The sequence below is a fragment of the Streptomyces sp. NPDC048639 genome, assembly GCF_043199075.1.
Taxonomy (GTDB): domain Bacteria; phylum Actinomycetota; class Actinomycetes; order Streptomycetales; family Streptomycetaceae; genus Streptomyces.
This window is the reverse complement of the sequence record NZ_JBICVP010000001.1, coordinates 515,642-571,432: the sequence shown is the minus strand read 5'-3', so window position 1 is coordinate 571,432 and position 55,791 is coordinate 515,642. Positions and strand designations below refer to the sequence as shown.

General features: G+C 72.2%; 52 protein-coding genes (2 of these 52 only partly in view). 27 read left to right on the top strand and 25 right to left on the bottom strand.

The genetic code is table 11. The features are described from left to right. The 10 genes from ACGFNH_RS02420 to ACGFNH_RS02375 all read left to right on the top strand — a co-directional run. Positions 1 to 267, top strand: the 3' portion of a protein-coding gene (locus ACGFNH_RS02420; protein ID WP_393651101.1) for an NUDIX hydrolase. It extends 177 nt beyond the left edge of the window; only the last 267 of its 444 coding nucleotides appear in the window; the start codon falls outside the window, past its left edge; its stop codon occupies positions 265 to 267. Positions 268 to 809: 542 nt separating this feature from the next. Next, entirely contained in the window at positions 810 to 2,285 is a 1,476-nt protein-coding gene (locus ACGFNH_RS02415; RefSeq protein WP_393651100.1) for an extracellular solute-binding protein, read from the top strand. Between the two features lies 1 nt (position 2,286). After that, the gene (locus tag ACGFNH_RS02410) at positions 2,287 to 3,297 is read left to right on the top strand and encodes a carbohydrate ABC transporter permease (protein ID WP_393651099.1); all 1,011 of its coding nucleotides are present in this window, start codon (positions 2,287 to 2,289) and stop codon (positions 3,295 to 3,297) included. Next, entirely contained in the window at positions 3,294 to 4,157 is an 864-nt protein-coding gene (locus tag ACGFNH_RS02405) for a carbohydrate ABC transporter permease (protein ID WP_393651098.1), read from the top strand. Before ACGFNH_RS02410 ends, ACGFNH_RS02405 begins: the two co-directional genes overlap by 4 nt. Positions 4,158 to 4,237: 80 nt before the next feature. Further along, positions 4,238 to 5,323 (top strand): NAD(P)-dependent alcohol dehydrogenase, encoded by a 1,086-nt coding sequence (locus ACGFNH_RS02400; RefSeq protein WP_393651097.1) that lies wholly within the window; start codon positions 4,238 to 4,240, stop codon positions 5,321 to 5,323. Positions 5,324 to 5,335: 12 nt separating this feature from the next. After that, entirely contained in the window at positions 5,336 to 6,142 is an 807-nt protein-coding gene (locus tag ACGFNH_RS02395; RefSeq protein ID WP_393651096.1) for a DeoR/GlpR family DNA-binding transcription regulator, read from the top strand. Between the two features lie 206 nt (positions 6,143 to 6,348). After that, positions 6,349 to 7,659, top strand: a complete 1,311-nt coding sequence (locus tag ACGFNH_RS02390; protein WP_393651095.1) for a Bcr/CflA family multidrug efflux MFS transporter — start codon at positions 6,349 to 6,351, stop codon at positions 7,657 to 7,659. Then, positions 7,629 to 8,972: a serine hydrolase domain-containing protein gene (locus tag ACGFNH_RS02385; protein ID WP_393651094.1), complete on the top strand. Its 1,344-nt coding sequence runs from the start codon at positions 7,629 to 7,631 to the stop codon at positions 8,970 to 8,972. The genes ACGFNH_RS02390 and ACGFNH_RS02385 overlap by 31 nt, the downstream gene beginning before the upstream one ends. Before the next feature lie 108 nt (positions 8,973 to 9,080). Then, positions 9,081 to 10,103 (top strand): small ribosomal subunit Rsm22 family protein, encoded by a 1,023-nt coding sequence (locus tag ACGFNH_RS02380; RefSeq protein WP_393651093.1) that lies wholly within the window; start codon positions 9,081 to 9,083, stop codon positions 10,101 to 10,103. A gap of 223 nt (positions 10,104 to 10,326) precedes the next feature. Next, positions 10,327 to 12,000: a ricin-type beta-trefoil lectin domain protein gene (locus tag ACGFNH_RS02375; protein WP_393651092.1), complete on the top strand. Its 1,674-nt coding sequence runs from the start codon at positions 10,327 to 10,329 to the stop codon at positions 11,998 to 12,000. 244 nt (positions 12,001 to 12,244) lie between these two features. Here ACGFNH_RS02375 and ddaH read toward each other — a convergent pair whose 3' ends face one another. Together ddaH and ACGFNH_RS02365 are read right to left on the bottom strand one after the other, a co-directional pair. Continuing rightward, positions 12,245 to 13,057, bottom strand: coding sequence for a dimethylargininase (gene ddaH, locus ACGFNH_RS02370; protein ID WP_393651091.1), 813 nt, complete (start codon positions 13,055 to 13,057; stop codon positions 12,245 to 12,247). 121 nt (positions 13,058 to 13,178) lie between these two features. Further along, a complete protein-coding gene (locus ACGFNH_RS02365; protein ID WP_393651090.1) occupies positions 13,179 to 13,415 on the bottom strand; it encodes a DUF6243 family protein in 237 nt (78 codons plus the stop codon). A gap of 125 nt (positions 13,416 to 13,540) precedes the next feature. Here ACGFNH_RS02365 and ACGFNH_RS02360 point away from each other — a divergent pair, with 125 nt between their 5' ends. Beyond that, positions 13,541 to 14,143 carry a TetR/AcrR family transcriptional regulator gene (locus tag ACGFNH_RS02360; protein ID WP_393651089.1) on the top strand — a complete coding sequence of 201 codons (603 nt, stop codon included), beginning with the start codon at positions 13,541 to 13,543 and terminating at the stop codon, positions 14,141 to 14,143. On the opposite strand, the gene ACGFNH_RS02355 is transcribed toward ACGFNH_RS02360, so the two are convergent. Continuing rightward, positions 14,113 to 14,961 carry a glycerophosphodiester phosphodiesterase gene (locus ACGFNH_RS02355; RefSeq protein ID WP_393651088.1) on the bottom strand — a complete coding sequence of 283 codons (849 nt, stop codon included), beginning with the start codon at positions 14,959 to 14,961 and terminating at the stop codon, positions 14,113 to 14,115. The two genes, ACGFNH_RS02360 and ACGFNH_RS02355, sit on opposite strands and share 31 nt — an antisense overlap. 151 nt (positions 14,962 to 15,112) lie before the next feature. Between ACGFNH_RS02355 and ACGFNH_RS02350 the strand changes: the two genes are divergently transcribed. Further along, entirely contained in the window at positions 15,113 to 15,844 is a 732-nt protein-coding gene (locus tag ACGFNH_RS02350; RefSeq protein ID WP_393651087.1) for a bifunctional DNA primase/polymerase, read from the top strand. A 194-nt stretch (positions 15,845 to 16,038) separates the two neighbouring features. Here ACGFNH_RS02350 and ACGFNH_RS02345 read toward each other — a convergent pair whose 3' ends face one another. The 4 genes from ACGFNH_RS02345 to efeO form a co-directional block, all read right to left on the bottom strand. Continuing rightward, complete coding sequence (locus ACGFNH_RS02345; RefSeq protein WP_393651086.1) at positions 16,039 to 16,899, bottom strand: hypothetical protein; 861 nt, start codon at positions 16,897 to 16,899, stop codon at positions 16,039 to 16,041. After that, a complete protein-coding gene (efeU, locus tag ACGFNH_RS02340; protein WP_393651085.1) occupies positions 16,886 to 17,920 on the bottom strand; it encodes an iron uptake transporter permease EfeU in 1,035 nt (344 codons plus the stop codon). The genes ACGFNH_RS02345 and efeU overlap by 14 nt, the downstream gene beginning before the upstream one ends. Beyond that, entirely contained in the window at positions 17,920 to 19,263 is a 1,344-nt protein-coding gene (gene efeB, locus ACGFNH_RS02335) for an iron uptake transporter deferrochelatase/peroxidase subunit (protein ID WP_393651084.1), read from the bottom strand. Before efeB ends, efeU begins: the two co-directional genes overlap by 1 nt. Positions 19,264 to 19,346: 83 nt before the next feature. Continuing rightward, on the bottom strand, positions 19,347 to 20,492 hold the full coding sequence (efeO, locus tag ACGFNH_RS02330; RefSeq protein WP_393651083.1) for an iron uptake system protein EfeO: 1,146 nt from the start codon (positions 20,490 to 20,492) through the stop codon (positions 19,347 to 19,349). Between the two features lie 214 nt (positions 20,493 to 20,706). Here efeO and ACGFNH_RS02325 point away from each other — a divergent pair, with 214 nt between their 5' ends. After that, positions 20,707 to 21,420, top strand: a complete 714-nt coding sequence (locus tag ACGFNH_RS02325; protein ID WP_393651082.1) for a CDP-alcohol phosphatidyltransferase family protein — start codon at positions 20,707 to 20,709, stop codon at positions 21,418 to 21,420. On the opposite strand, the gene ACGFNH_RS02320 is transcribed toward ACGFNH_RS02325, so the two are convergent. Beyond that, positions 21,374 to 21,847 (bottom strand): adenylyltransferase/cytidyltransferase family protein, encoded by a 474-nt coding sequence (locus ACGFNH_RS02320; RefSeq protein ID WP_393651081.1) that lies wholly within the window; start codon positions 21,845 to 21,847, stop codon positions 21,374 to 21,376. The two genes, ACGFNH_RS02325 and ACGFNH_RS02320, sit on opposite strands and share 47 nt — an antisense overlap. 188 nt (positions 21,848 to 22,035) lie before the next feature. Between ACGFNH_RS02320 and ACGFNH_RS02315 the strand changes: the two genes are divergently transcribed. From ACGFNH_RS02315 to ACGFNH_RS02295, 5 genes are all read left to right on the top strand, one after another. Beyond that, entirely contained in the window at positions 22,036 to 23,292 is a 1,257-nt protein-coding gene (locus tag ACGFNH_RS02315) for a glycosyltransferase family 4 protein (RefSeq protein ID WP_393651080.1), read from the top strand. Between the two features lie 5 nt (positions 23,293 to 23,297). Continuing rightward, positions 23,298 to 25,007, top strand: coding sequence for a lipopolysaccharide biosynthesis protein (locus ACGFNH_RS02310; RefSeq protein WP_393651477.1), 1,710 nt, complete (start codon positions 23,298 to 23,300; stop codon positions 25,005 to 25,007). 392 nt (positions 25,008 to 25,399) lie between these two features. Next, positions 25,400 to 26,749 carry a hypothetical protein gene (locus ACGFNH_RS02305; protein ID WP_393651476.1) on the top strand — a complete coding sequence of 450 codons (1,350 nt, stop codon included), beginning with the start codon at positions 25,400 to 25,402 and terminating at the stop codon, positions 26,747 to 26,749. A gap of 392 nt (positions 26,750 to 27,141) precedes the next feature. After that, positions 27,142 to 27,606, top strand: coding sequence for a hypothetical protein (locus ACGFNH_RS02300; protein WP_393651079.1), 465 nt, complete (start codon positions 27,142 to 27,144; stop codon positions 27,604 to 27,606). 7 nt (positions 27,607 to 27,613) lie between these two features. Continuing rightward, complete coding sequence (locus ACGFNH_RS02295) at positions 27,614 to 28,243, top strand: TetR/AcrR family transcriptional regulator (protein ID WP_393651475.1); 630 nt, start codon at positions 27,614 to 27,616, stop codon at positions 28,241 to 28,243. 177 nt (positions 28,244 to 28,420) lie between these two features. On the opposite strand, the gene ACGFNH_RS02290 is transcribed toward ACGFNH_RS02295, so the two are convergent. From ACGFNH_RS02290 to ACGFNH_RS02280, 3 genes are all read right to left on the bottom strand, one after another. Continuing rightward, positions 28,421 to 28,987, bottom strand: coding sequence for a hypothetical protein (locus ACGFNH_RS02290; RefSeq protein WP_393651078.1), 567 nt, complete (start codon positions 28,985 to 28,987; stop codon positions 28,421 to 28,423). Then, positions 28,984 to 30,147, bottom strand: coding sequence for a helix-turn-helix domain-containing protein (locus ACGFNH_RS02285; RefSeq protein ID WP_393651077.1), 1,164 nt, complete (start codon positions 30,145 to 30,147; stop codon positions 28,984 to 28,986). Before ACGFNH_RS02285 ends, ACGFNH_RS02290 begins: the two co-directional genes overlap by 4 nt. A gap of 215 nt (positions 30,148 to 30,362) precedes the next feature. Then, positions 30,363 to 30,827 (bottom strand): MarR family winged helix-turn-helix transcriptional regulator, encoded by a 465-nt coding sequence (locus tag ACGFNH_RS02280; protein ID WP_393651076.1) that lies wholly within the window; start codon positions 30,825 to 30,827, stop codon positions 30,363 to 30,365. An 88-nt stretch (positions 30,828 to 30,915) separates the two neighbouring features. Here ACGFNH_RS02280 and ACGFNH_RS02275 point away from each other — a divergent pair, with 88 nt between their 5' ends. Further along, positions 30,916 to 31,476, top strand: a complete 561-nt coding sequence (locus ACGFNH_RS02275) for a hemerythrin domain-containing protein (RefSeq protein ID WP_393651075.1) — start codon at positions 30,916 to 30,918, stop codon at positions 31,474 to 31,476. A 111-nt stretch (positions 31,477 to 31,587) separates the two neighbouring features. On the opposite strand, the gene ACGFNH_RS02270 is transcribed toward ACGFNH_RS02275, so the two are convergent. Continuing rightward, complete coding sequence (locus ACGFNH_RS02270; RefSeq protein ID WP_393651074.1) at positions 31,588 to 33,168, bottom strand: hypothetical protein; 1,581 nt, start codon at positions 33,166 to 33,168, stop codon at positions 31,588 to 31,590. Positions 33,169 to 33,328: 160 nt separating this feature from the next. Between ACGFNH_RS02270 and ACGFNH_RS02265 the strand changes: the two genes are divergently transcribed. Then, positions 33,329 to 34,480, top strand: coding sequence for a glycosyltransferase (locus tag ACGFNH_RS02265; protein WP_393651073.1), 1,152 nt, complete (start codon positions 33,329 to 33,331; stop codon positions 34,478 to 34,480). A gap of 148 nt (positions 34,481 to 34,628) precedes the next feature. Here the strand turns inward: ACGFNH_RS02265 and ACGFNH_RS02260 are convergent, their stop codons facing one another. The 4 genes from ACGFNH_RS02260 to gmd form a co-directional block, all read right to left on the bottom strand. After that, entirely contained in the window at positions 34,629 to 35,480 is an 852-nt protein-coding gene (locus ACGFNH_RS02260; RefSeq protein WP_393651072.1) for a glycosyltransferase family 2 protein, read from the bottom strand. Next, positions 35,477 to 35,971, bottom strand: coding sequence for a hypothetical protein (locus ACGFNH_RS02255; RefSeq protein ID WP_393651071.1), 495 nt, complete (start codon positions 35,969 to 35,971; stop codon positions 35,477 to 35,479). The genes ACGFNH_RS02260 and ACGFNH_RS02255 overlap by 4 nt, the downstream gene beginning before the upstream one ends. Continuing rightward, positions 35,968 to 38,160 carry a LamG-like jellyroll fold domain-containing protein gene (locus ACGFNH_RS02250; RefSeq protein WP_393651070.1) on the bottom strand — a complete coding sequence of 731 codons (2,193 nt, stop codon included), beginning with the start codon at positions 38,158 to 38,160 and terminating at the stop codon, positions 35,968 to 35,970. Before ACGFNH_RS02250 ends, ACGFNH_RS02255 begins: the two co-directional genes overlap by 4 nt. A gap of 167 nt (positions 38,161 to 38,327) precedes the next feature. Further along, positions 38,328 to 39,341, bottom strand: coding sequence for a GDP-mannose 4,6-dehydratase (gene gmd / locus ACGFNH_RS02245; RefSeq protein ID WP_393651069.1), 1,014 nt, complete (start codon positions 39,339 to 39,341; stop codon positions 38,328 to 38,330). A gap of 123 nt (positions 39,342 to 39,464) precedes the next feature. Between gmd and ACGFNH_RS02240 the strand changes: the two genes are divergently transcribed. Then, a complete protein-coding gene (locus ACGFNH_RS02240) occupies positions 39,465 to 40,430 on the top strand; it encodes a GDP-L-fucose synthase family protein (protein WP_393651068.1) in 966 nt (321 codons plus the stop codon). Positions 40,431 to 41,178: 748 nt separating this feature from the next. Here ACGFNH_RS02240 and ACGFNH_RS02235 read toward each other — a convergent pair. From ACGFNH_RS02235 to ACGFNH_RS02220, 4 genes are all read right to left on the bottom strand, one after another. Continuing rightward, the gene (locus tag ACGFNH_RS02235) at positions 41,179 to 42,663 is read right to left on the bottom strand and encodes a sugar transferase (protein ID WP_393651067.1); all 1,485 of its coding nucleotides are present in this window, start codon (positions 42,661 to 42,663) and stop codon (positions 41,179 to 41,181) included. Between the two features lie 207 nt (positions 42,664 to 42,870). Beyond that, entirely contained in the window at positions 42,871 to 43,719 is an 849-nt protein-coding gene (locus tag ACGFNH_RS02230) for a heme ABC transporter ATP-binding protein (RefSeq protein ID WP_393651066.1), read from the bottom strand. Continuing rightward, positions 43,716 to 44,975, bottom strand: a complete 1,260-nt coding sequence (locus ACGFNH_RS02225; protein ID WP_393651065.1) for a FecCD family ABC transporter permease — start codon at positions 44,973 to 44,975, stop codon at positions 43,716 to 43,718. Before ACGFNH_RS02225 ends, ACGFNH_RS02230 begins: the two co-directional genes overlap by 4 nt. Further along, the gene (locus ACGFNH_RS02220; protein WP_393651064.1) at positions 44,972 to 45,967 is read right to left on the bottom strand and encodes a hemin ABC transporter substrate-binding protein; all 996 of its coding nucleotides are present in this window, start codon (positions 45,965 to 45,967) and stop codon (positions 44,972 to 44,974) included. Before ACGFNH_RS02220 ends, ACGFNH_RS02225 begins: the two co-directional genes overlap by 4 nt. 242 nt (positions 45,968 to 46,209) lie before the next feature. Between ACGFNH_RS02220 and ACGFNH_RS02215 the strand changes: the two genes are divergently transcribed. The 4 genes from ACGFNH_RS02215 to erm all read left to right on the top strand — a co-directional run bounded on the left by ACGFNH_RS02215 (position 46,210) and on the right by erm (position 51,317). Continuing rightward, positions 46,210 to 47,847, top strand: coding sequence for an HtaA domain-containing protein (locus ACGFNH_RS02215; protein WP_393651063.1), 1,638 nt, complete (start codon positions 46,210 to 46,212; stop codon positions 47,845 to 47,847). Between the two features lie 195 nt (positions 47,848 to 48,042). Further along, positions 48,043 to 49,596, top strand: coding sequence for an HtaA domain-containing protein (locus ACGFNH_RS02210; RefSeq protein WP_393651062.1), 1,554 nt, complete (start codon positions 48,043 to 48,045; stop codon positions 49,594 to 49,596). A gap of 600 nt (positions 49,597 to 50,196) precedes the next feature. Then, entirely contained in the window at positions 50,197 to 50,331 is a 135-nt protein-coding gene (locus tag ACGFNH_RS02205; protein ID WP_393651061.1) for a hypothetical protein, read from the top strand. Between the two features lie 197 nt (positions 50,332 to 50,528). After that, positions 50,529 to 51,317: an ErmE/ErmH/ErmO/ErmR family 23S rRNA (adenine(2058)-N(6))-methyltransferase gene (gene erm, locus ACGFNH_RS02200; protein ID WP_393651060.1), complete on the top strand. Its 789-nt coding sequence runs from the start codon at positions 50,529 to 50,531 to the stop codon at positions 51,315 to 51,317. Here the strand turns inward: erm and ACGFNH_RS02195 are convergent. Further along, complete coding sequence (locus tag ACGFNH_RS02195; RefSeq protein ID WP_393651059.1) at positions 51,304 to 52,080, bottom strand: GntR family transcriptional regulator; 777 nt, start codon at positions 52,078 to 52,080, stop codon at positions 51,304 to 51,306. The genes erm and ACGFNH_RS02195 overlap by 14 nt on opposite strands. Beyond that, positions 52,077 to 52,619 carry a GntR family transcriptional regulator gene (locus ACGFNH_RS02190; RefSeq protein WP_393651058.1) on the bottom strand — a complete coding sequence of 181 codons (543 nt, stop codon included), beginning with the start codon at positions 52,617 to 52,619 and terminating at the stop codon, positions 52,077 to 52,079. Before ACGFNH_RS02190 ends, ACGFNH_RS02195 begins: the two co-directional genes overlap by 4 nt. Before the next feature lie 157 nt (positions 52,620 to 52,776). Here ACGFNH_RS02190 and ACGFNH_RS02185 point away from each other — a divergent pair, with 157 nt between their 5' ends. After that, entirely contained in the window at positions 52,777 to 53,196 is a 420-nt protein-coding gene (locus ACGFNH_RS02185) for an ATP-binding protein (protein ID WP_393651057.1), read from the top strand. Between the two features lie 152 nt (positions 53,197 to 53,348). Here ACGFNH_RS02185 and ACGFNH_RS02180 read toward each other — a convergent pair whose 3' ends face one another. Both ACGFNH_RS02180 and map read right to left on the bottom strand, forming a co-directional pair. Continuing rightward, complete coding sequence (locus tag ACGFNH_RS02180) at positions 53,349 to 53,984, bottom strand: heme oxygenase (biliverdin-producing) (protein WP_393651474.1); 636 nt, start codon at positions 53,982 to 53,984, stop codon at positions 53,349 to 53,351. Between the two features lie 258 nt (positions 53,985 to 54,242). Further along, positions 54,243 to 55,100, bottom strand: a complete 858-nt coding sequence (gene map, locus ACGFNH_RS02175) for a type I methionyl aminopeptidase (RefSeq protein WP_393651056.1) — start codon at positions 55,098 to 55,100, stop codon at positions 54,243 to 54,245. 84 nt (positions 55,101 to 55,184) lie between these two features. Here map and ACGFNH_RS02170 point away from each other — a divergent pair, with 84 nt between their 5' ends. After that, positions 55,185 to 55,415 (top strand): hypothetical protein, encoded by a 231-nt coding sequence (locus tag ACGFNH_RS02170; RefSeq protein ID WP_393651055.1) that lies wholly within the window; start codon positions 55,185 to 55,187, stop codon positions 55,413 to 55,415. Positions 55,416 to 55,642: 227 nt separating this feature from the next. Here ACGFNH_RS02170 and ACGFNH_RS02165 read toward each other — a convergent pair whose 3' ends face one another. Further along, a protein-coding gene (locus ACGFNH_RS02165) for an MFS transporter (protein WP_393651473.1) crosses the window boundary here: on the bottom strand, positions 55,643 to 55,791 show its final stretch. It continues 1,084 nt past the right edge of the window; the window shows 149 of its 1,233 coding nt (coding positions 1,085–1,233); its start codon lies beyond the right edge, outside the window; it ends in the stop codon at positions 55,643 to 55,645.

Sequence of the window (55,791 nt, the reverse complement as noted above, 5' to 3'; positions counted from 1 at the left end):
GAGCTGCGCGAGGAAGCAGGCGTTACCGCCGAATCCTGGCGCCGTCTGGGCTCGTACGCCATGGCGTTGAAGTCCAAGGCCCGCATCCACCTCTTCGAGGCCACAGTGCTCACCTGCGGTCCGCAACAACTCACGCCGAGCGAGGAGGGCTTCAAGCTGATGTGGTGGTCCATGGATGACGCGATCAAGGCCATCGGCGAGGGGCGGTTCCTCTTGCAAGGAGGCCCCCTGGCGCTGCTGCTGGCCCGTAGCGCAAGAGAGGCATAGAGGGGGCTTCTCGCACGAGATGCAAGCCGTTTGCATGGCGTCAAACGGCAGCGGACCGACTGCGAGGAACGAGGCGAGAAGCGCACGGCATGGCCGGTGCACGTCGACGGCTCATGGGCGCGCGCCTCCGCGACGTGGATTGTTCCGCCTACGGTCCACCAGGGTGGCCCGCGGCGACTGTGGACGGTGCTGGAACGCATCCGACACCGACTCAACGCCGAGGGCGGCCTACCGATCTACGGCGCCCGCTTGCACATCACGCCCGACGGCGTATGCCACTTCACGCGCGGCCGATGGTCAGCCTCCTACGGCTGAGCGAGCCAGACAGCCCCGCCAGTCCGTCGTCCCCCCCCGTGTCCGACGGGCGGGCATCCTGATGTCCCCCATGCCTCGCCGTCGGGCTGCTTCCGGCTCCCACTGACGGTAGATCCCTCAAGAAGTTATCGCAAGATGTGTTAAAAACGGTGCCGTCTTCTGCTAACAATGTGGTCCGCCAGAGTTCGCGCCCGCCGACTCCAGCCGACTCCAAGGGACGCACCGACATGCCCTTCCGCTCCCCACCCCTCCCCGCACGACCACCGGCGCCGCCGCTGAGCCGCCGCTCGCTCCTGCGCGGCGCCGCCGTGGCCGGGGCCGCGGGGCTGCTCTCCGCCTGCGGCGGCCGGCCCGACGTGGTCGCCGACGCAGGTGCCGGGCCCTGGCGCCAGTACGCCGGCACCACCCTGAACTTCATCTCGGAGAACACCGCCCCGACCGCGGCCATCGCCGCCGACCTCGCGCCCTTCACCGAGCTCACCGGCATCCGCGTCAACATCGTCACGCTGGAACTCTCCGCCCTGGCCCAGAAGGTCGCCCTCGACCTCGCCTCCGGCAACGGCGAGTACGACGTGGTCTACGCCGACCCGTACCTCGTCCTCGCCCCATACGCTCCGGCCTTCGCCGATCTGCGCGCCTTCCAGGAGGACCCCGCGCTGCCGCAACTTCCCGGCGGGTTCGGCGACTTCATCCCCAGCCATCTCGACGCGGCCGGCCGCTTCCGCGACGACGGGAAGGTCCTCGCGCTGCCGTACGACTGCCCGACCATGGTGTGGCAGTACCGCGCCGATCTCTTCGAAAAGCACCGCGACCGGATGGCGGACGACCTCGGGTTCGACCCGATGCCCTCTGCCGGCTCGACCTGGGAGCAGTACTACGCCACGGCGCGCTGGTTCAACGACCGCACCGACGACGTCCCGTACGGCACCGGGCACCAGGCCAAGCAGCACGACTCCCTGATGTGCGACTTCTCCAACCTGCTCTGGGCGTACGGCGGCGACTACTTCGACGACGGCCCGGCCGTGGGACGGCTGGGCGCCACCGACCCCGGCCCCTGCCGGCTGCGCTCCGAACGCGCCGTCGCCGGCGCCGAGTTCTACCAGCGGCTGCTCGCGATCGCCGACCCCGCCTCCCGCACCTGGGACTGGGACGGTGTCGGCTCCGCCTTCCGATCCGGCCGGTTCGCGATGTGCCCCAACTGGCACGAGTACGCGGCCGCCAACGAGCAGGCCCTGCCCGGCAAGGTCGGCTACGCCCCGCTGCCGAAGGGACCCGCACGCTCCGCCGGGATGTACGGCGGCACCGGCATCGCGGTCTCCGACATCGTCCCGCCCGGCCGCCGGAAGGCCGCCTGGCTGTTCCTCGTGTGGGCCACCGCGCCCCGGACCCAGGTCACCGGCCTGGCGAGCAAGGTCGGCGGCGGCACCCCGACCCGTACCTCCGTCTACGCCAGGCCGGAGGTCGCCGAGGCCGGGCACCGGCCCTCGAAGATGCCCAACATGCTCAGCACGGACGCCGTCCGGGAGACCTGGAAGCCCGGGAACATCGGGCTGCGTCCCAAGATCCCCATGTGGGGCGAGTGCGACACCGCCCTCTTCACCGAGGTCTCCCGCATGCTCGCCGGCGATGCCGCGCCGGCCGAGGCGATGCGGTCGGCCGCCGACCGCATCGACCGCATCGTCGCCCGAGGGTGGGTGAATTGACGTGCCCGCATCCGTGACCCCCGCACACCGCGGGAACGACGCGAACCGCGACACCGGCAACGCGGACGACGCGAACCGTACGGTCCCCGCGCCCCGTTCACCCCGTACGGGCGACGGCTCCCGAAGCGCCCGCCGCCGGGCCCGGATCCCCCTCCCCGGATTCACCGGGCGGCTGATGTCCCCCGGGCTGCTGGTCCTCGCCGCCGTCTCCGTGCTGCCGTTCGCCGCCGTGGTGGCCATGAGCTTCGCCCGCGTCCATCTGCTCGGCGGGCTGCGTTTGGACGGCGTCGGCGTCACCAACTGGACCCGTCTGTTCACCGATCCCGACACCGCCTGGGCGTGGGTGCGCACCGCCGCCTACTTCACGCTCACCGTCGGCGGCGAGATGGTGCTCGGCACGGCTCTGGCCATCTGCCTGTGGCGGTTGCGCAGCGGCCGCAACGCGGCCCTGAGCCTGCTGCTGCTCCCGATGTTCGTGGCACCGGTCATCGTCGGCCTCCTCGGCCGCTTCCTCACCGACTCGACCTTCGGGCTGTACGCGTGGGGCTTGCGCCAACTCGGCCACCACGGGGACGTGATGGCCGACAGCACCACGGCCTTCGCCGCCGTGACCCTGATGGACATCTGGGAGTGGACCCCGCTCGTCGCGCTGATCGCCCTGGCCGGACTCACCTCCGTGCCCGCCGGGCTGCTGGAGGCGGCGTCGCTCGACGGCGCCGGGATGCTGCGGACGCTGCGCCACATCGTGCTGCCGTGCGTCGCGCCCGTGCTGCTGGTGGCGCTGCTCATCCGGTCCATGGACGCGCTGCGCTACTTCGACATCATCTGGAACACCACGGGCGGCGGCCCGGCGAACGCCACCAAGACCGCGTCCGTCCAGCTCTACGAAACCGCCTTCCGCTTCTTCGACTTCGGCTACGCCGCCGTCACCGGTCTGCTGATGCTGGCCGTGACGACCGTTGTGGCCCGCTGGTTCGTGACTCTCCTCGACCGGAAGGGGCCGGCCGTATGACGTCCTCCACCGCCGGCGCGGCGCCGCTGCAGCGCGGCACCCGCGCCTCCCGCATCCTCGTACGCGTCCTGGTCGCCGTCGCACTGGTGTGGACGCTCGTCCCGCTGGGCTGGATGGCACTGTCGTCCGTGAAGCCCTCGGGCGAGGTCACGGCCCCCGCACCAGACGTCTGGTTCGGCCCGACCCTGGACAACTACCGCAACCTCTTCACCGGTTCGAACAACCTGTGGCCGTATCTGACCAACAGCGTGGTCGCCGCGGGCCTGTCCGCGCTACTGGCCACCGTCCTCGGCGCGCTCACCGGCTACGGTCTGGCCCGCACCCCGATGCGGGGCAAGCAGCACCTCTCGTTCTGGATCATCTCCACGCGGATGGCACCCGCCGCGGCCGTGGTGCTGCCGATCTTCCTGATCTTCCGCTTCCTCGGGCTGATCGACACCCTGCCCGGCCTGGTGCTGGCCTATCTCAGCTTCAATCTGCCGTTCGCCATCTGGCTGTTGAACGCCTTCTTCGCCCAAGTGCCGCCATCCCTGGAGGAGTCCGCGCTGGTCGCCGGGTGCACGCGCTGGCAGGCGTTCCGCCATGTCGTGCTGCCGCTGACCCGCCCCGGACTCGTCACCACCTTCGTGCTGTGCCTGGTCTTCTCCTGGAACGACTACGCCTTCGCGCTGGTGCTCAGCGGACCGCACACCCAGACCCTGCCGCTCGCCGCCGGTCAGCTCGTCACCCAGACCGGCATCGACTGGGGACAACTGACCGCCATCGGCACCGTCGTGGTGGTCCCGATGATGCTCGTCGGCCTTGCCGTACGCCGGTGGCTGGTCACCGGCCTGACCATGGGAGCCGTGACCGGAGAATGACCCCCGACCCTGCGCCCGCCCCCGACCCTGCACCCGCCCCCGAATCCGTACCTGCCCCCGAATCCGTATCCACCGGCCGTGTGCCCGCCGCCCCGGTCGCGCCGCTGCCCGTCCACCGTCCCGCCTCCATGCGCGCCGCGGTCCTCCAGGCGCCCGGCGAACTGGTCGTGGAGGAGCGCCCGGTGCCGGAGCCGGGCCCCGGCCAGGTCCTCGTACGGGTCGAGGCGGTCGGCATCTGCGGCTCCGACGTCCACTACTACGAGCACGGCAGGATCGGTGACTTCGTCGTCCGCGCCCCCATGGTCCTCGGGCACGAGCCGAGCGGCACGGTCGTCGCCCTCGGCCCCGGGGCGACCCGCCACGAGCCCGGTCGACTCGTCTCGATCGAACCCGGTGTGCCCTGCGGGCGATGCATGCAGTGCCGCCAGGGCCGCTACAACCTCTGCCCCGACGTGGCCTTCTACGCGACACCGCCCGTCGACGGCGCCCTGTGCGAGTACGTCGCCGTCGACGAGGACTTCGCCCATCCCGTACCCGCGTCGATGAGCCCGGTGGCCGCCGCGCTGCTGGAGCCGCTGTCCGTCGGCGTCTGGGCCTGCCGCAAGGGCGCGGTCGCCACCGGCTCCCGGGTGCTGGTGACCGGCGCCGGGCCGATCGGCCTGGTCGCGGCGCAGACCGCGCGTGCCTTCGGAGCCGCCGAGGTCGTCGTCACCGACGTCGAGCCCCACCGGCTGGAGGCGGCCCGCCGACTCGGCGCGACCGCCGCGTTCGACGCACGCCGGACCCGGCTCGCCGAAACAGGCTTCGAGCCGGACGTCCTCCTGGAGTGCTCGGGCGTCCCCGCGGTCGCCGACGAGGCCGTACGGACCGTCGGCCGGGCCGGGCACGCGGTCCTCGTCGGCATGGGCGGAGACTCCGTCCCCCTGCCGCTGGCCCATGTGCAAAACTTCGAGATCACAGTCACGGGCACCTTCCGGTACGCCAACACGTGGCCGACGGCCATCGCGCTCGCCGCATCCGGTGAGGTGGAGCTCGACCGGCTGGCGACCCACCGCTACGGCCTGGAAGAGGCCGAGGAGGCGCTGACCGTGAGCGCCCGCGACCGGACCGCGATCAAACCCCTGGTACGTCCGCAGCTCAACCGGCCGGGCGGGGGCAGGGAGTAGGAAGGGGACCGCGTGCCCGCCAAGGCACGGCTGTCGCAGGCAGCGGTGGAGCAGCGGCGGCAGGCCGTCCTGCGGTACGTCGCCGAGCACGGCGAGACCCGCATCGACGACCTCGCCGCCCGGTTCGACGTCAGCCTGATGACGATGCACCGCGACCTCGACGACCTGGCCGGCCGGCACCTGCTGCGCAAGGAGCGCGGGCGCGCGGTCGCCTTCCCCGCCCTCACCATGGAGACGGCCACCCGCTTCCGCGAGGGCACCGGGCTCGCGGAGAAGACTGGCCTGTGCGAAGCCGCCGCTCGTCGGATCGCCCCGGGGAGCACCGTGCTCATGGACGACTCCACCACCCTCTACCCGCTGGCCGACGCCCTCGCCCGGCTCGACCGGCTCACCGTCGTCACCAACTCGGTCGGACTCGCCCAGCGCTTCGGTTCCTCGCCCGGCATGGACGTCACCCTCCTGGGCGGGCGCTACCACGGCGAGTTCAGCTCCTGCACGGGGCCCGAGGTCGGCCGCGGACTGGCCCGGATCCACGCCGATGTCGCCCTGATGTCGGCCACGGCCGTCCTCGAGGGCCGCCTCTTCCATCCCCTCCGGGAGTACGCGGAGGTCAAGGAGGCCATGCTGGCGTCCGCCGACCGTGCCCTGCTCCTGGCGGACCACTCGAAGTTCGGCAAGACGGCCACGTACGCGTACGGCACGGTCGCCGCGTACGAGGCGGTCATCACCGACACGGGCACCTCGGACGAGGAGATCGCGGCTGTCCGCGCGCTCGGGGTCGCGGTGGAGACCGTCGACCCGGACGCGTCCGGGGCGTAAGCGCGCCCGCGCCGTACGCGGCCGACGGCCCGTACACCACTGCCGCCCGTACGCCGCCGACCGACCGCCCGTACGCCGCTGATGACCTGGACGTCGCCGACCGCCCGTACCCCGCCGACCGGCCCACCTCGACCGGCCCACCTCGACCGTCCTGTCCCCGCACCGTGCTGAGAGCATGGGGACGGATTCGACGAGATGGAGCGCGCATGCCGGACACCGGGCCGACCAGACCGGAACAGATACCCGTCCCCACCGCGCGCCAGGCCGGCCCGGCGAGCCCCGCCACCGCCCGCCATCCCGCCGCCCGCCGGCGCACCGGACTGCTCGTCACCCTCATCCTCGGCGGGCTCACCGCCATGCCGCCGCTGTCGATGGACATGTACCTCCCGGCGCTGCCGCAGGTCACCGAGTCGCTGCACAGCCCCGCCGCGACCGTGCAACTCACCCTCACCGCATGCCTGGCGGGCATGGCCCTCGGCCAGCTCGTCGTCGGCCCGATGAGCGACCGCTGGGGCCGCCGTCGCCCCCTCGTCGCCGGCATGGTCCTCTACGTCGTCGCGACCGCGCTCTGCGCCTTCGCCCCCACCGCCGGGCTGCTCATCGCCTTCCGCCTGGCTCAGGGCCTGGCCGGGGCGGCCGGGCTGGTGATCGCCCGCGCGATCGTGCGCGACCTGTACGACGGCGTGGCCATGGCCCGTTTCTTCTCCACGCTGATGCTGGTCTCCGGCGTCGCACCGGTCGTCGCCCCGCTCATCGGCGGTCAGGTCCTGCGCATCACCGACTGGCGCGGTGTGTTCTACGTCCTCACCGGCGTCGGCGCCCTGCTGACCCTCGTCGCCGCCCGGTGGCTGGACGAGACGCTGCCGCCGGAGCGGCGGCACAGCGGTGGGCTGCGCGAGACCCTCCGTACGATCCGCGGGCTGCTGGCCGACCGGGTCTTCACCGGCTACATGCTCGCGGGCGGCTTCGCCTTCGCCGTCCTCTTCGCGTACATCTCCGCCTCGCCCTTCGTCGTCCAGGAGATCTACGGCGCGTCCCCGCAGACCTTCGGCCTTCTCTTCGGGCTCAACTCGATCGGGCTCGTCGGCGTCGGCCAGCTCAACGGCAAGGTCCTGGCCGGCCGGGTCAGCCTCGACAAGACTGTGGCCACCGGCCTGGCCGTCATCACCGCGGCGGCGGTCGCACTGCTGCTGATGGCATCCGGAGTCCTCGGCCGGGTGGGGCTCGCACCGATCGCGGCCGGGCTGTTCGTGCTGATGTCGGCCATGGGCCTGGTGCTGCCGAACACCAATGCGCTGGCCCTGACCCGTACGCCGCATGCGGCCGGTTCGGCCTCCGCACTTCTCGGCACCACCGCGTTCCTCGTCGGGGCCATCGCCTCGCCGCTGGTCGGGGTCGCGGGCGAGCACACGGCCTGGCCGATGGCCCTGGTCCAACTGGTGTGTGCGCTGGCGGCGGTGGCCTGTTTCCTGGGACTGTGCCGCCCATGGGGTGCCAAGGACCACGCGACCCGCTGACCGCGACCGCACCGGTGCTGCGCGCCGGGACCCCGGCGCAGGCCGGGCTCGACGCCGCCGAGCTGGACCTGCTCGTACGCGACGTACGGCGGCTGACCGAGGGCGATGACCCCTGGTGCGCGGGAGCGGTGGTGCTCGCAGGGCGCGGGCCGGTCGTGGCCGTCTCGGAGGCGGCTGGCTGGGCCGTGCGGTACGCGGCGTACGACGCGGGGACCGGACGCGGCGTCGAGCTGCCGGACCCCGGCACCGCTTCCGCCGGGCCCGGGGGAGCGGCGAAGAGGCCCGGGGGAGCAGCGGAGAGGCCCGGGGGAGCAGCGGAGAGGCCCGGGGGAGCAGCGGAGAGGTCCGGGCGAGCAGCGGAGAGGTCCGGGGGCGCCGCGGTGCCCGGGCGAGCGGAGAAGGTGGCGATGCGCACCGGCACCCGCTTCGACCTGGCCTCGCTGACCAAGCTCTTCACCGCGGTCGTCGCCGTACGGCAGGTGGAGCGGGGCGATCTGGTCCTGGACCGGCCCGTCGCGGCGTACCTCCCCGCCTTCGGCGCCGCGGGCAAGGCCGCCGTCACCGTCCGGCAGCTCCTCACCCACACCTCCGGTCTGCGGCCCGAACTGCCCTTCCATGAGCGCGAGGGCCGCGCGGACCGGCTCGCCCTGCTGTGGGAGGAGCCGCCCGCCGCGGCACCCGGAACGGCACACGTCTACTCCGATCTCAACCTGATCGCCCTCCAAGCGGTGCTCGAGCAGGTCACCGGCCAAGGGCTGGACGTCCTCGTACGGGACGGGGTCACGGGGCCGCTGGGCATGACGGCGACCGGCTTCGGGCCGTTCGGGTCCGAGGAGGACATGGCCGCCACCGAGGACCAGCGCCGCCCTTGGGCGAAACTCGACCGCGGCATGCTGCGCGGCGAGGTGCACGACGAGAACGCCTACGCGCTCGGGGGAGTCGCCGGGCACGCCGGGCTCTTCTCCACGGCGGGTGACCTGGCGGTGCTGTGCCGGGCCCTGCTGAACGGCGGCGCGTACGGGAGCGAGCGGATCCTCGCCGCGGAGTCGGTGGACGCGCTGCTGGACCCGCCCGGGCTCGGCTTCGGTACCGACCAGCCGTGGTTCATGGGCGAGTTGGCCGGGCGAGGAGCCGCGGGGCACACCGGGTTCACGGGCACCAGCCTGGTCCTGGACCGGGCCACCGACACCTTTCTCGTGCTGCTCGCCACCACCGTCCATCCCCGCCGCCGCCCCGCCGACAGCCGCCCCCGGGCCGCTGCCGCGACCCGGCTGGCGCGAGCGGTGCGGGCGGCGGAGACCGGAGAGGCGTGAGCCGGGGCCGGTGCGGGGCGTCACGGGGCGCCAGGCGCCGGAGGAGCACGTTCCGGCGCCGTGGAGCACGTTCCGGGGCCGTGGAGCCGAAGATCTAGACTCGGACGCGTGCATTCCCCTCAGCCGGCCCGTCCGGGCACCGGAACACCGCCCGCCCCGGCAGACGCGCTGCGGGCCGCGCTCGCGCGGCTGCTCGACGGGCTGCCGCCGCGCCAGGCCGCGCAGGCCGTGGAGCGGCTGATCGCCAACTACCGGGGGAGCACCCCGACGGATGCGCCCGTACTGCGCGACCGTTCCGATGTCGCCGCCTACGCCGCGTACCGGATGCCCGCGACCTTCGAGGCCGTACGCGCGGCGCTCGCCGCGTTCCGCGCACGGTTGCCGGACTGGACCCCGGCGAGCCATGCGGACGTGGGCGGCGGCACCGGTGCCGCGGCCTGGGCGGTCGCCGAGGCATGGCCGGACGCGGAGGACCGGCCCACAACGGTGCTGGACTGGGCCGAACCCGCCCTCGCCATCGGCCGCGAACTGGCTGCGGACTCGCCTCAGCCCGCGCTGCGCGCCGCCGAGTGGCGCCGGGCGGCGATCGGCGACGGGCTCGCCCTGCCGGGCGGCACGGACCTGGTCACCGTCTCGTATGTGCTGAAGGAACTGGCCGAGGACGCACGCCGGGCTCTCGTCGACGAAGCGGCGCGCGTCGCGCGGGCCGTGGTGCTGGTCGAGCCCGGCACCCCGGACGGCTACGAGCGTGTCATCGCCGCGCGCGAGCGGCTGATCGCGGCGGGCCTGCGCGTCGTCGCCCCGTGCCCGCACAGCGCCGCGTGCCCCATCGAACCGGGCACGGACTGGTGCCACTTCGCGGCCCGGGTCGGCCGCTCGTCCCTCCACCGGCAGGTCAAGCGGGGCTCGTTGCCGTACGAGGACGAGAAGTTCAGCTATGTGGCCGCGGTGCGCGACACCGTGCCCGGCGGAGAGCCCCGCGTCGTGCGCCGCCCCCAACTGCGCAAGGGCCAGGTCCTGCTGGACCTGTGCACGCCGGAAGAGGGCCTGCGGCGCACGACGGTGACCAAGCGCCAGGGCCCGCTGTACCGGGCGGCGCGCGACGCGGAGTGGGGCGACGCCTGGTCCTGAGGGGCCCGGCGAGCGCTCCACCGCCCGTCCTCGGGAGCACGGTCGAAGGGGCCGCGACCGTGCTCCCGCCGAGGGGACGCAATCGGTTGCGTGATGCCGCGTACGGAACCTACGATCGCTGCCCGGGCGTGGGGCGGCCGGTCACCGGGCGGACCCGCACGCGCTGGAACGACGGCTTGCCTCGCTCTCGCACACCTGTGAGCACGTACGAGGAGTCGAGAAGGTGCCGAAGCCACCGAAGGCCTCCGGGGACCGGGCCGGTGGCCCGGATGCCGTACCCCCCGTGGACGACGCCGCCGACCCGCCGGACGCGCGCGGCACACCCGACGCGGAACTCACCCGGCGCGTGCAGGCGGGTGCCCCCGCGGCCGGCCCCGCCATGCGGGAACTGCACCGCCGCCACATGCCCGCCGTCCTGGCGTACGCCCGGCTCGCCACCCGGAACGAGGAGTCCGCCAAGCAACTCGGCGCCCAGGCGTTCGCCCGCGCCGAGGCGGAGACGTGCCGGGGCGATGACCCGGAAGGGCCCTGGGGCCACCATCTCCTCCTGCTGGTACGGCACTTGGCGGCCGCATGGGTCAACGACGGCCGGGAAGGGCGGCTGGCTCCGGGACTGCCCGACTGGATCGCGGGGGCGGAGCGGCTGCCTCACGACACCCTGGAGCCCGGCCCGTCACCGGTGCTGCGCGCAGCCTTCGACGGGCTCCCGCTCCGCACCCGCGGCCTCCTCTGGTACGGCGTGGTGGAAGAGGAACCGGTCGCCGAAGTGGCCCTGCTCCTCGGTGTGGTGGAGACGTCGGTGGCCGAGCTGAGGCCCCCGGCCCTGGACGCGGTCCGCCAGGCCTATCTGCAGCGGTACGCGGAGGAGGCCGGCGACGCGACCTGCCGGAGGTTCCAGCGGCTGATCGAGGCCGCGACGCGGGCCGGCGGCGGACAGTGCGAAGAGCACCTGGACGGGCATCTCGCCCAATGCCCGGGCTGCGTGCGGGCGATCGAGGAACTGGACGCGCTCACGGCGGATCCGCGGGCGGCCCTGGCCGGATCCCTCCTCGGGTGGGGCGGGGCGGAGTACCTCGCCGTGTGCCCGCCCCGAGGCTTCACCGGTCCCGCGACCGTACGGCCGGAACGCCCCGCCGCCGCGGCCGCCCCGGTCACGGCCGGCGCGCCTGTCGGACGATCCGGCGGCGCGGGCGAGCGGTGGGCCCTGCCGTTCATCCTCGTCGCCATGGCCGCGGTGGCGATCAGCGCGGTCGTGCTGCTGACACCCGACGCGGCGGACCGCGAACCGGAGGGCATCGGCGGCGAGGTGCCCCCGGCCGTTCCGGCCCCGCGTACGCCGTCCGTGCCCGCTCCCACGGCCGCGACGAGCAGGCCGCCGGACCGGGCCACCCCCACACCGAGCCGTACGCGGGCCACCGGAGCGCCCACGCCGACGCGGACGGCCCCGGCATCACCCTCGGCAACGGCACCGCCCGTGCTGGCCGGCACGTTCGCGTCCGTGGTGAACGCCGGTTCCGGGCTGTGTCTGGACGTGGAGTCCCCGGAGTTCGAGAAGCGCCCGGACGTGGTCACCGCCCCGTGCAGCGGATCGCCCTCGCAGCAGTGGCGGATGGACGAGCAGGGGCTCGTCCATCTGCGCGCCGACCCGGACTTCTGCCTCGACGCGCAGGGCAGCACGGAGGAGAACCTCGGCATCTGGCCGTGCAACCCCATCGAGGGGGACCAGCCGCAGAACCTGGTCTTCACCGCCGACCCGTCGGGCACCATACGGCCGTTGATCGCCCCGGACTTCGCCGTGACGCCGCAGGACGAGGTGCCGGGTGGCAAGGTCGGTCTCCGTCCGGCCGGGGGCGGGGACGGTCAGCGCTGGGCGGCCGGGTCGTCACCGGCGGCGTAGCGCGTACGGGCGGGACGCGGGCCCGGCCGGGGAGGGCCGGGCCCGGGGCGGATGCGGGGTGGATGCGAACGGCGCGGCGCAGGGCCGGTATTGGCGAGGCCGGGCCCCCGGGTACACGAGGTGTGCCGGGGGCCGGAGCCCGGCGCGGAGGAGCCGCCGCCCGCGACACCGGCGAACCGTTCCCGGGTCGCCGGGTCGCCGGGTCGCCGGGTCGCCGGGTCGCCGGTCGCCGTACGGCGCGGCGCTACGCCGGACGCAGCTCCGCCGTGCAGCACTTCACGCTGCCGCCGCCCTTGAGCAGTTCCGAGAGATCGATCCCGATCGGCTCGTAGCCCCGCTCCCGCAGCGGCTCGAAGAGCCCCACGGCGCCCTGGGGCAGCAACACATGGAGACCGTCGCAGACCGCGTTCAGGCCGAGGGCGGCCGCGTCCGCCTCCTCCGCGATGATCGCGTCGGGGAAGAGCCGGGCGAGGGCGGCACGGCTGCCTGCCGAGAAGGCGGCCGGGTAGTACATCACGTCGTCGCCGCCGAGCGCGCACAGCGCCGTGTCCAGGTGGTAGTAGCGGGGGTCGACCAGATCGAGCCCGATCACCGGGCGGCCGAAGAACTCCTGGGCCTCGGGGTGGGAGAGCGGGCTGCTGCGGAAACCGCGGCCGGCCAGCAGCCAGGACGCGGTGACGGCGAAGTCGCCCTCGCCCTCGTTGATGTACTCGGGCTCCAGGATCTCGGTGAACCCCTGGGCGCGGTACCACGCGAGGTGGATGGCCGCTTCGTCGGCGCGCTGGGGATGTGCGAACTGCGCGCCGAGCACCCGTCCGTCCACCACGGTCGCGCCGTTCGCGGCGTAGACCATGTCCGGTAGGTCGGGCCGGGGCTCGAGCTCTTCCACCGTGTGGCCGAGAGCGCGATAGCGGTCGCGCAGGTCCTCCCACTGCGCGACGGCGAGGGCGAGGTCCACCGGCTTCGACGGGTCCATCCAGGGGTTGATGGAGTAGGTGACCTTGAAGTGCGTGGGTGCGCACATCAAGTACCGGCGGGGAGTGAAGGTCGGGCGCAAGGAGACTCCTCACGGGTGTGTGTGGAGCGCGGAGCTGGCTGCCCGCGCGCTCACATGTTCCCCCCTGACGCCCGTTTCGTCACAGTGACTGTTCAAGTGAATCGCCGGAGGCGGGAAAACATCAGGCGCCGGACCGGTTCTTCCGGGTTTCCTCCGGCCCCGGATCGTCCTCGTCAGCCCCTGTTCTCCGCTCCCTCGTCTCCTTCAACTTCCGTAGCAGCTCGCGCTTTTCGGCCATCGGGTCGACCGCTCCTCCCTGCCCGCGGCCGCGGCGGCCGCCACCGCGCAGGGTGGAGCGGGACAGGTTGGCGCGGGTGCCGCCGACGCCCAGCAGGTTGCCAGTACCGCCTCGGGTCATGAGGTCCTCCTCGGTTCGCCATCGGGTAACGAGACGGTCCGTCTCGTGTCCTGTGCATCAGCGTGCCGGTGCCGGACGGTCTTGTCAAGACGATACGTCTCGCCTCGCGATGATAGGTTTCTGCCATGGCCCAGACCCGTACCCCCGACTCCGCCCGCCGCAGTGAGCGGTCCCGCCGCGCGATCCTCGACGCCTCCCTCGAACTCGTCGGAGAGGTCGGCTACCCCCGGCTCACCATCGAGGCCATCGCCGCCCGCGCCGGCGTCGGCAAGCAGACGATCTACCGCTGGTGGCCCTCCAAGGCCGCCGTCCTCCTCGACGCCTTCGTCGCCCTGGTCGAGGAGTCCGCGGAGGGCGAGTACGAACTGCCGGACACCGGCGACCTCGAGGCCGACCTCAAACTCGTCCTGCGGGCCACGGTCGACGAGCTCAACGACCCCGCGTTCGACCTCCCGTACCGGGCGCTGGCCGCCGAGGGTGTGATCAACGCCGAGCTCGGCGCCGAGTTCGTGGCCAAAATCCTCGAACCGCAGCTCCAGCTCTACGTCAAGCGGCTGCTCGTCGCCCAGAAGGCCGGGCAGGTCGCGGATGACGTCGAGCCGCGTATCGCCCTGGAGCTGCTCGTCGGACCGCTCGCCCAGCGGTGGCTGCAGCGCACCATGCCGCTCACCCACGCGTACGCCGACGCCGTCGTCGACTACACCTTGCGCGGTATCGCCCCGCGCTGAGGCACGCCCCGGACCCGTACGGCCGTCAGCAGGCCCGGGGCGTCCGTGATGATGCCGTTGCAGCCGAGCCGCAGCGCGCGGTCGCGGTCGCGCGGGGTGTTCACCGTGTGGGCCCATACGCGGGGGATGCCCGACGCGGCCGCGCGCCGCAGATCCTCGTCACGGGCCTCGTAGTCCACGTCCAGAAGATCCACGAAGTCCCGCCATTCCGCGGGCCGGTCGTGCCGCATCTGGCGGGCCGAGCGCCAGAGCTGGGCCATGAGCCCCCTGCGGTGCGCCTCGCGGGCGACGGCCGGCCGGTTGGTGTTCACGAACACCGAGTCCGCCAGCCCGCGCTCCTGGATCTGCCGGGCGAGGACGGGCAGGCTGTCCGGGTCCTTGGCCTCCAGCATCAGCACCGTCCGCCCGCCGAACCGGTCGAGCACCTCGGCCACCGTCGGCGGATGCTCGGGCCGCCACCGCCCCGGCAGCCCCGTCCCCGGCCGCAGCCGCACCCGCCGCCACTCGCCCCGCGTGAGATTCCGCACCCGCCCGGCCCGGCCCGTCGTACGGTCCAGCGTCGCGTCGTGCATCACCACGACCGTGCCGTCCCGCAGGATCCGGGTGTCGAAGTCGAGGACCTGGACGACCCCGCTGCGCAGAGCGGTCGACAGCCCGGACATGGAGTTCTCCGGAACCTCCAGGGCGCCGCCGCGATGGGCCACGTAGACGATCTCCGGCAGACGGCCCGCGGAGATCCTCCGGCCGGCGTCGACGGGGACGACCGGCCCCGCCAGGGATATCGAAAGGACCCCCGCCAGCAACGACCTTGTGACCATGAAGACAACGCTAGGTCCGTATTTCCTGACATGCCCCGCATGGGGGGCCAGGTGGATGGCGCCTCCCGGTACCCCGGATGAGGACTCGGGCCACCCGGGGAGGAGGATGGTGGGAGCATTGATCGGGCAACGGGTCGAAGTGAGGGGATGCATGCAACGGCAGAGCAGGTTCTCCACATGGCTGCGCCGTCGTCCCAGGAGCGGGACGAATGCCGGTACGGACGCGGGCGCGGCAGATGCCCGCGAGGACCTGCTGCTGGCCGCCGCCGCTGCCGGATTCCCTCTCGCCCAGGCCGCGTATCCCGAGGGCTACGGCTGCTCCTGCGACCGGATCGGCTGTCCGACCCCGGGCCGCCACCCCGTCTCCTTCGCCTGGCAGACCCAGGCCTCCATCGACGCCGAGCAGGTCGCCCACTGGCTGCGCGCCCAACCCGAGGCCAACTTCATCACCGCCACGGGCATCGACCACGACGTCCTCGATGTCCCCACCGAGGCCGGGCACAGCGCGCTCGCGCGGCTGGAGTCCGAGGGCGTCGAGATCGGCCCGGTCGCCGTGAGCGGCGACGGCCCGCAGGGCCGCGTGCTGTTCTTCACCGCCACCCGCGGCACCCCGGACGACGAGGACGAGTGGTGGCCCTGCGAGCTGGACTGCCACCCGGAGACGATGGACGAGCATCCGGGCCTGCGCTGGCACTGCCGCGGCAGCTATGTGCTCGTACCTCCCGCCCGTCTGCCGTCGCAGGGCTCGGTGACCTGGCTGCGCGGTCCGGAGCTGCCGCTGCCCGACCCGCTGACGCTGCTGGAGGCGCTCACGGACGCGTGCGCCAAGTACGCCGACGAGGACGCGGGGCACGAATCCGCGGCCTGGCCGCTGCGGCACTGAGACCCGTCGCCGCGTGCCCGTGCCGGCCGAACCGGCGGCCGGGCGTGCGCAGTTGCCGGGCCGCGTCGACCTGGTCGTTGCCCGGTCGCGGACGTCGCCGCGCCGCGGCGTGCGTTCGCCTGCGGCGGCAGGCGTGCCCAGGGTCTGTTGTCATAGGGGCGCCATGAGCAGGACGCCCCTCGTGACGACGGGCCCTAGCCGCCCTTCGCGGCGGTCACGCCCTCCAGGCGGTTGAGGAAGACGACCGGACCCTGCGGCGGTATCCGCACCGCCGACTCCGAGATCCGCGACAGCGAGACCCACTTCCGGGGCTTCCCGGTCATCAGCGCACTCGCCGTACCGTCATCGATCTGACCGACCCGGAAGCCTTCGGCCATCGTCCGCTTCTCCGCGTGGTGCGCCGCGAAGAACGCCAGGGCGCCGCCGTCCGCCAGCCGCAGCGCCACCGGGGCGTACTGCGGCGGCTTCGCGGGCTGGTCGATGTACTCCGTCCAGAACCTGGCCGTCCGGCGCAGCTTGTCGCGGGTGTCGATCTGCCCCGTCGTGGCCTGGCCCTCGGCGAACTTCTTCCCCTTGCCCGCCTTGAGGTAGCGCGCGTACGCGGTGCTCAGCCGGCCCGGAGCCATCGCCAGGCCCTGCGCCGTGCCGCGCGCGACCGGCCGCGCCCAGCCCTCCTCGTCCGTCTTGAACTCCGGCACCTCGTCCGGGCTCAGGATCGACAGATACGCGGCCTTCCACGGCTCCTTCGCCCCGTCCCGGACGAAGAGCAGCAGCCACCGGTTGTCGTCCCGGTTGCTGTCGGCGTCCGCCAGGAAGAACTTGGGCCAGCCGGCCTGCTTCGGGATCGTGAACTTCGCGTCCGTCAGCTCCAGTTCGGGGTAGTCGGGGTACCCCGCGGGCCGGTTCTTGCGCTGGGCCTTCACCCCGGGCTGGTTCATCGCCTGGAGCGGCCCCGTCTCGACCTTGGCGAGAGCCGCGGGGTTCGACGTGCGGTACGCGGTGTTGTAGCCCTCGGTGAACTCCTCGAGGGCCTTGGGCGCGTCAGCCTTCGACACCGCCGGGATGATCTCCCGTTCGCCGTGCACCGTCACGCATCCCGTCAGCACCGGCGTCAGCAGTGCCGCGGCCGACAGCATCACCGTCGCTCTCGGCCGCTTGCGTGTCATCGGGCCGGTGCGCTTCCGCCTCGGAGTCACGGGGCTGGGTTGCAGCGCGCTGCGGATCATCGGGGCCGGGCTCCTTCGGGGACTCCTTCGAGGCTGCCTGAGTCGGCGCAACCCTACCGGGGGCGAAGAAGATCGCGAGGGTGGGGACCAGATACAGCACCCAAACGACGACCTGCACAACCGTCGGGTCGGGCTGGAAGTTCACCGTGCCCTTGAGCAGCGTGCCGTACCAGGTGTCAGGCGGGATCGTCGTGCTGATGTCGAACGCCTTGGTGCCCAGCCCCGGAAGGAACCGCGCCTCCTGCAGATCGTGGAAGCCGTACGCCAGCACGCCCGCCGCCACGACCACCAGCAGGCCGCCGGTCCAGGTGAAGAACTTCGCCAGATCGATGCGCAGCGCCCCGCGGTAGAACAGCCAGCCCATGGCCACCGCCGTCGCGAGCCCGAGTACCACGCCGATCAGCGGCCGCGCCGTGCCGTCGTCGGTCGCCTTCACCGCGCGCCAGACGAACAGGGCGGTCTCCAGGCCCTCCCGGCCCACCGCGAGGAACGCGGTCGCCACCAGCGCGCCCGTGCCGACGGCGAGAGCCTGGTCCAGCTTCCCCTGGAGCTCGGCCTTCAAGTGCCGGGCGGTGCGCCGCATCCAGAAGACCATCCACGTCACCAGTCCGACCGCGAGGATGGACAGCGAGCCGCCGAGCAGCTCCTGCGCCTCGAACGTCAGCTGCTGAGACCCGTACTCCAGCGCCGCGCCGAAGCCCAGGCTCAGGGCCACCGCGATGGCGACCCCCGTCCAGATGGGCCGCAGCGCGTCCCGACGGCCGGTCTTGACCAGGTACGCGACCAGGATGCACACGACGAGGCTGGCCTCCAGCCCCTCACGCAGGCCGATCAGGAAGTTGGCGAACATCAGGCGCCCTTCCCCTCGGTGGCCTCGAAGAGTTCCCGGCCCCACCAGTCGTCCTTGCCCCGGACGCCCGGGGGGACGGCGAACAGGCCGGAACTCACGTGCTGGATGTACTCGTTGAGCTCATCGCGCGCCAGGCTCTTCTGGACGGGCACGAACCCGGTGCGCACATCGCGCTGGTAGGCGATGAAGAACAGCCCGGCGTCCAGCAGCCCGAGCCCGTCCGTGCCGTCGGTGAAGGAGTAGCCCCGGCGCAGGAGCCGCGCCCCGCCGTTGTTGTCCGGGTGCGCCAGGCGTACGTGCGCGATCTCGGGCATCGCCTTGAGGTCCGGCTCGTCGCGCTCGCGCCGCTTGCCGTACGGGGCGCCCTCGCCCTTCGTCCGGCCGAAGATGTCCTCCTGCTCCTTGAGCGAGGTGCGGTCCCAGGTCTCGATGCGCATCCGGATGCGGCGGGTGACGACGTAACTGCCGCCCGCCAGCCAGGCCGGGCCGTCCTTCTCCGAGACCCAGACGTGCTTGCGCAGCGCCGGGGTGTTGGTGCCCGCGATGTTGCGGGTGCCGTCCTTGAACCCCATGAGATTGCGCGGGGTCTGCGCGTCGGGCGTGGTCGAGGAGGTCTTGCCGAATCCGAGCTGGGACCAGCGGATGGCGACCTTGCCGAAGCCGATCCGGGCCAGGTTGCGGATCGCGTGCACGGCCACCTGCGGGTCGTCGGCGCACGCCTGGACGCAGATGTCGCCGTGGCTGCGGTCGGGGTCGAGATTGTCGCCCGCGAAGAGCGGTATGTCGATCAGCGCGTCCGGCAGCGCGGACTTCAGCCCGAAGCGGTCCTTGCCGTCCTTGACGAAGAGTGTGCGGCCGAAGCCGATGGTGACGGTGAGACGGGACGGCTTGAGGCCGAGGGCCTCGCCGGTGTCGTCCGGCGGCGCCTCCGGTATGCCGCCGACAGCGCCCTCGCCGACCGCATGGCCGGCCGTCATGGCCGCGGCCGCCTTCGTCCACTCCTTGAGGAGGTCGGCCAGCTCCTCGCGGGAGTCGGTCTTCACATCGAACGCGGCGAAGTGCAGCCGGTCCTGGACGGGTGTGGCGATCCCGGCCTGGTGCTCGCCGTGGAAGGGCACGGCCGCGCCCTCGCTCGCCACCGACTGCGTGGTGTCCTCCCCGTCCGAGGTCAGCGCGACGGCCGCGCCGCCCGCCGCGGCGGCGCCGAAGGCGAGCCCCGCCCCGCCCCAGCCCAGGAGGGAGCGGCGCGAGGGGGCCTGCCCGCCGCCCTTGGCCTCGCCGTCGCCGTCACTGCCCCCGGCTGCCGTGGTGCCGGGCGTCGGGTCGGTCCTGTCGGCGGTCATCGACGCGTCTCTCCCTGCTGGTTGACGACGGGCTGCGTACTGGTGGGCGACGGGCTGTGTGCTGTTCTCCGGTGGGCTGTCCGCTACTTGACGACGGCCGCGGCGAGCTTGGACAGCGGCTCGGCGAGGGAGTTGACCCCGTCCGACAGCTCCTTGCGCTCGGCCTTGCCGACCTTGTCGTAGGAGGTGAACTCGTACGAGGCCGGGTCCTCGCGGTACTTGTCGAGGAGCTTGTTCAGCGCGGCGAACTGCCGGTCCAGGTCCTTGGTGAGGGCGGCGTCGTTCTCGGCCGCGACGGGCTTCAGCAGCTCGTAGGACTTCTGCGCGCCCTCGACGTTGGCCTTGAAGTCGACGAGGTCGGTGTGGCTGTAGCGCTCCTCCTCACCGGTGACCTTGCCGGTGGCGACCTCGTCCAGCAGCTCCTTGGCGCCGTTGGCCATGGCGGTGGGGTTGATCTCGGCCTTGCCGACCCGCTTCTGCCAGTCCTGGAGGTCCTTGACCAGGGTGCCGGCGAGCTTCTTCTCCTCGGCACCGATCTTCTTGTCCTGCCAGAGGGCCTTCTCCAGACGGTGCCAGCCCGTCCACTCCTGGCCCTTCTCCAGTCCGTCCTCGCGCAGGTCCACCTTGGGGTCGATGTCACCGAAGGACTCGGCGACCGGCTCGGTGCGCTCCCAGCCGATGCGCGAGGGGGCGTACGCCTTCTTGGCGCCCTCGACGTCGCCCTTCTCGACCGCGTCGGTGAAGATCTCGACCTTCGGCAGCGTCTCGTCGGCCTGTGCCTGCGCGTAACGGCGGTACTCCGCCACGGCCTTGTCCAGGCGCGGGTCGGTCTTCTTCGGCGCACCCCCGCCGGTGGCCTGCACCTTCTGCCGGATCCCCTGGCCCTTCATGCCGGGCTTGCAGGCGATCTCGTAGGCGCCGGCCTTCACTTCGGCCGTGATGTCGGCTGTGGTGCCGGGGCCGATGTTCTCCCGCTCGGTCACGATCCGGTCGCCGGGGGCGTAGATGTAGACCTCGGTGACCTTGTCGCCCGTGTTCTCCACAGCGAGCTTCACATGACCCGCGGGGAACTCCTTCTTCGAGACCTCGCACGCGGAGTCGGACGCCGTGACCTCGATGGCATCCGAACTCTTGGCGTCGCTCTTGTCGGCACAGCCGGCTATCGCGGTGAGGACCACGGCGGCGGCCAGGGCGACGGCGGCACCGGAAGGGTTACGGACGGCTCGCATGCGGGCTCCAGGCAGGGTCGGACACGTGGGCGATGGCGGGTGAGGCCGCCCTAACTTATCTGAGGCTTACCTGAATGCCCTTCGTCGGTCCAGTGATCCCGGTCTCACTGCGAATCGCCCGGACCGGCCGTCACCGGTCCGTGTCATCATGATCGAGGCTTTTGCGTTCGCCTTGCGGACGAGTGCGACATCTGGGGGGATGATGGCTCAAACCATGGCATTCGGCGCCGTCTTGAGAGAGTTGCGCGGCGCCCAGAAGACGGCCAAGGGCGTCTCTCTGTACTCCCGCCACATCAACCGCCCGGCGGGACGGGTCATCGCCGCGGCTGCGTACCGCATCGGCCTGACACCCAATCAAGTAACCCTGGTCAGCGCCGCCTTCAGCTTCTCGGCGGTGGCCGCGCTGGCCTTCACCCCGCCTTCGTGGCCGCTTGCGCTCACGGTCTATCTGGGGCTGGCGGTGGGCTTCGCGTTCGACTCCGCGGACGGGCAGCTCGCCCGGCTGCGGAAGGAGAGCAGTCCGGCCGGGGAGTGGCTCGACCACGTCGTGGACTGCGCGAAGATCACCGCGCTGCACGCCGCGGTGCTGATCTCGTTTTACCGATTTTTTGATCTGCCCGGGCCGGGCTGGCTGCTGCTGCCGCTCGCTTTCCAGTTCGCCGCCGTGGTCACGTTCTTCGGCGGACTGCTCACCGACAAGCTGAAGCCGAAGAAGGGGACGACCGCTCTTCCGGCCGCCCCCTCGCGCATCAGGGCCGTCGCCCTGCTGCCCGTCGACTACGGCGTCTTCTGCGCCGTCTTCCTGCTGCTGGGCAGCGAGCGGCTGTTCCTGGTGGCGTACGCGGCCCTCTTCGCCGTGCACGCCCTCTTCCTGGCAGCCTTCACGACGAAGTGGTTCCGGGAGCTGGCTGCGATACGGCCGGCGTGACCGGCTGCGTGGCGAGCACGTCCAGGACGCGCCGGAGCTGCGTGCTGGACGTGTGCACGGTGTAGGGGAAGTAGACGACCTCGACGCCCACCGCCTTGAAGTCGCGCTCCAGCTTGTCGCCCTTGGCCGTGCCCCGCCAGTCGTCGCCCTTGAAGATCACGTCGAACCTGACCTGCTTCCAGGTCTCCAGCTTGTCCGGAACCGTCTCGACGAACGCGGCGTCCACGAACCGGATGGAGCGGACGATCTCCAGGCGCTCGACCAGCGGCACCACCGGCGCGCGGCCCTTGGCCAGCCCCGCCATCTCGTCGGAGACGACCCCGGCCACCAGGTAGTCGCACTGGCTGCGGGCGTGTCTGAGGATGTTGAGATGGCCGACGTGGAAGAGGTCGTAGACCCCGGGCGCGTAGCCCACGGTGTGCGGCATGTGAATGGAACCCCCCAAAGTGCGATGCGCTCCCCAGCACATCCGAGCCACGACGATAGCCCGGCCTCCGCGCTCGTACAGGAACATTGCGAAAGCCGAACAGTCAGAGAAAAACGACATGTTGCACCGACGGCCGACTGACGACAGCTAGGGTGCATCTGATCGACTCTGGGGGGAGGAGATGCGCCATGCCCGATCATGGGGGGCGGCGTCTGCTGCTGGTGTCCACCAACTACGCGCCCGAACAGGCCGGAATCGGGCCGTATGCGACGCAGATCGCCGAGCATCTGGCCGCTGAGGGGGCCGAGGTCCACGTACTGGCCGGGATGCCGCACTACCCGGCCTGGCGGACCGACCCCGCCTACCGCGGCGTGTGGCGGACCGAGGAGCGGCGCGAGGGCGTGCTGCTGCACCGCAGACGCCACACCGTGCCCGTACGTCAGACCGCGGTGCGCCGTGCCCTGTACGAGGCGTCGATCCTCGCCCACTCACTGGCCGCGCCGCCGCGTGCGGGCCGGCCCGACGCTGTGCTCGCCCAGCTCCCCAGCCTGGCCGGCGGAGTCGTCGGCGCGCGCCTCGCGCGCAAGCACGGCGTCCCGTTCGTCCCGGTCGTGCAGGACCTGATGGGAGCGGCGGCCGCGCAGAGCGGCATCCGCGGCGGGGACAGAGCGGCGGCCGCCGCCGGCCGCGTCGAGTCGTATGTGCTGCGGCGCGCCACGCTCGTCGGTGTCATCCACGAGACCTTCGTGGACAAGGTGGCGGCCATGGGCGTCCCGCGCGAGCGCATCCGCCTCGTCCCCAACTGGTCGCACGTCGCCCGCCCGTCCCGCCCGCGCGCCGAGACGCGGGCGCGCCTCGGCTGGGCGGAGGGGCGCACAGTCGTGCTGCACTCCGGCAACATGGGCCTCAAGCAGGGCCTGGAGGTCCTCGTCGAGGCCGCGCGGCAGGACCCCGCGGTGCACATCGTCCTCATGGGCGACGGCAATCAGCGCGAGCATCTGCGGTCCCTCGGCGCGGGACTGCCCAACCTCCACTTCCTCCCGCCCGCCGACGAGGCCGAGTTCCCCGATGTGCTCGCCGCCGCCGATGTTCTGGCCGTCACCCAGCGGGCGTCCGTGCTCGACATGAGCATCCCGTCCAAGCTGACCTCGTACTTCGCCGCCGGACGGCCCGTCGTGGCCTCCGTCGCCGAACAGGGCGGCACGGCCGCCGAGGTCCTCCGCTCGGAAGCGGGAGTTCAGGTTCCGCCGGAGAATCCCTCCGCACTGCTGGCCGCTGTCCGTAAGCTGGCAGAAGACCCCGACGCCGCGGACGCGCTGGGGTCGCGCGGCCCCGAGTACGTCGACGCCCACCTCAGCCGCGAGGCGGGTCTGGCCCGGATCACCGGGCTGCTCGGCGAGGCGCTCAAGGGCCCGCCCGCACGGCCGAGGGGGGCTCGGACATGACAGCGATGACGGATCGTGCCGGTGGGGCACAGACGCACGACGAACCCGATCTGCTGCGCGACCAGTTCAGACAACTTCTGCGCTACCGGCTTCTGCTGGTGGCCGGAGTCGTCCTCGGACTGCTCGGCGGTGCCTGGATCGGACTGGCGGGCGGCAAGTCGTACGTGGCGACGAGCGAGGTGACCGTACGGCCCGCCACCATCGACCCCTTCGCGGCCGGCAGTTCCACACCGGACAAGCAGGTCAGCATCGGCTCCGAGCGGCAGACCGCGGTCAGCAACGCGGTCGCCTCGCGCGCCGCGAAGGACCTCGGCACACCGGACGACACCGAGCGGCTCCAGGAAGGGCTCCAGGTCACCAACCCGCCCAACACCCTGGTGCTGCGGTTCGCCTACACCGACTCCTCGCCGAAGACGGCCGCCGAGCGGGCCAACGCCTTCACCCAGGCCTACCTGGACAACCGCAGGCAGCAGACCCAGTCCCAGATCGACACCATGGTCGAGGGCTACCAGAAGCAGCTCAAGCCGCTGGAGAAGCAGCGCGACGACCTCGCCGACCAGATCGCGGACCTGGGCGAGGGGCGGAATCTGGACACCACGCTCTCCGTACAGTCCGGCGTCGTCGGCAAGATCTCGGAACTGAACTCCAACATCACCAAGCTCAAGGCCCTCGACACCACACCCGGCTTCGTGGTGCGCACGGCCACCCCGCCGAACGCGCCGTCCGGGCCCGGCCTGCCCATGCTGCTCGGCCTCGGCGCGGCCGTCGGCATCGGCCTCGGCCTCCTCGGCGCGTGGGTGCGGCTGGTCTTCGACCCCACCGCGCGCTCCGAGAGCGATGTCGTACGGGCTCTGCGCGCCCCCGTCCTGGGCACCCTGCCGCGCCCGGGAGGCAAGGGCCCCGGCCCGCTCCTCGCCGAGGGCCGGCTCGCGGAGGAGTACCGCTCGGTGGCCTTCCGCCTCGCCTACGACCAGCGGTTCGCCGACCGGCGGCGACTGATGGTCGTCGCCCCGCGCGGCAGCATCGACACGGCGGCCGCGGCATCGGTCAACCTCGCCGCGTCCTTCGTCGAGATGGGCCGTGACGTCCTCCTCGTCGAGGCCGATCTGCGCACCCCCTCGCTCGCGGCGCGGCTGCGCGCGGCCGACGGCATCCGGCCCGGCTGGGCCACCCGGACGTCCCCGCGCGGCGACGGCGGATGGCCGACCGGCGAGGAACTGCCCATCGACGCGGGGGAGTCCGGCGCCTTCGACCTCATCCCCGGCAGCCGCGTCCGCAATGTCGCCCGCGCACTGACCGCGGCCCCGGCCAGCCGGCTGATCGCGACGGCCGACGCACCGGAGGCCGTGGTGGTCGTCCTGGCGCCGGCCGTGCTCTCGTACGCCGACGCGATCGCGCTCGCCGACCGCGTCGACGGCGTGCTGGTCGTCTGCGATCCGCGCCAGGTGCGCCGCGACGACCTCGACCGCATCCGCGAACTCATCGACGGCGCGGGCGGCACGGTGCTGGGAGCCGTACTCCACACCGAGCGCGGCAAGCAGCGCCCGGAGAACGCCACCCCGAAGGGCGCGCGCCGGCGCATCGCGCCGGACCAGAGCGTCCCGTCCCCGTCGCCCGCGGCCGACGACCTGCTGGCCTCGGAGGCGGAGGGCCCGGGCACGCTGGCGCTGCGCACGGTGGACCCCGCGGACCTCCCGGTCCGCCCGCGACGGTGACGTACGGGCGCGGAGGCGGCGCGGGGGAGGAGGATCCGGGCAGCGGGGCCGGTGACGGTTCCGCGGCCGGCGGTGGTTCCGGTTCGCATTCCGGTTCGGGTTCCGGCTCCGGTAGCGGTTCCGGGGGCTCACTCCCACGAGCTGCCCGGGACGGCGATTCCGGCGACTCCGGGGATTCCGGCGATTCCGGGGACTGCGGGGACTGCGGGGACTGCGGGGACTCCGGCGGGGAGGTTGCGGACGAGAACTCCGGCCGCGGAGACGGCAGTCGGAGACCCGGCCGGGAAGAAGTTCTGCGGGGACGGGGTGAGGAGCCGCGCGGCGGCGGGGGCGCCGAGGCCCCCGGGGACGTCGTGGAGCCGCGCAGCGGCGCGGACCCGCGGGACGGCGGGATCGGGACGCGGCTCGCCGTCGTCGCGTCCGTCGCCGATCAGGGCGTCGCCGCGCTGACGAACATCGTCGTCCTCATCGTCGCCGCCCGGCTCTCCTCCGCCGCCGGGTTCTCCGTCTTCTCGCTCGTCTACACGGTGTTCACCGTGCTGCTCGGGCTCTCCGTCTCCTACGTCGGGCAGGCGCTCGTCCTGGAGCGCGGCTCGTCCGACGGCGTACGGGCCGCCTGCCGCTCCGCGGTCGGCTTCACCGCCGCGGCCTCCACCGCGATCGGCCTCGCCTCCGCCGCCGCGCTGGCGTTCGTCCCGGGCGGGACCGCCCGCGGCCTGTGCGCGCTGGGGCTCGTACTGCCAGTGGTGCTCACCCAGGACGGCATGCGCTACTGCTTCTCCACGCTCCGGATGCCGCACCTCGCGCTCGCCACCGACCTCGTACGGCTCGCCGCCGTCGTACCGGCCCTAGCCGTCCAGCCCCAAGGGGCGGGCCCCGCGCGCCTGGTGGCCGTATGGGGGCTGTCGGCCGTACCCGCGCTCCTCGTCGGCGCCGCCCTGCTGTTCCCGCGCCTGCGGGGTCTGCGCGGCGACCCGCGCGGCCTGCTGCGCCGCGGGCATCTGGGCAAGCGCTTCGTGGTGGAGTTCGCGGTGGGCAACGCCTCCAGCCAGCTCGCGGTCGTCGGACTCGGCCTGTTCGCCAGTCCCTTGGCGGTCGGGGCGCTCCGCGGTGCGACGACCCTGTTCGGGCCGATGAACGTCCTCTTCAACGCCTCGACCGCCTTCGGCCCGCCGATCCTCGGACGCTTCCCTTCCGCATCCCGCAAGGTGCGCGCCACCGTGCTGCTGGCGGCCGTTCTGGCCGGTGTCGCCGTCATCTGGAGCCTCGTCCTCATCTCCCTGCCCGACCGCTTCGGACGCCAACTCCTCGGTGACACCTGGGCGTCGTCCTCCGCGCTGCTCCCGGCGACCGGCAGCCAGTACGCGGCCATCGCCCTCGGCACGTGCGCGCTGCTGACGCTCCGCGTCCTCCGCCCCCGGGCGACCCTTCCCATCCAGGTGGTCTTCTCCCTCCTGTCGGTGGGGTGCCTCCTCGTGGGCTACGCGCTGGGCGGCGTCCTCGGCGCGGCCTGGGGCCTGTGCCTCGGCTCCGGCCTCAAGGCGTGCGCGGCGTGGCTGCGCATCGCATCCGTACGGCGCGAACGACCGGCGGCGGACGCTGCGCCGCGTCCCGCGGAGATTCCTGCGGACAGCCCCGCGGACATACCCGGGGACGGCCTCGCGAAAATGCCTGCGGACAGCCCCGCGGAGAGCCGACGGGAAGCGGCGGCGGACGACGGCGTCCCGCGCCCCTCCGCCTGACGGCGGCACTCGCCCCCGCTGTCGCCGCGTTCTTCGGCCCACCGCGCCTCCAGCATGCGGATCGGATGTCAGCGCACCTCCAACCGCCACGACCACCGACCCGGCGAACCTCCGCGGTCACAGCACCGGCGCATTCGAGCGTCACGCCCCGAGCACTTCCCGAATTCGGTACGTGTTCATGCCGCTTCGTGCGCCCTGAGCAGCGAGGCGAGTTCCGGCACCTCTGCGCACTCCTTGAGACGCGCGAGCACAACACGAACGCGTTCCGCTGTCCGCTCGGACTTCACGTCGGAGGACTCCGCGACTGCTCAACGGGGGCTTCCGCGCAGAAGTTTGAGCGAGTGCTCAAATTCTCGTACCCTCCCAGTGGGGCCACATGAACAGGAGGGGATATGTCCGACACGAGTCGGGGCAAGGACGGAGAAGGCATACGCGCCGACGGGGCCGAGGTCCCCGTGCGCATGGGCGTCCTGCGCCTGCGCCTCCTGCTCCGAGGCATGGGATGCGGGGCACTCGCGGGCCTGGCTCTGGGCGCACTGATGGGCTCCTTCATGGCCACCTCTGGGCGCTTCTACGCCTTTCTCCTTCTCGGAGCCGGAGTGGGGCTGGCGGTCGGACTCGCCCTCGGCACTGTCGGCGGGATCGTTTTCGCTCTGCTGGCCGGGCCCCTGACGCGCAAGCCCACATGGGCGCCGCCGGTGGGAGCGGCAATAGGCCCCGCGGTGCTCACCTTCTTCTGGGCCATCGGCACGATGAAGCCGGCCCCCGTCGGCTTTCACGTGTTCTTCGCGGTGGCCGGTGCCTGCCTCGCGCCGCTCGTACTCCGCAAACGCCCCGACCCGTATCCCTTCGCATGAGAGACGCATCGTGAGTGACACCAAGCAGCGGCTCATCAATGCCGCGATCGAGACGCTGCGCACCCGGGGGATCACCGGAGTCTCGGCGCGGAACGTCGCGGCGGCGGCCGGCGTGAACCAGGCGCTCGTCTTCTACCACTTCGGCAGCATCGACCAGTTGCTGGCCGCCGCGTCCGCAACAGCCGCCGCCCGGCGCGTGGAAGCCTTTCGTGAACGGTTCGCGCAGGTGGATTCGCTCCGGGACCTTCTGGCCGCCGGCCGTGAACTGCACGCCGCGGAACGGGAGACCGGGGGAGTCGCCGTGCTGGCGCAGATGCTGGCGGGAGCGCAACACGACCCCGCCCTCTCGGCCGCCGCTTCCGCGGCCCTCGAACTGTGGGCCACCGAGATCGAGCAGGTCCTCGACCGGGTGCTGGGCGGGACCCCTCTCGCCGAGTTCACCGACATACCCGGTCTGGCGCGCGCGGTGTCCGCGGCGTTCGTCGGTATCGAACTCTATGAAGGCGCCGACCCGCAGGGCGCGGGTGCAGCTCTTGAGGCCCTCGACCGGCTCGGTGTTCTCCTCGAAGTCCTCGAGGGCCTGGGCCCCGTCGCCACCCGTGCGCTGCGTGCCAACCTCCGGCGCCGTTCGCGGTAGTCGTGCCGCGCCTCGCCGCCCGGCGGACTGCTCCACGCGGGGCGGGAGCGCCGAGACCGACGGCGGGACGTCGGCCGCCCGCCCGATCTGCTCCCGGCCGCCTGCCCGGTCTGCTCCTGCACGGCCGGTGTTCTTCTCCCGACCGCCCGGACTGGTGCCGGATGACTCCCGACCGCCCTACCGCTCCCCGCGTCGGGCTGAGCGCCGCAGCAAATCCTCAGGACCCGCCGGGAAATGGTGGAGACGGCGGCCCGCTTCCCTCATGGCCGTCAGCAGCTCGTAGCCTTCGGGGGCCGAGAGAATCCCGCGGGGCACGGCGATCCGTACGAGGTCCATCGTCTGGTACGCGGTGATGCCGCGCCGCACCGCGTAGCGGTACGCCTCACGGTCGTCGGTGATCCAGCGCGAGCCGTGGAACGCGTCCCACTGCTCGATGACGTGGCAGGTCTGTGCCTCACCGAGGTGCTGCAGCGGGCGGGCGCGGTGGCCGCCGAAGACCGCGCGCCGGAGGGTTTCCACCCGCCGTACGTCCGCGGCCCGCTCGATCTCCACGGGATCGCCGAGCCAGCCTCCGGTGAACACGCCGTCCAGGTCCGGCAGATGGCGTGCGGACCGCCGAGCCTCCAAGGCCACGGCCTCCGTCCACCGGCCCCGGCGGTCGAGGATCTTCTCGAGCGCGTCGAGCCTGCCCACCGCCGCGAAGTTGCACAGCACCGTGTTGTCCGGGAACCACCATGCCCTCATGGAGTGAAGACCGGCTCCCCGTCCTCAGCGAGCTCCGCCTCGGACCCTCCCTCGCTGCCGTTCGCGGAGAGCAGGATGCGCACGTCGTCCACGTCGCTGTCGAGGAGCGCCGCGAGGGGGCGCAGGGTGGTCTCCCCGGCCCGGTACGCGGTGAACAACCCGTTCACCAACCGCACCGGCGGCAATGGGGTGTTGGAGCCGGCGGCCTGTGCCATGCAGGCGTCGATCGCGCCGGCTCGCTCATGGCAGTCCGTGGTCGTCAGCCGCCGCAGTCGCCCGCGGCATGCGTCGTCGATGAGGCCGAGCGCGCGCAAGCGGGCGGCCATCGCGCTGGGGGAGACGCGGTAGCGGGTGACCAGCCGGGCGAACGCGTCCTCCCCGGGCGGCCCCGACACCTCCGCCCGCATGTCCTCCTCGGGCATGAGCAGGGCCGCGGCGAAGGCGTTCGCCCGGATCTCGTCCGGCTCGGCCGCGAGGCCCGGAGCCATCCCGCTCTCGGCGAGCAACTCCTGCGCGTCACCGGACAGTACGTGCGCCAGCTCATGGGCGAGGGTGAACCGCTGCCGCGTCCATACCGGGTGCGTGGCGACGACCGCCAGCCGGAAACCGTCGGCGTGCCAGGACAGTCCGTCCATGCCGCCCGGGAGCCGGGTGATGGCCACGTCCACGCCGAAGACGCGTGCCCAGACGGCGATGAGCTCGCCGGTGTCCAGATCGGGCAGGGGCGGAACGCCCGCGTCGCGCAGCGTGCGGAGCACGCGTTCTGCGAGCGCCGCGCCCTGTTCGTGCGGTGTGCCCTCCTCGGGAACCGCCGGCAGGGGCGCGAGTTCCGGTGCGCGGCCGAGGAGCGCCAGTACGTCGTACGCCGCGGTGTACCGCCCGGCCAGATCCTCCAGCTCGCGCAGATCGGGTGCGGGCACCACGGTCGTACGGGCAGCCGGTGCGGGGCGGGCGGGCGGACGACCGCCGAGGAGCCAGTCGACCGTGACGCCGCCCGCGTCGGCGATGAGCGCCAGTTCGAGCGAGGTGAACCGCCGCGCCCCGCTGAGCGACTTCGACAACTTGTCGCCGGTGATCCCGATGACCTCGGCGAAAGCCGCCTGGCTCGGAGCGACGCGACCGATGATCGCGCGGACCCGGTCCGCGAGGGTCTCGTCCATGCTTTCAGGCTAGGTGTCGCTTGCGATTATCGCAACGGGAGTCCGGTGAGCGGGTGGTGGCCCGCGTCCGCGGCGCCCGGCGCCGACCTCCGCGCGCCCCCGACCTCCGCACGCCGCCGGCCTCCGCCCGGCGACGACCCCGCATGCCGCCGACCCCCGCACGCCACCGATCTCCCCCGGTGGCGCCCCGGCTCCCGCTGCCGCGCACCGCCCTCTCACCGGTTCCGCGCCTCGTACGCACCCAGTTCCGCGACCAGTCGGCGGATGAACGACCGGGCCTCGTCGATCGCCTCGTCGGGCAGATCGGTGGCGACCGTGCGGTGCAACGCCGACGCCCGGGCCGTGATCCGGCCCAGGGTGGCGCGCCCGGCAGGCGTCAGGGTCAGCAGCGGGGAGCCGCGGTGGTCGGGGTTCGCGGTGTACTCGGCCTTCCCCAGCGCCACCAGGTCGTTGGCGACGCGCTGGACGTTCTGCCGGCTGACCCCGAGCCGGCGTGCCGCGCGCGGCACGGTGACCGGTTCCTCGGAGGCGACGCTCAGCGCCTGCCAGCGGGCCTGGGTGAGCCCCTCGGCCTGGGCCAGGGACTCTCCGACCCTCCGCAGCGCACCTGCCGCCTCGAAGATGTCGGCCACCAGGAGCGCCATCGCCTCGGGCTTCTCGTCGGGCTTCTCGTCGGGCATTCCGCCCCCCTTCTCTTTGACAACATGTTGTCTGTCTGTAAATCTGTTGTCAGTCTACTCGTCTGCAGTACGAAGGGAAGCGGAGAGCATGCCGAAGATCGACCTTTACCGGAACGTCCACATGGGCCAGCGGGCGCGCCTGTTCGCCCTCGCCGTCGACGTCGGGTCCGCCGACACCACCGACCCCGAACCCCTGAAGGCCGTGGTCGACCGCTGCCTGGCCATGACCCAGGAGCTGCGCGAGCACGCCGACCACGAGGACGCGTTCATCCACCCGCTGCTGCGCGACCGGGCGCCCGCAGCAGCCGGTGCCCTCGACGCCGAACACCTGCGGCTCGATGCCGCACTCGCCGAACTGGACGCCCACGCGGGAGCTCTGCCGGTCACTCCCGCAGCGGAGCGGACCGACGCCCAGCACCGCCTCTATCTCGCCCTCAACGAACTCATCAGCGCCTATCTGGCCCATCTGCACGCGGAGGAGACCGTCGCGATGCCCGCGCTGCGGAACTCCTGTGGCGACGACGAACTGGCCGCCGTCTTCCAGGCGTTCCTCACCTCCCGTACGCCCGACGAGCGCGCCCTGGACATGCGGCGGATGCTCTTCGCCCTGCCGCCCTCCGTACGCGCGGAGATCGCGCCCGGCGGGTAGACCGGCCTGCGAAGGACGGCGTGGGCGACGTGCGGGCGACGTGTGCGCGGCATGCGGGCGGCGACACCGTAGGGACGACACCGCCCGTCCAGCGCTCTGCGCGGGACGCCGTCAGCGCAGCAGCTTCCGGGGTTCGGAGCGGAACGTCGTGACCAGTGCCAGGCACAGCAGCGCGATCCCCACCCGCCCCGATGCCTGGAGCAGCGGACCGCGCAGCAGGATGAAGGCGTAACCCGCGATCAGCGGGATGACGATCGCCAGCACGTTCCCCGGCCGCGGATCCTCCAGCGTCCGCAGGGTGTAGCGGCGGTCGCCGCGGGCGCACAGATAGCCCAGCCCGAGGAAGCCGCCCGTCATGCCCACCGGGCCGAAGTCCAGCCAGAGTTCGGCCCACAGGGGCGAGGAGAGGTTGGTGTTGCTCATGCCCATCCACTGGCCCACCCGGACACCCGAATCCAGCGGTTTGCCGTGCCAGACCGACCGGGGCACGAAGAAGAACGTCGACGCGGCGAGCTGGCGGCCGTACGCGTGCCCGGCGCCGGAGTCGACGAAGGTGATGGTGTTGGCGAGCATCCCGACCTGGTCGTAGTCCTTGCGCACCAGCGGGTCCAGGACGGAGGAGGACTCCACGGGCCGGTGGCCCTCGTCGTCGTAGCGGAACCGGTCCATGAACGGGAACAGCAGCAGGGCGGCCACCACCCCCATGGCCAGCGCGGCCCGGTACATCACCGGACTCCGCGGAAAGGCAGTGAACAGGATCGCGAACATCACTGTCAGGAACCAGTAACGCGGGTTGGACACGGGGTTGTTGACCAGGAGGTTGATCCCCAGCAGCCCCGTCCACATCGCGATCACCGCGGGCCGTCGCCGCGCATGGCGGGAGGTGACCAGCCAGCGGGTGAGGAAGAGGAAGGCCAGCAGCGCGGGCACCGTCCCGAAGCCGCGCAGGAACGCCGAGCCGACCTGGGACTCGCCGCCCCCGCCGACCCCGCTGCTCTGGATCCCCTCGCTGATCTCCTGCCTGCTGCTGAAGAAGACCGCGGGGCCGCCCAGTTTGACCACGAACAGCGCGCTCGCCAAATACGCCAGCGCCACCAGCAGATACAGCCTGCGGCGGCTGACCGAGGCCGTCCGCCGGTTTCTGCGCGGGCGCAGGACGGGCCGGTGCCGGGCGAGGAGCACACCCACGTCGAACGCCACGCAACCGCAGAGTCCGAGCGACACCGCCAGCACCACGTCCCCGCGCGTCCCGACCACGGGTGTCGGCGTCTGGCCGAGAACGGCCTGCGCGAGCGGGGCCACGCCCATGGCCACGTACACGAACAGCCAGAACGAGCCCTGGATCAGCCGCCGTCGGGCGGTCAGGGTCATCGCGGCGAGCCGGGCGCCCGCGTAGCAGGTCAGGACGAGCTGCAGCCAGTACGCCTCGTCCCGGACGCCGGGACCGGGCTGTACGGCGACGAGGACCGGAAGGAAGAAGACCAGACCGAGCACCAGGGGCACGGCCAGCGCGCGCGAGAGCACGGCACGCGGCGATACCGGCGGCACCTCCAGCCGTGCGGCCCCGGCATCCGGAGTCTCCGGGCCCTCGTGACCGTCCGGGCCCTGCGGCCCCGTGCCGGACTCCGGCGCGGCGGTTCCGCGCTCGCCCCCGTCTCTGCCCGGCTCCGTACTCCGTACGCCGACCGCCATGGCCCCCCACCTCGTTCCCCCCGAAGCCCCCCGGCCCCCGATGCAGTCTAAGGAGGGCGAACCACTATCGAACGGCATATCGGAGGATCCGCCCTCACCACCGCGTTCCGCCGATACGCTGACCCGACGATGCTGGGGAGCATCGGGGGGAGGACATTTCGTGAAGGTTCTGCATGTCGTCACGCTGCACACGCCCACCAACGACTTCGGGGGGCCCACGCGCGTCGCCCTGAACCTCTCCAAGGGCCTGCGGGCCCGCGGAGTGGACGCGCGGATCGCCACGCTGGGCGACGGGTTCGACGGGCCGCTGCCCGACACCGTCGAGGGGGTCCCGTCGTACGTGTTCCAGGCACGGCACGTACTGCCGCGGTTCGAGGTCAGCGGCATCACCTCGCCCGCGCTGCTCGCGCGCGCACGGCGCCTGGTGACGGCGGCCGACGTGGTGCACGTCCACCTGATGCGCGATCTGATCACGCTGCCGTTCGCGCTCATGGCGCTGCAGTGCGGGCGCCCCCTCGTCCTGCAGACCCACGGCATGATCGACCCGACCGAGAAGCGCGCCGCGAAGGTGGTGGACGCGCTCGGGCTCCGCCGGGTGCTGCGCCGGGCCGACACGACCCTGTACCTCACCGAGATGGAGCGCGAGGGCGTCGAGGCCGTCATCGCGCCGGAACGGCTGCGCGGCAGCCACCGGCTCGTCAACGGCGTCCAACTCCAGGAGCGCAGGCCCGCGTTCGACGGCGACCGCCCGCCGACCGTGCTCTACTGCGCCCGCGTCCAGGCCCGCAAGCGGCCCGAGGACTTCATCTCGGCGATCCCGACCGTCCTGGCCAAGTACCCGGAGGCCCGCTTCGTGCTCGCCGGCCCCGACACGGGCGCGCTGGCCGCCCCCATGCTGGAGCTCGCCCGCAGCCTGGGCGTCGCCCACGCCGTCGACTACGTGGGCGCGCTGGGTCACGCCGAGGTGCTGGAACAGCTGCGCCGCTCGGACGTGTACGTCCTGCCGTCCGTCGTCGAGCCGTTCGCCGTGTCCGTACTGGAGGCCATGTCGGTCGGTGTGCCCGTCGTCGTCACGAAGACCGGCGGGCTGTCCCCGGACGTCGAAGAGGCCGGCGCGGGCCGGGTGGTGGCCTCGCGGCCGGACGCCGACAACGGCCCGCTCGTCGGCCAGGCCATCCTCGAACTGCTGGACCCGGCCGCGTGCGAGGAGGCCTCGGACGCGGCTTGGCGGCTGATCCGCGACCGGTTCTCCATCGAGAAGGTCGTCGACACCCTCCAGGACGTCTACGAGGGCGTCATCGGAAACCGTTGACGCACCACGGCACGACGGCATGACGGCACGACGGCATGACGGCATGACGGCACCACCGCATCACCGCATCAGCGCCCGAACGCACCGAAGCGGCCCGCCTCCCCTCGGCAAGGGGAGTCGGGCCGCTTCGGTCGCCGCGGGGGAGGGCCTAGCCCGTCTCCCGCGCCTTCAGAGCGATCTGCCAGCGGTAGAACGACATGGCCAGCGCGTAGTCGAGACCGGCGCGCCCGTCCAGGAAGCCCCGCTTGTAGACGTAGGCGTACGCGAAGGACACCAGCGGCTTGAACGGTGCCTTGTGGAAGAGCTGCCCCTGGCGCGTCTTGGCCTTCCGGATCTCCTCCTTCACCTCCGGATGGTGCTCCAGCCACGCCTCCCAGTCCGAGTAGCGGTTGTGCCGCTCGAACCAGGTGCGCACCGGGTCCAGATCCTCGTGCTCGATCGGGGAGGTCAGCCGCCACACCGACTCGGCCACCGGCTGGTAGTGCCCCTCCTGCTCACCCATGCCCGGCGCGTCCAGGTCCCCGAGGGCGGGGAAGTGGCAGCGCCTGCGGTCCAGCAGGGCCCGCTTGACGATCGTGTAGCCGTGTCGCAGGCGCTTACCCGCGAACCAGTAGCCCAGCGGGATGTCGAACGCGGCGACCTTCAGGGGCCGGGAGAAGACGTACCGCAGCTCCTCCAGCAGCTCCGGGCTGGGCGTCTCGTCGCCGTCCAGGAAGAGCAGCCAGGGGGTGTCCGGATGGACGTGGTCCAGGCACCACTGCTTCTTCTTCGGGTAGCGGCCGTCCCACTCGTACTCGACGATCTCGGCGCCCAGTTCGGCCGCGATCTTGCACGTGTCGTCCGTGCTCGCCGAGTCGACCACGACGACGGCCTCGACATGGTCGATGACCGACGAGACGGTCCTCGCGATGTTCTCCGCCTCGTTCTTCGTCGGGATCGCCACGACGATCGGGAGTCGGCCCTCGACCCTCTCCGCGGCGCGCGGTCTGCTCCGGCTCAACCGCTGCTTCCCTTCTTCGCGGCCTCCAGCAGCGGCCGCTGCTGCGGGCACAGGTGGGTGATGGCGGACTCGGCGTTCGCGATCTCACCGGTGCGGATCGCGCTGATCGCCGCCTTGCGGTCGTGCTCCGCGGTACGGGTGATCCGCTGGCAGGTCTCCTGGCCCACCTGCAGGATGGCCGCGGGGTCCGTGCCCTTGGGCACCCGGTCGGACAGGTACTGCTTCTCCTTCTTGGTGAAGGACCCGGTGACCGGGGTCAGTTCGTCCTTGGGCACTTTGGGGCCGGGCGGCGTCCGGTCGGCCTTCTTCGCGGGGGACTTCCCGCCCTCGGAGTCCTCGCCGGCGTCATCGGCGGGTGACGCGGTCGCCCGCGCCCCGGCCGAGGTGTCCTGCTTCTTCTGTCCGCCGGAGTCGCTGCTGCATCCGGCCAGCAGCGTCGCCGCCGCCGCGAGTGCGGCGGCGGCGACGGCAGCCCGGGAACGGCTCTTCACGGGCGCGTCCTCAGGTTGTGGTGCGCGGTGATCTGCGAGCCGGACAGCACGCTCGGGTAGATCGCGGTCTCGTCGATCTGCCCGGCGAAGTAGTCGCTCGTCGGGGTGGACGGCCACGAGGAGTTGAGCGCGTCGCCGCCCACGTGCCAGTAGCCCTCGTAGTCGGCGCTGCCGGTCACCAGCAGGTTGCTGGCACGGAGCGCCCCGTCCACGTACAGCCGCATCCCGCTGGAGCCCTGGGTGGCGACGACGTGGTGCCACTTGCCGTCGTTCAGGCCGGAGCCGGTGTTGATGGTGCGGGCGAAGCTGCTCGTGACGCCGAAGACGATCCGGCCGTCATTGGTCATGTAGAGGTGCTTGTCGTAGGTGGAGCTGGCCTCCTGGGTGCGGTTGCCGAAGCCGACGAGCTTGCCGCCCTGCGTCGTGGTCGTCTTGAACCAGGTCTCGATCGTGTACGAGGCGGGCCGGCTGTGCTTCCGGTCGCTGTAGGTGTACTCGTCGATGCCGTTGAAGCCGACCGCCGTGCTGCCGCCCGGCACCGCGGCCGGAGCCGCCCGGTACGACGGCGCGTTGCGGTGCACACCGCTGTTGTTCGTGCCCGATTCGTCGGCCGCGAACTGGCCGCCGGCCTCGTCATATCGCCAGTACAGAGTCGCCCCGTCGGCCTTCACCCGCTCCGGGTACGCCTCCGCGGCCGCGGGCACCGTCACGGTCTGCGTGGCCGACTTGGCGCTGGTGTTGGTGCCGTCGCTCGCCGTGATCCGGTAGGTGTACGTCGAGCCCGGCGTCACGTCCGTGTCGGTGAAGGTGAGCTGCGGGCGCACCCAGGGCAGGGACGAGTCGGTGACGGTGTGGATCGGCGTCGCCGACCCGTTCCGGTAGACGCGGTACGTCAGCTTGCTGTCGTCCAGGTCCAGGCTGGACTGCCAGCGCACGTTCACCTGACCCGGCTTGGTGCTGGAGGCGTTGACCAGCGGCACCGACGGTGCACCGGTGTCCGGGGCGCTCGCGAAGCGCGTCAGGCCCTGCTGCCCGGAGCCGTTGACGGTGGTGAACTCGCCGCCCACCCACAGGTAGTCGGTCCCGCCCTTGGAGGCCGTGGCCATCACGCGCGGCCCGATCTGCTCGCCGAGCCCGTCGTTGGTGTCCGGGAACCAGCCCAGCAGCTTCGGGTCGTCGACCGACTCCGCCAGCAGATGCTTGCGGCGCTGGTTGGGGAACTCGCCCATGCTGCTGCAGTCGTGGGCGTGCGAACCGGAGTACAGCACGCTCTTGTGGACCTCGACCGCCTGGGTGGCGCCCAGGCAGGTGTCCCGCCAGCGCTGGTTGAGGTCGCTCAGGTTCAGGGCGATACGGCCGTCGAAGACGCCGCCGCCCGTGCCCTCGTTGCCGGTGTAGAAGCCGTTCGCGTCGGTGGTGATGTCCTTGACCACCGAGGAGGTCGGGATGAAGCCGCCTCCGTACGCCTTGACCAGCGCACCGGTGGTGGAGTTGGCCACCGCCAGCGCGTGCGAGTTCGTGCCGTTGACGGTGAAGAAGTCACCGCCCAGCAGCACCTTGCCGCCGTCCGGCGTGACCTCCACGGCGCGGCCCGGCTCGTCGGCGTCGGCCTTCCACGGCAGCAGGTCGCCGCCGGTGTTGACCGCCCCGAAGTACCGCCGGCTCTGGCCCTCCAGCGTGGTGAAGTCCCCCCCGAGGTAGACGGTGTTGTCGGTGGCGGCCAGGGCACGCACGGTCGCGCTCGCGGCCACCTTGAACGACGGCTTCGGCGCGCAGCTCGCGATGTCGATCGCGGCCACGTTGCTCATGCCCACGCCGTTGACCGCGCCGAACTGGCCGCCCGCGTACAGCGTCTTGCCGTCGGGCGAGACGACGAGAGCACGGACCGTCGCCGTGCCCGAGCCGATGGTGAACGACAGCTTGCAGGACGTCGGCGCGCCGGTCGCCGCGTCCAGCGCAACGAAGTTGACTGCCTGCTTCTCACCGGTGCCCGCCGGGGCGTCCGGCGGCCTGACGGACGAGAACGTGCCGCCGGCGAAGACGACTCCGCCGGCTTCCGCCATCGCCCAGACGATGCCGTTCGTCTGCCAGGTCGGCAGATCGTCGGCCGTGATTCCCACCGGCGGGGTGACCGCCGCCACCGTCCGTGCCGACATCACCCCCACCCCGACGAGAGATGCGGCTGCCATCGACAGAACAGCCGAGTAAACCCCCACCTTGCGCATGTGCCCCCCTGGCCCCTGCGGTGTTTCCCGGCGGCCGTGGCGGCCGCCTTGTGGACGGCAGGTTAGGCCGCCGTTCAACCTTCTGTGGCCGTCTTGGCCAAAAAGGTGCCTGTACTTTGCGAGTTGGTGTGTCATCGATCGATACGAACGGCTGTACCGGACAACTCCGCATCAAGACGTGACACATCCGCATCAACCATGATGCGTGCCAGCTCCGGCCACTTGACCTCGGGCTTCCAGCTCAGCAGGGACTCCGCCTTGGAGGCGTCCCCGATGAGGGCGTCGACCTCGCTGGGGCGCTCGTACTTGGGATCGAAGCGCACATATTTGGCCCAATCGAGATCCGCCGCGGCGAAGGCCGTCTCCAGGAAGTCCCGGACGCTGCCCGCCTCGCCCGTCGCCACCACGTAGTCGTCCGGCTCGTCGCGCTGCAGCATCAGCCACATCGCCTCGACGTACTCCGGGGCGTAGCCCCAGTCCCGTACGGCGTCGAGGTTGCCGAGGTAGAGCCGGTCCTGCAGGCCCGCCTTGATGCGGGCGACGGCGCGGGTGATCTTGCGGGTCACAAAGGTCTCGCCGCGCCGCGGGGACTCGTGGTTGAAGAGGATGCCGTTGACCGCGAAGAGGCCGTACGCCTCCCGGTAGTTCACGGTCGTCCAGTAGCCGAAGACCTTGGCGCAGCCGTACGGGCTCCGCGGGTGGAACGGGGTCCCCTCGTTCTGCGGGGGCGGGGTCGCCCCGAACATCTCCGAGGACGACGCCTGGTAGATACGGGTGTCGATGCCGCTCGCCCGGATCGCCTCCAGCAGCCGCAGGGAGCCCATACCGGTCACGTCACCGGTGTAGAGCGGGGCGTCGAAGGAGACCCGGACGTGCGACTGTGCGCCCAGGTTGTACACCTCGTCGGGCTTGAGGTCGCGGAGCAGGTTCACCAGGGCCACTCCGTCGGACAGGTCGGCGTGGTGCAGGACCAGTCTTCGGTCGGGCTCCTGCGGGCCCTGGTAGATGTGATCGAGCCGTTCGGTGTTGAAGGTGGAGGACCGGCGCAGCAGACCGTGCACGGTGTAGCCCTTCGACAGCAGCAGCTCGGCGAGATACGAGCCGTCCTGGCCCGTGATCCCCGTGATCAGCGCGGTCTTCTGCATGGTGTGGGTTCCCCCCTGTCGGTGCGGGCCAACCGGCCCTGTTTCCTTGGGAATTGCTGCGGATTCTCACGAATCATGAAATTCGCCCCATGACGGGCGATGCCCCCTGGCAGAATCCGTTGCATGACTGCCGAGACTCCTCCGGGGGACGGCCGGCTGCTGCCGGACCGGGCCCGGATATTCGTGGCGGGCCACCGTGGCCTGGTCGGATCCGCCATCACCCGCCGCCTCAGATCCGACGGACACGAGGTGATCACCCGCAGTCGGGCCGAGCTCGATCTGCTCGACGCGGCCCGGACGGAGACCTTCCTGAAGGACGTCCGTCCGGACGCCGTCGTCATGGCTGCCGCCAGGGTCGGCGGCATCATGGCCAACAGCACCTACCCGGTTCAGTTCGTCGAGGGCAACCTGCGCCTCCAGCTCAGCGTGATCGCGGGGTCGCACGCCGCGGGCGTCGGCCGGCTGCTCTTCCTCGGCTCCTCCTGCATCTATCCCAAGCTGGCGCCCCAGCCCATCCGCGAGGAGGCGCTGCTGACCGGCCCCCTGGAGCCGACCAACGAGCCCTACGCCATCGCCAAGATCGCGGGCGTCGTCCAGGTGCAGTCCTACCGGCGGCAGTACGGCGCCTCGTACATCTCCGCGATGCCCACCAATCTCTACGGGCCCGGCGACAACTTCGACCTCGAGACCTCGCACGTCCTGCCCGCGCTCATCCGCCGCTTCCACGAGGCGAAGCGGGACGGGGCGGAGGAGGTGGTGCTGTGGGGCAGCGGCACCCCGCGCCGCGAGTTCCTGCACGTGGACGATCTGGCCGCCGCCTGCGCGCTGCTGCTGCGCGCCTACGACGGCGACGAGCCCGTCAACGTCGGCTGCGGCGAGGACCTCACGATCCGCGAACTGGCCGAGACCGTGCGCGAGGTCACCGGCTACACGGGCCGCATCGCCTTCGACACGACCAAGCCGGACGGCACCCCGCGCAAGCTGCTGGACATCGCGCGCATGGCGTCCCTCGGCTGGAAGCCGGCGATCGCGCTGCGCGACGGGATCGCCGCGGTCTACGCCGACTGGCAGGCGCAGACCGCCGGCTGACGGCGAGGGCCGGACGGCCCCAACTCCGGAGCGGGCGGGTGCGGCCGGGCGGCCGGCGGGTGCGGCGGCGGCGCTGGAGCGGACGCCTGCGACGCCTGTGACGACCGCGACGCCGGCGGCCGCGGCCGCCGGCTGTCGAGCCGGTAGCCCCGCCCGCCGGGGCGGAGTTCGCAGCGTGCGGCCTCTCCGTCCAGGCGGGCCGGAGTCGGCAGTCGCGGCGCCTGTGACGCCCGTGCGGACGACCGCCGCGCCGGAGCTGACCGCCGCGACATCGGAGCTGACCGCCGCGACACCGGAGCCGACTGTCGCGATGCCGGACCCGAGGGCCGCGGTGCGCGAGTGGACGCGCGCGACGCCGGTGCGGGGCGCGCAGCCGGGCACGGCCGGGACAATTCGTGCCGAACCGCCGTGCCAGGGCCCGCCGTTGCGACGGCGTGGCGCGGCCGTGGTGCTGCGCGACGGCCCACCGGCGTGCCATGGCCGGTGGCAGGCACGTGCGGTGGCCCTGATGTCGTCGCCGACGTCGTCGATCCGGGGCGGGCGCCCGTCGGCGCGCCACGGCTGGTGGTCGGCAGGCGCCGCCGAACCGCCGGGCGGCGAACCGCCGGGCGCCGAACTGCCGGGCGGCGACCCGCCGCCGCGGCGGGCGTGTTCCACCCGCCGCAGCAGTGAGGCGCCGGCCGGTGCGACCCGGACGCGACCGTCCCGCGGCAGCCCGCTCGGGGTGCCGGGTCGGGGCGTGGCCACCTCAGTAGGCTCCGCGGCCGTCGACGACCGCCCGGAACGTACGGGCTATGACATCGAGATCGCCGCCGATGGACCAGTTGTCCGCGTACCGCAGATCCAGCGCGACGGTCTCGTCCCAGGACAGATCCGAGCGGCCGCTGATCTGCCACAACCCGGTCAGCCCCGGCTTCACCGTCAGCCGCCGCGCCGCCACCTCGTCGTACTGCGCCACCTCGTCGGGCAGCGGCGGGCGGGGCCCGACCAGCGACATCTCGCCGCGCAACACATTCACGAGCTGGGGCAGTTCGTCCAGCGAGCTGCGCCGCAGCAAGCGACCGATGCGCGTGACCCGAGGGTCGCGCCGCATCTTGAACAGCGGCCCGTCCTGCTCGTTGGCCGTCGTCAGCTCCGCGCGGCGCTGCTCGGCATCCGCGACCATCGTGCGGAACTTCCACATGGTGAACGGGGCGCCGTCGAGCCCGATCCGGGTCTGCCGGTGCAGTACGGGACCGGCCGAGTCGAGCCGGATGGCGAGCGCCAGCAGCGCGTAGAGCGGGGCGAGCAGCAGCATGCCCAGCGCGGCCCCCGCCCGGTCGAGCGCCGACTTCGCCACGAGATGCGGGCCGCGCCGTGTGGGCGCCGCGACGTGCAGCAGCGACAGACCCGCGACGGTCGCGGTCTGGATGCGCCGCATCGCCACATCCGTCAGACCGGCCGAGATGGCCAGCGGCAGCCCGGCGTCGTGCAGTGCCCAGGACAGCCGCCGCAGCCGCTCGCCGCTGAGCTGCGGCCCCGGGGCCACCAGCACCAGTTCCGCGCCCAGTTGCTCGGTCGCGGCCAGGACCGGGATCCAGTCCTCGTCATGCGCGGAGGGCGGCGCGGAGCCGAGCCGCGCGAGCGCGGGCACCCCGGACGTCAGCAGCCCCTCGCCGACGGGCACGACGCCGACGACGACATAGGCGTGGTCGGTCCGGGCCGCCAAGTGCTCGACGACATCGTCCGCCGCCCCCGGCTCGCCGATCACCAGCACGCGGTGCACGGCTTGCGCCTCGCGCCGCAGCGCCGTCAGATGGCGGTGCGTCGCCTTGCGGCAGGCGACCGTCGCCGGCAGCGTCGCCGACAGGGCGAGCAGGGCCAGTGCCGGCTCGGAGCTCTCCCCGACGGCCACCCGGGCGACCGCGAGGACCCCGAGCAGCGTCAGCCAGTCGCGGAACACGGTGAGAACGCCGCGCGACTCGCCCAGCGCCTGGGCGGTGTAACGGCGGTGCGATGCCCGTACGCACAGCCAGACGGCCGTGGCGACGAGCGCGGCCAGCAGCGGGTGCGGCTGGCGTGTGACATCGAAAAGGACGAGGACGGGCACGCAGATGCCCAGCACGTCCGTGGCGAGCGCGACCGGCAGATACCACCGCGCTTTGTCACGGCGCCCGACCCCCGGCGGAGCACTCTGCTCCGCCGTTACGGGTCTGAGGCCCCCCGCCCCCGATCCGGAATAGGACATACCCATACGCCGCATGGACCCCCCTGGCACCTCGCGACCGAGAAAGCGCACCGATCACTTCCCCAAGTGACCACCGGTACGCAAGTTCCTGTGACGGTATGGCAATCGGCAGGGCGTCCGCCGGGGTTTGCCGGTTTTTGCCGCGTGATATTCCACCGGTTCACCTGGAAAGACGGCTGATTCGGGTTCCTTGTTACGGGCCGACGCCGTCTGCTAACGCAGCGGCAGGACAATGGGGGCTCCGGTGCGCGGATGCGGCAGCACTTCGACCGGCTGCCGGTAGACCCGGCTCAGCGGTTCGGCGCGGAACACCTCGGCGGGCGGGCCGTCCGCGGCGATGCGTCCGCCGTCCAGAACGACGGCACGGTCCGCGTACGCCGCGGCGAGCCCGAGATCGTGCAGCACGACGACCACCGCGTCACCGGCTGCCGCCCGCTCCCGGCACAGGCGCAGCACCAGTTCCTGGTGGCGCAGGTCCAGGGCGGCCGTCGGCTCGTCGAGCAGGAGCAGCGGGGCCCGCTGGGCGAGGGTGCGGGCCAGCGCGACCCGGGCTCTCTCGCCTCCGGAAAGGGCCGAAAACAGACGGGGCGCGAACTCCGTGACGTGCGCCGCGTCGAGCGCCTCCCGCACCGCGGCCTCGTCCTGGTCCTCGGCGGGTGTCCCGGCCCACGGCGCACGGCCCATCGCCACGACCTCCCGGACGGTGAACGGGAAGGCGAGCGTGGCGGCCTGCGGCAGTACGGCCCTGTACAGGGCGAGTTCGGAGGCGCTCCACGCCTGCGCCGGGCGCCCCGCGATCCACACCTCGCCCTCTCCGGGCGGGACATCGGCGGCGAGCGCCGCCAGCAGGGTGGACTTCCCTGCGCCGTTGGGACCGACGAGCGTAAGGACCTGCCCGGAGACGACGTCCAGGTCCACCCCGTCCAGGACGGTACGGCCGCCCAGCCCGGCCCGCAGGCCGCGGGCACGGGCAAGCACCGTGCCGGCGGGCACGGGCGCCGGCAGCGGCCGCGCCCTGCGCCGCCCCGACGGAAACCCGGTGAGACCACGCGGAAGCCTCACGCCCAACCCCCTTGCCTTCTGCGGGTTCTGCGCAGCAGCACAAAGAAGAAGGGGCTGCCGAGGAGCGCCGTGAGCACCCCGAGCGGCAGCTCGGCGGGCTGGGCGACCGTACGCGCGGCCAGGTCCGCCGCCACCAGGGTCACCGCACCGCCCAGTGCGCTTCCGGGCACCAGAAAGCGGTGACCGGGCCCGGCGGCCATCCGCAGCAGATGCGGAACGAGCAGCCCCACGAAGGAGATGATCCCTGCGACCGCCACCGCCGCGGCCGTGAGCAGGGCGACGACGAGGACGAGAACGAGGCGCAAGCGCTCGACGTCCACGCCCAGATGCCGGGCCTGCCGCTCGCCGAGCGCCAGCAGGTCGAGCCTGCGCGCGTACAGCGGGGCGAGGACCAGTCCTGCGATCGCACACGGCAGTACGGCCAGCACCCTGGGCCAGGTCGCCTGGGCGAGAGAACCGAGCTGCCAGAAGGTGATCTGGGTGATCTGGGCGTCGTCGGCCACGAACACGAACAGACCGATGAGCGCGCCCGCGAAGGCGTTCACCGCGATGCCGGTGAGGATGAGCGTGACGACCTCCGTCCTGCCGCCCGAACGGGACAGCCCGTAGACGAGGAGCACGGTGAAGAGCCCGGAGGCGAACGCGCAGGCGATCACTGTCCAGTTGCCGAGGAAGCCGAGCCCGAGTGCGATGCACGCGACGGCTCCGACGGCCGCCCCGGCCGAGATGCCGATGACACCCGGCTCCGCGAGGGGATTGCCGAACACCCCCTGCATCAGGGCCCCGGCACATCCGAGGGAGGCCCCGATGAGCAGCGCGAGACAGACGCGCGGCAGCCGTACGTTCCACAGCACGCTCTCCGCGACCCGGTCCAGCGGGTCACCGCCGAGTCCGGCACGGTGCAGCACGGATCCGATCACGTCCGGCAGCGGGATCTCGTACGCGCCCACGCCCGTCGCCAGCAGCGAGAGGAGAAGCAGGGCGCCCGTGAGAAGGCCGGTGAGGAGGGGAGCGGCCCGGCGGGGTGAACGGGCGGCGTCGGGGACCTCGTTCGAAGGCGATCCGACGCCGAAGACTTCGACGGCCGGTGCTTCGGATGCTTCGGCGACGCCTTCGCGCGCGTCAGGTCCGCCTCTGCCGGGTTCCTCGGTGGAGCCACCGGGTTTCTCGGCCGCGGCGGGCCTCGCGGGTCCGTCGTGAGTGGCGGGTCCTCCGGTGGGGTTCCCGCGGGCGGGTCTGTTCCCTGTGGCCCTCACTTCGACGTCCTGTGCAGCCTGCGGGCGAGGGTGGTGAGCACCTGGTCCGTCCGGGGGCCGTAGGTGAGGAGGACGCCGTCGTCGACGGAGACGACCCGGCGGTCCCGGCCCGCCGGAGTCTGTGCGACGCCGGGGATCTTCAGCAGTCCGTCGACTCCGCCCACGGACTGAAGCCCCTTCGTCATGACGAGGATCGCGTCGGGTGCGGCGGTCGCCAGGGCTTCGCTGGTGATCGGCGTGAAGTCCTTCTTCAGCCCCGACTCCTTGCCCGCGTCGACGGCGCCGGCCGCCTCCAGCAGTGAACTCGCCCCGGAGTCCCGCCCGCCGAGCAGATAGACGGATGCCGAGCCGCGCAGATACAGGAACGCGACGCGGGGCTTCCGCCCGCCGTCCGTGGCCCGGGCCTCCCGACCGGCGGCCGCGATGCGCCGGTCGGTGCGCTTCCGCAGGGCTTTCCCCGCCGCGGGTACGCCCAGCGCGGAGGCCACGGCGTCGATGCGAGGGCCCACGTCCTCCAGCGATGCGGCCGGGGGCAGGACGACCACGGGAACGTGCGCGTCACGGATCTGGTCGAGGGCCTCGGCCGGTCCTGTGGAGGTGTCGGCCAGAACGAGATCGGGATGCAGCGAGAGCACACTCTCCGCCGACACGTCGTGGGCGCGGGTGACCACCGGAAGTTTCGCCGCCTGCTGGAAGGTGGTGGTGATGTCGCGTGCGACGACGTTGCGTCCGAGGCCGAGAGTGAAGACGATCTCGGAGAGCGATCCGGTCAGCGCCACGATCCTGCCGGCCGAACGGACGGTCACCTTGCGCCCGTCCGCCGATGTCACGGTCGCGGGCAGCCGCGGTTCCGGCGTGGTCCCCAGCGGCTCGACGCGGTCGGCGGACCGGTCGCCGATGGGGTCGCCGCCGGGCGCAGCGCCGTCCGTGGAGCCGCCGCATCCCGTGAGGGCGAGCATCAGGGCGAGCGTCACGCAGAGGGCGGGAACCATGCCCGGCCACCGGAAGCCCGCTTCGGACGAGACGCTGCGGCTGCCGGGGAGCGAGCCGCTGGCCGGTGTACTCCAGGTGGGCCGGGCCGGTGGCGGGCCTCCGGCCCGCCGGGACCGCAACTGCACTGCTGCCACTTCCCGTTGCACCACGTTGCCCCACCTTCCGCGTCAGCGGTCTACCGGCTGGATCCGCCGTAGTTTAGGTTAGGCTTACCTTATTCTCCAGGCGGAGGGGACTCCCGATGCTGCCGTCCGGACCTGCCCGCACGCTTGCCGCGGTGCTCCTCCTGTCCTTGGCGGGCATCACCCTCCTTCCCGCGCAAGCGGCACGCGCCGAGGACCGTACGGTCGCGGGTGGTCGCCTGGACTGGGGCATCAAGTCCTCGTTCCAGAGGTATGTCACGGGGCCCATCGCGCAAGGGCGTTGGAGCCTTATGGGCGGGGCGGCCACCGTCGGCGACAGCGGCTTCCGCTTCCACTCGGCCGCGGGCCGCTACGACCCGGACACCGGAGCCTTCCGCGCGCGCTACTCCGGCGGCGTGCACTTCACCGGTCACCGGCAGAAGGACGGCACCCACCGGCTCGACCTCACCATCAGCCGTCCCACCGTCCGCATCTCGGGCGGCAGCGGCACCCTCTACGCCGACATGACCAGCAGGGCCCGGGACACCGGCGCGTTCACCACGGCGGGCCAGGTGCCGCTGGCCACGCTGGACCTGTCCGGTGTGAGCATGCGCGGAGGCGGCTCCACCGTCGTCCTCGGAAACCTTCCGGCGACCCTCACCGCTCAGGGCGCCAAGGCCTTCGCGGGCTACTACACGGCCGGTACCCCGCTCGACCCCGTGAGCCTGTCCGCGGATGTCACCGCATCAGGACGGACCACCCCCGACGCCTCGTCCACCGACGGCGGGAAGAAGGAGGACCGGCAGCAGAAGCCCGCGTCGCACGGGGAGTTCCGGGACGCCGCGGTCGACTGGGGCGTACGCCGCACCTGGCGCGAGTACGTCACCGGCTCCGTCGCGCAGGGGGCCTGGAAAGTCTCGGACGGCGCGCGGGACGGTGGCGCACTGTTCCGGTTCCCGGCGGGCCATGGCTCGTACGACCGGAAGAAGGCGACGCTCGACGCCCGCTTCGCGGGACGGATCCGGTTCACCGGACGGCACGGCCTCGACCTGACGCTGAGTGCGGTCCAGGTGAAGGTCCGGGGCCGCGAAGGCGCACTGAGGGCGGACGTCAGGACCCCCCGGCTCCGGGAACGCAACGTCCCCCTGGCCGAGTTCGCCGTGGACCCGCTCCGGCCGGAGGACGGCCTGATCACGGTCAGCGAGGCTCCGGCGAAGCTCACCGCGGAGGGCGCCCGGGTGTTCGGAGGCGTCTACCGTGCGGGCACTGCCATGGATCCCGTCTCGCTCGCCGTCCCCCTCGACGCGGACGCCGAACTGCCGCCGCTGCCCGACCTCGGCGACGATGCCGGTACGCAGACCGAGGGCCGCGCGCAGAACGGTGGCGGGAGCGGGCAGGAGAGCACGGAGCCCCGCCGTGCCGCATCGTCCTCGGACACGTCCCTCCTTGTCCCGGTGACAGTCGGCGCCGGCGTCGCGTGCATCGTGGCCGCGGCCGGAGTGGTGGCCGTACGGAGGAAGCGTTCCGCCACCGTCGCGGCCGCCTCTGCTCCCGCATCCACGGGGGACGGCGGCAGGGCCGGGGAGGAGCCGAGCCCCAACGCCCCGCCAGGCGACTCCGGTTCGGCCGTGGGTACGGGCGGCGCGTCAGGTTCGGCCGAAGGCCCGGGCGGCGCGTCAGGTTCGGCCGAGGGCTCGCGCGGTGACGACCGTTCCGCCGGGTCCGGCCCCCTCGTGGACCCGCCCGGCGAGCGGTGACCCTTCCCGGGACCCACCACTGTCCCGTCCCGAACGGTCGCCGTGGTGACCCGCTGCCCGGGACCCACCGCTGCCACCAACCGCTGCCTCACCCCGAACGGTCGCTGTTCGTCCGCGACCGGTCATCTGCCGGCACGCCGGCAGCAGTTCGACGCCGTACTCCGACTCCCCGGACGACCATGAGGAGAACACCCGATGTCCCCGAACACCTCCCCGTCCCCGGCTGCTGCGGCCCCGGGCGGCAGATCATCCCGCAGGCTTGCGGCGGCCGTCGCCGCAGCCGCCGCCGTGGGCGCCGTGGCACTGAGCCTGCCCGCCATCGCCTTCGCGGACGACGGCATGCGGCAGCCCGCCTCTCAGAAGCTGGAGTTGAAGGACGGCACCCTTGAATGGGGCGTGAAGGAGTCGTTCCGCCGTTATGTGACCGGGATGGCCCACGGCACGATCGAAGTCGCGGACGGCGCGCAGCAGGCGGCGGACAACGGTTTCTTCACCTTCACGAACGGCACGGGGACGTACGACACCTCGACGCACGCCGTCTCCACGGCGTTCGAGGGAAGCGTCCGCTTCCGCTCCACCCTCCACGGCTTCGATATCGAGCTGGCCGGCCTCCAGGTGGAGACGGAGGGCCGGGCGGGCACGATCACGGCGGACGTCACCGCGCAGGGTACGACCGACGACGACGTGGAACTCGCCACCCTGGACCTGTCGGAGGTGCGGCCCGGCCAGGGGGAGGGCGGCGCGATGACGTTCGCCGGCATACCCGTAGAGCTGACCGCCGAGGGCGCCAAGGCCTTCAACGGCATGTACCAGGAGGGCCAGGCACTCGACCCCGCCACCCTGACCGTGAAGCCCGTGCAGGCGCCCGGCCCGGGGCCTTCGTCGCCGGCCACACCCTCCGCCTCGTCATCGGGTGAGCCGTCCGGTCATCCGACGGCTCAGCCCACGACCACCACGGCTCCCTCCACCTCGCCCTCGGGCTCCTCCGGCGGCGAACGGCCCGCCCCCTCCGGGGAGATCGCGGACGGCAACCTCGACTGGGGCGTGAAGAAGTCCTTCCGCGACTACGTCACCGGGCCCATCGGAGGCGGCACGGTCCAACTCTCCGCCGGCGCCGCGAAGAACGGTGAGATCTACCGGTTCCCCACGGGAAGCGGCTCCTACGACGCGGACCGCGGCACCCTGGACGCGGCCTTCGCCGGGGCCGTCCGCTTCCTCGCCCACAAGGAGGGCGGGGAGTACGCGCTGGACCTGAAGTTCAGCGACCTCAAGGTCCGCACCGACGGCGCGGAGGGCGACCTGATCGCGGATGTCTCGTCCAAGGACCGTGAGTCCGGAGAGGTCACGGAGTCCGATGACCTGACCGTGGCCACCCTCGAACTCCCCGACGGAGGACTGGAGCCGACCGACGACGTCCTCACCCTCGACGATGTCCCGGCCACCCTCACTGCCGACGGAGCGAAGGCGTTCGGCGGCTTCTACGAGGCCGGCGCCGCACTCGACCCGGTGACCGTGGCGGTCTCCCTCGACGAGGACGCGAACCTGCCCGGAGGGGAAGGCGATCCCGCGGACGGCTCCGGGGACACGAGCTCGACCGCGTCGGCAGGCACCACCGGAGGTTCCGGCTCCCTCGCCTCCACCGGCTCCGGGACACCGGCCGGTGCCCTGCTCGGGGCGGCAGCGGGTCTGGCTGTCGTCGGCGGGGCGGCGTTCGCGGCCACGCGCGGAAGCCGGGCGGGCGGTCGCTGACAGGAGCGATCAGTGTCCGCGACATGACGGGTCCGCACGGCTCCTGACGGGGGCCGTGCGGGCCGCCGCGGGCGGCGTGCGGGCGGGCGCTGAGGTGCGGGCGGGGAGGGCGCACCCAGTCGGGGGGCGTAGCGAGTCGGGGGGGCGTAGTGAGTCGGGCGGGGAGGCGTAGCGAGTCGGCAGGACCGGGCGACCACCGACCGGTCGGCGCAGGCACGCGGCCGCGCGTCCATGGTGGCGCCGAGGGGCCCAACTCCCGGAATCCGCAAAGGGCTTGGCCGTGCAGGCGCCTCAAGCCAGAGCCCACGCGCCAGTAGTGCAGAGCCCCGGCCGTAGTGCCGAGCCCCGGCCGTAGCGCCGAGCCCCCGGCCGTAGCGCCGAGCCCCCAGCCGTAACGCACCGCCCGTAACGCACCGCCCCGTAACGCCGAGCCCACATCCGTCCCCGGCCGTCGCCAGTCTGCTCCGGGGGGGGGCGTGTGGACAGCGCCCGGTCGAGCCCTACCCCGACATTCCGGCGACTGTGGCCGACCCGCTCCCCGCACCCGAAGACCGGGAAAAGCATTTGCGGCCCAGGCACACCCCGCCTAGCGTCGGCTCCATGTCCGCAGCCTTCATGGCGATCATCAACGGTGTGCACGCCGCCGCGTGGCACACCGGCTGGAGCCCGCTCCAGACGACCCGCCCCCGCGGCCGGCGCCAGGCCCTGGCCCGCCAGGACGCCACCGGCGTCTGACCGCCGCCCTCGCCGAACGCGCCCCGGAACTCCGGGTGCGCGCGGCCGGCTGCCGATCTGCGCCTTCCGCGTCTCTCCGCGTCGTTCGCGTCCCGCGTTCCGTCCTGCGCGCGTGCCCAGGGCCTCCGATGTCCCCGTCGACTCGGACAGGCCCGCCCTATCATCCGCGCCTGTCCTCCCCAGCAGAGGACTTCGCCGTGGCACGCCGCCGCATCGCCCTTTCCCAGAACTTCCTGCACGACCCCGCCGCCGTACGCCTCCTCGTACGCACTGCCCGCATCCGCCCCGGTGACCTGATCGTCGAACCCGGCGCGGGGGAGGGGGCGATCACCAGGGCCCTGGCCCGCGCGGCCCGTGAGGTCGTGGCGTACGAACTCGACCCCCGCCTGGCCGCCGGACTGCCCCGGCGCACCAGCGCGCACCCCAATGTGCGGGTGCGGCAAGGCGACTTCGTACGGGCAAGGCCCCCGCGCGAACCGTTCGCGGTCGTGGGCAGCATCCCGTACGCGCGGACATCCGACATCGTCCGCTGGTGCCTGGACGCACCGGCCCTGACCTCGGCGACACTGGTCACCCAGCGCGAGTACGCCCGCAAGCGCACCGGGGACTACGGCCGCTGGACGCTGCTGACGGTCACCACCTGGCCGCGCTACGCCTGGCGCCTCGGCGGCCGCATCGCGCGGCAGAGCTTCACGCCGGTCCCGCGCACCGACTCGGCGATCCTCCGCCTGGAACGCCGCACCACCCCGCTACTGCCGCCCCAACGCCTGCCTGCCTACCGCGACTTCGTCGCCCACGGCTTCACCGGCACGGGAGGCTCCCTCGCCGCCACGCTCGCGCAACGCCACGGGCAGAGGAGAACGACGGCCGCCTTCCGCAGGCTGGACCTGGCCCCCTCCACCCCGGTCGGCTTCGTGCCCCCGGACCAATGGCTGGCGCTGTTCGAGGCCGTCGACGTGCCACCGAGGGATGTCACTCCGGTGTGATCTCGTACTGCAGCTCGTAGAGGTGGCCCGCCTTGGCCATCACGGTCGCTTCGATGGGCCGTTCATCGTCGCTGTAGACGACCCGGAGGGTGCGGAGGACCGGAAGGTTGCTGGACAGCCGAAGCGCGGTGTACTGCTCCTGCGTGGGCACGCGCGCGGACACTCTGTCGACGCTGAGCCGCGGCGGGTGGCCCAGCTCGGCGAGGAGCGTCGGAGTACCGCCCTTGATCCGCCGGCGCTCCATGATCGCCGTGCCGCGTGCGATCTCCAACGGGTAGTAGGACGTGACGAGTTCGACCGGCTCGTCGTCGATGGTCAGCACCTGGCAGCGGAGCAGTGCCTTGTCGTCTTCACCGAGCCCCAGAGCGTCGGCCACGTCGGCAGGGGGCCGGGTCTGCGCCACGTCGAGAAGCCTGCTCCGCGGGGTGCCGTGACGCGCGGCCTCGGTGAGCCAGCGGTACGGCTCGCCGGAGGCCGCGGGCGCCATGTACGAGGCCGGCCGCATTGTCCGCCGGCGGTGCTCGCGGACGGTGACGGCGGCCCCGGCACGGCCGACGACGAGCCGTTCGTCCTTGAGGAGTTGGAGCGCCTTCTGCACGGTCGCGTTCGAGGCGGTGAACCGCTCCTTGAGCTGCGCGGTCGACGGCAGTTTGCCGCCCGGAACCAGGTCACCGCTCATGATCTCGTCACGCAGATCGGCCGCGATGCGCTCGTGCAGGGCGCGGCGATCGACGTCGTCCGCTTCGGGCTTGGGCACGGTCATCCGATCCTGAGTTCGTAACGCAGCCGCTGCCGCTGCGAGGGCATGGCCATGATGTCGACCTGAATCGGCCGGTCTTCGCTGTCGAGGGTGAGGCGTGTGAGCTGAAGTACGGGCTCCCCCTCCTCGATCCTCAGTGTCTCGGCCTCCTCCGCGTTCGGCAGCCGGGCGATGACGTCCTCACGGATGCGCACGCCCACGTGTCCGAGCTCGGCCAGCAGGGTGACCGCCCCACCGCGAATCCTGGCGGTTCCGGCCAGAGGTGTGCCACGGGCGATGCGCGACGGATAGTAGGTATCCGTCAACTCGCATGGCTGCTCGTCGAGGTACATGACGCGTCGGCGTACGACGACATCCTCGCCGTCCGGCAGGCCGAGCAACTCCGCCACCTCGTCCGGCGGGGACACCTCGCCCGCGTGGGCGATGCGCTGCGTCCCCCGACGCCCCTTGGCGGCCGTCTCGGCGCTCCAGGGGTCGGCTCCCGACTTCTCGCGAGGTACGAGATACGGCATCGAGGTACTGACCCAGTCGCTCTTGCTCACGGCGCCCTCCCGCACAGCCCGGTGATCTTCCAGCCTTGCTGCTTTACACGGTAAGCGACGTGCCTGGTGCGAGCCTCCTCGTGGACCTTGCTGCTTTTCGTGAATAGCAGTACTGTCGGAGGTGCAACGTACAGCCCGAACAAGGCGGTGATGCGCCGTGTCCTTTTCGCGGCAGCGACGATTTCCCCGACGGCGCGCCTCTGTTGGCGCCGCACGTGACTTCACGATTGCCACGTTCGCCCAGTGGGGCATCGTCGACCGCCAGGACGACATACGAGTCTGCGTCTCCGAACTCGCCACCAATGCCGTCCTTCACGGTGTGCCGCCGGGCCGGGAGTTCCGCGTCCACCTCACCGCGGGCGACGGCGTGGTGCGGCTCGAAGTGCGGGACAGCGGCGATGGGTGTCCCGAGGTGGGAAGTCCTCTGCCCGGGGATTGTCGGGGCCGGGGGTTATGGCTCGTGGAGCAACTGGCTGACGACTGGGGATCGGTTCGGCATCGGACCGGCAAGTCCGTATGGGCGGTCTTCAAGATCGCACCCTCGCCTGCGACCGCGGAAGTCGCCGACGCCGAATAGTGGTGCGCAGGGTCGATCGCGGATGAGGCCCCTGCGGTGGCGGGTCGCCCAGGCGCTGCGCTGATGGACGGCGGAGGCCCCGATGCGGGCCCCGCCGTCGAACAACGCCCTTGCGGTACCCATGAGTTGCGCACCGCGCGCCCGCCGGGCGCCTAAGCGCTCAGTGGGAACCGTTCGCCCAGCTCCCTGAACACCGCCGTGTTCAGGGCGAACGCGCGCTTGCACTCGTCGATCACGCGCTTCTTCTCCAGGTCGTCCACCGGTAGCGCGTCCAGCAATGCGCGGTACTCGCGCTTGAAGGCGGCCGGGTTGGATATGCCGCTGAAGACGTAGAAGCGGACGCCGTCGCCCTTGCGCTCGAAGCCCCAGGACTTCTCGGCGGTGGAGCGGATGATCTGGCCGCCGGAGAGGTCGCCGAGGTAGCGGGTGTAGTGGTGGGCGACGTAGCCGCCGGGCCAGTCGTGGGCGACCTCGGTGATCCGGGAGGCGTAGGCGGTGGTCGCCGGGAGGGGCGTCACCGTCGCGGGCCAGTCCGTGCGGCCACCGTGCAGATGCGTCAGGTCTCGCTCCAGGGCGGCGACGCGCAGCAGTTCCGGGCGGAGGAAGGGGCCCGCGACCGGGTCGTCCGCGAGGTGGCTCGCGGCCCCTTCCAGCGACCGGTAGACGTACCAGAGCTGCTCGGTGTAGTGCGTGTACGCCTCGACCCCGAGCCTCCCGCCGAGCATGTCGCTCATGAACGTCGAGTTCTCCGCCTCCGTGTGCTGCTCGTGCGAGGCGGTGCGGATCAGCGTGGAGAACGGCGTCGGCTCCGGGTCGGGCCGTGCCGCGGACCGTTCGGCGGACCGTGCCGCGGTCGGCTCCGCGGACGGTTCCGTCGCCGGGCTGGATGCGTCCAAGGCAGCCTCCGGGGGCCGGGTGGGACGAGAAAGGGGACCACTGGCGGACCTGTGGGGTCCGCTCGGTCTGCTCGGGCCAAGCCAACTACTTAGGCTTGCCTAAGTCAATCCTTCCCGACGTCCTGTCGGCAAAACCGTACGGCTCACATGCTACGGGAGCGTCAGAATCTCCGCACCCGTCTCCGTCACCACCAGCGTGTGCTCGAACTGGGCCGTCCGCTTGCGGTCCTTGGTGACGACCGTCCAGCCGTCCTCCCACATGTCGTACTCGTACGTGCCCAGCGTCAGCATCGGCTCGATGGTGAACGTCATGCCCGGCTGGATGACCGTGGTCGCGTTCGGGCTGTCGTAGTGCGGGATGATCAGCCCGGAGTGGAAGGAGGAGTTGATGCCGTGCCCGGTGAAGTCGCGGACCACGCCGTAGCCGAACCGCTTCGCGTAGGACTCGATGACCCGGCCGATGATGTTGATCTGCCGGCCCGGTTTGACCGCCTTGATCGCGCGGTTCAGGGACTCCCGCGTCCGCTCCACCAGCAGCCGCGATTCCTCCTCGACGTCCCCGCACAGGTATGTGGCGTTGTTGTCGCCGTGGACGCCGTCGATGTACGCGGTGACGTCGAGGTTCACGATGTCGCCGTCGCGCAGCACCGTCGAGTCCGGGATGCCGTGGCAGATGACCTCGTTGACCGACGAGCAGAGCGACTTCGGGAAGCCCCGGTAGCCCAGCGTCGAGGGGTAGGCGCCGTGGTCGCACATGTAGTCGTGCGCGACGCGGTCCAGTTCGTCCGTCGTCACGCCCGGCGCGATGAGCTTCGCGGCCTCCTCCATGGCCCGGGCGGCGATCCGCCCCGCGACGCGCATGCGCTCGATCGTTTCCGCATCCTGCACCTCGGGTCCGGAGTACGGAGTCGGGGCGTTCTTCCCCACGTACTCGGGGCGGGCGATGGAGACGGGTACGGAACGGATGGGGGAGAGGGTCCCCGGCACGAGAAGAGACTGGCTGGACATGCCAGCGAGTGTATCGAGGCCACCTCGGGCAACATGGCGGGAGAGGCGGCAGGGTGGCCCGGGCCGCCCGAGAGGAGCTCAGGGATGGCGCTGTTCAAGAAGAAGGCGGCCGGGAAGCCGGGCGAGTGGTTCTACTGCCTCGAGCATCGGAAGGTCGAGGAGGGACCCGAGTGCCCGGCCAAGGACCGGATGGGGCCGTATCCCACGCGGGCCGAGGCCGAGCATGCGATGGAGACCGCCGCAGAGCGGAACGTCCAGTGGGAGAACGACCCGCGCTGGCACGACAGCTCCGCGCGCGGAGGCGACGACGGCTGAACCCCGTCCGTCCATAGGCGCCGGTGTCGGCTGGGGGCGGGGGTGGGGGTGGGGGGTGCGCGGAGCGGGCGGTGCACCCCTGCTGCGGACGGGAGCCATGGGCTGGGGGCATCCGCCCCCAGCCGCGGCTGCCCCCAGCCGTGGGAGGGAGCCACGCGTCGCGCCCCGCAGGGCGCAAGGGGCGCCTGACTCTCGCGGGCTGAGCCACGCGCCGCCCCGCCGCACTCTCAAGCCGTCGCATCCTCCCGCTCCTGCGCCTGCTTGTGCTGCCGCGCCTCCCGCACCCGCCGTGCGTGCTCGTCCGTCCGGGCGTCGTACGCCATGAGCCGGGGCAGCGCCAGCGCCAGCAGGCCCACCGACGCGATGCACGCCAGAC

Coding starts and splice junctions, on each gene's coding strand:
- ACGFNH_RS02250 (WP_393651070.1), bottom strand. CDS start 38,160: ATGGCAGCCGCATCTCTCGTCGGGGTGGGGGTGATGTCGGCACGGACG.
- ACGFNH_RS02405 (WP_393651098.1), top strand. CDS start 3,294: ATGACGTCCTCCACCGCCGGCGCGGCGCCGCTGCAGCGCGGCACCCGC.
- ACGFNH_RS02315 (WP_393651080.1), top strand. CDS start 22,036: ATGCCCGATCATGGGGGGCGGCGTCTGCTGCTGGTGTCCACCAACTAC.
- ACGFNH_RS02280 (WP_393651076.1), bottom strand. CDS start 30,827: ATGCCCGACGAGAAGCCCGACGAGAAGCCCGAGGCGATGGCGCTCCTG.
- ACGFNH_RS02205 (WP_393651061.1), top strand. CDS start 50,197: ATGTCCGCAGCCTTCATGGCGATCATCAACGGTGTGCACGCCGCCGCG.
- ACGFNH_RS02215 (WP_393651063.1), top strand. CDS start 46,210: ATGCTGCCGTCCGGACCTGCCCGCACGCTTGCCGCGGTGCTCCTCCTG.
- ACGFNH_RS02220 (WP_393651064.1), bottom strand. CDS start 45,967: ATGGTTCCCGCCCTCTGCGTGACGCTCGCCCTGATGCTCGCCCTCACG.
- ACGFNH_RS02300 (WP_393651079.1), top strand. CDS start 27,142: ATGTCCGACACGAGTCGGGGCAAGGACGGAGAAGGCATACGCGCCGAC.
- ACGFNH_RS02355 (WP_393651088.1), bottom strand. CDS start 14,961: ATGGTCACAAGGTCGTTGCTGGCGGGGGTCCTTTCGATATCCCTGGCG.
- ACGFNH_RS02365 (WP_393651090.1), bottom strand. CDS start 13,415: ATGACCCGAGGCGGTACTGGCAACCTGCTGGGCGTCGGCGGCACCCGC.
- gmd (WP_393651069.1), bottom strand. CDS start 39,341: ATGCAGAAGACCGCGCTGATCACGGGGATCACGGGCCAGGACGGCTCG.
- ACGFNH_RS02310 (WP_393651477.1), top strand. CDS start 23,298: ATGACGGATCGTGCCGGTGGGGCACAGACGCACGACGAACCCGATCTG.
- ACGFNH_RS02320 (WP_393651081.1), bottom strand. CDS start 21,847: ATGCCGCACACCGTGGGCTACGCGCCCGGGGTCTACGACCTCTTCCAC.
- ACGFNH_RS02275 (WP_393651075.1), top strand. CDS start 30,916: ATGCCGAAGATCGACCTTTACCGGAACGTCCACATGGGCCAGCGGGCG.
- ACGFNH_RS02210 (WP_393651062.1), top strand. CDS start 48,043: ATGTCCCCGAACACCTCCCCGTCCCCGGCTGCTGCGGCCCCGGGCGGC.
- ACGFNH_RS02195 (WP_393651059.1), bottom strand. CDS start 52,080: ATGACCGTGCCCAAGCCCGAAGCGGACGACGTCGATCGCCGCGCCCTG.
- efeU (WP_393651085.1), bottom strand. CDS start 17,920: ATGTTCGCCAACTTCCTGATCGGCCTGCGTGAGGGGCTGGAGGCCAGC.
- ACGFNH_RS02360 (WP_393651089.1), top strand. CDS start 13,541: ATGGCCCAGACCCGTACCCCCGACTCCGCCCGCCGCAGTGAGCGGTCC.
- ACGFNH_RS02170 (WP_393651055.1), top strand. CDS start 55,185: ATGGCGCTGTTCAAGAAGAAGGCGGCCGGGAAGCCGGGCGAGTGGTTC.
- ACGFNH_RS02270 (WP_393651074.1), bottom strand. CDS start 33,168: ATGGCGGTCGGCGTACGGAGTACGGAGCCGGGCAGAGACGGGGGCGAG.
- ACGFNH_RS02285 (WP_393651077.1), bottom strand. CDS start 30,147: ATGGACGAGACCCTCGCGGACCGGGTCCGCGCGATCATCGGTCGCGTC.
- ACGFNH_RS02235 (WP_393651067.1), bottom strand. CDS start 42,663: ATGGGTATGTCCTATTCCGGATCGGGGGCGGGGGGCCTCAGACCCGTA.
- efeB (WP_393651084.1), bottom strand. CDS start 19,263: ATGACCGCCGACAGGACCGACCCGACGCCCGGCACCACGGCAGCCGGG.
- ACGFNH_RS02325 (WP_393651082.1), top strand. CDS start 20,707: ATGGCATTCGGCGCCGTCTTGAGAGAGTTGCGCGGCGCCCAGAAGACG.
- ACGFNH_RS02390 (WP_393651095.1), top strand. CDS start 6,349: ATGCCGGACACCGGGCCGACCAGACCGGAACAGATACCCGTCCCCACC.
- efeO (WP_393651083.1), bottom strand. CDS start 20,492: ATGCGAGCCGTCCGTAACCCTTCCGGTGCCGCCGTCGCCCTGGCCGCC.
- ACGFNH_RS02290 (WP_393651078.1), bottom strand. CDS start 28,987: ATGAGGGCATGGTGGTTCCCGGACAACACGGTGCTGTGCAACTTCGCG.
- map (WP_393651056.1), bottom strand. CDS start 55,100: ATGTCCAGCCAGTCTCTTCTCGTGCCGGGGACCCTCTCCCCCATCCGT.
- ACGFNH_RS02240 (WP_393651068.1), top strand. CDS start 39,465: ATGACTGCCGAGACTCCTCCGGGGGACGGCCGGCTGCTGCCGGACCGG.
- ACGFNH_RS02385 (WP_393651094.1), top strand. CDS start 7,629: ATGGGGTGCCAAGGACCACGCGACCCGCTGACCGCGACCGCACCGGTG.
- ACGFNH_RS02415 (WP_393651100.1), top strand. CDS start 810: ATGCCCTTCCGCTCCCCACCCCTCCCCGCACGACCACCGGCGCCGCCG.
- ACGFNH_RS02350 (WP_393651087.1), top strand. CDS start 15,113: ATGCAACGGCAGAGCAGGTTCTCCACATGGCTGCGCCGTCGTCCCAGG.